This window comes from Burkholderia sp. Bp8992 (assembly GCF_003853705.1).
Classification (GTDB): Bacteria; Pseudomonadota; Gammaproteobacteria; order Burkholderiales; family Burkholderiaceae; genus Burkholderia.
This window is the reverse complement of sequence record NZ_QTQI01000030.1, coordinates 54,436-94,907: the sequence shown is the minus strand read 5'-3', so window position 1 is coordinate 94,907 and position 40,472 is coordinate 54,436. Positions and strand designations below refer to the sequence as shown.

Here is a 40,472-nt window from a genome sequence, read left to right as displayed (position 1 = left end):
GTCGCCATGGCCGCCGCCGTCGCCATGGCCGCCACCGTCGCCATGGCCGCCACCGTCGCCGTGACCACCACCATCGCCATGGCCACCACCGTCACCGTCGCCGCCGCCTCCGTGTCCGCCATGGCCTCCGCCACCGGAAGTACCGCCACCGGAAGTACCGCCACCGGAAGTACCGCCACCGGAAGTGCCGCCACCGGAAGTACCGCCACCGGAAGTGCCGCCACCGGAAGTGCCGCCACCGGAAGTACCGCCACCGGAGGTGCCGCCACCGGAAGCACCGCCACCCGAAGTACCATTACCACCGTTGCCGGACGAGTTCCCTCCGCGACCCGTGCCGCTCGTCCCGCCGGACGTTCCACCTGTCGCTCCACCGGCACCGGCAGGTCCGACGGCACCGTTGCCGTTGTTTCCACTGCTGCCGTTGCCGCTACCACTGCCGTTGGCCGGTCCAGGACTGCTGCCGCCACTGCCGCTCGTGCCGGCACCGTTGCCGCCGATACCATGACCGGCATAGACCTGCACCGCACACCCAGCCGGATTGGCTGCGCACGACGAAGCGTCCGCGACCAGCGTCATGATGGTGTCCGCGCCGGCGTTCGCGCCGGCCACGGAGTCGGGCGTGGTGGTTTGTGCGACCGCATACGAGCAGCAGCACGCAAACGCGGCCGCGGCCAGCAAGGTTGCACGAGGGCGCCGTCCCGCCGGGCGGGACGGTTGTTTCGTCTTATGCATCATGGCCTCCCATGCGCGCGGCGCCTCGTTGCCGCGCGACGATCTACGTGTGGTGCAGGGAGCCAGAAAAGATTCGTTGTCCTATCGGCAGCCGATTGCCTTCGGGCCGGCGCTTGACGCCAGCCGCGAACGCGGGTCGGCACGCGGGCCCGCCGTGCGAATCCCTATCTGCGAGATTCGTGCCATCGGCCGCTTGTGCCCGTCACGCAAGGCGCGCGCGGACACGCGACGCACGCATGCAACGTCGTCGGGGGGATTTTGTTTCCGGATTGAAACGTGTGAGCTTTCGCGCGCGGCTCAGCGCGCCGGCGCGTCGGCGGCGCGCTGCCAGCGGTGGAACAGGATCGACGCGATCCAGCACACGAGGAACAGCGCGACGATGCCGTAGCCGATCGAGCCGAAGCGTTCGCCGAGCGCATCGAGCGTGTCGCGCACGGGGCCCGTCAGCGCCAGCTTGTCGGCCAGCAGGCCGGCCGCCTCGATCCCGCCGATCGCCAGTGCAACGGCCGCCGACACGAACGTGATGCTCGCGTTGTAGAGCAGCTTGCGCTGCGGATCGTCCATCGCCCAGCCATAGGCATGAATCATCAGCACGTTGTCGGTCGAGTCGATCAGCGTCATGCCGGCGGTGAACAAGGCGGGAAACAGCATGACCGTGTAGACCGGCAACCCCTGGCTCGCCTGCGCGGCGGCAATCGCGAGCAGGCCGATTTCGGTTGCAGTATCGAAACCTAGCCCGAACAGCACACCGACCGGATACATGTGCCAGCTTTTCGACACGAACCGGAACAGCGGGCGCAGCAGTCGCGACACGAGTCCGGCGGGGCGGTGCACGTGTGCGTCGCCGTGCGTGTGTGCGTGCGCGGGGGCGCGGCGATAACGCCGCCATACGTCGCGCAGGATCATCAGGTTCACGCACGCGAGCACGAGCAGGAAGGTGGCCGACACCGCCGTGCCGATCGTGCCGCCGATCTCGCGGAACGCATCGAACCGGTCGCGCAGCGCGAACGCGGTCAGCGCGATGCCGAGCGTCGCCGCGATCACGATCGTCGAATGGCCGAGCGAGAAGAACAGCCCGACGCTCACCGGGCGCTGGCCGTCCTGCATCAGCTTGCGTGTCGCGACGTCGATCGCGGCGATGTGATCGGCGTCGACGGCATGACGCAACCCGAGCCCGTACGCGATCGCCGCGGTGCCGAGCAGCAGCGGATGGTCGCGCAGCACGGCGAGCGCCCACAGCCACACGGCGACGTTCGCGGCGATCAGGCCGGCGTAGAGCATCAGCAGGCGGCGCAGGGCAGGGGTGGGCGGCATCGGGCGGGTTCCATCTGACGAATCGCTTTCCATTGTGGCATGCGAAAAAAATGCCTGCGAGTCGATCAAAAGGACGCCATCGCGGCAGCGCGCGCCGGACGAAAAAAAGCCCGTCCGGAACCGGACGGGCTTGCGTGCATGCGACGGGGCGCGAGCGCCCGGCGCTTACTTCGTCTTCGCGCTGATCACGCCTTCCGATACGTTGGCCGGCGTTTCTGCGTACTGCTTGAACTCCATCGTGTAGGTCGCGCGGCCTTGCGTCGCCGAACGCAGCGACGTCGAATAGCCGAACATCTCCGCGAGCGGCACCTCGGCGCGCACGAGCTTGCCGCCGCCGCCGGCGATGTCTTCCATCCCCTGCACGATGCCGCGACGGCTCGACAGGTCGCCCATCACGTTGCCCATGAATTCCTCGGGCGTCTCGACTTCCACGGCCATCATCGGCTCGAGCAGCACGGGCTTCGCGCGGCGCATCGCTTCCTTGAACGCCATCGAGCCGGCCATCCGGAACGCGTTTTCGTTCGAGTCGACGTCGTGGTACGAGCCGAACGTCAGGTGCACCTTCACGTCGACGACCGGGTAGCCCGCGAGCACGCCGCTCTTCAGCGTTTCGGTGATGCCCTTGTCGACGGCCGGGATGAACTCGCGCGGAATCACGCCGCCCTTGATCTCGTCGAGGAACTCGTAGCCCTTGCCCGGGTTCGGCTCGAGCGTGATCACCGCATGGCCGTACTGGCCGCGGCCGCCCGACTGCTTGACGAACTTGCCCTCGACGTCGGATGCCGTCGTGCGCACCGTCTCGCGATACGCGACCTGCGGCTTGCCGACCGTCGCTTCGACGCCGAACTCGCGCTTCATCCGGTCGACCAGGATTTCGAGGTGGAGCTCGCCCATCCCCGAAATGATCGTCTGGCCGGATTCTTCGTCGGTCTGCACGCGGAACGACGGATCTTCCTGCGCCAGGCGGTTCAGCGCGAGGCCCATCTTTTCCTGGTCGGCCTTCGTCTTCGGCTCGACGGCCTGCGAGATCACGGGCTCCGGGAACTCCATCTTCTCGAGGATGATCGGCTTGACCGGATCGCACAGCGTGTCGCCCGTGGTCGCTTCCTTCAGCCCGACGGCAGCCGCAATGTCGCCCGCGCGCACTTCCTTGATTTCCTTGCGCTCGTTCGCGTGCATCTGCAGGATCCGGCCGAGGCGTTCCTTCTTGTCCTTCGTCGCGTTGAGCACCGTATCGCCCGATTCGACGACGCCCGAATACACGCGGAAGAAGATCAGCTGGCCGACGAACGGGTCGGTCATGATCTTGAACGCGAGCGACGAGAACGGCTCGTCATCGCTCGGATGACGTTCCGCCGGCTTTTCCGGATCGGCGAAGTCGTGGCCGAGAATCGCCGGCACGTCGACCGGCGACGGCAGGTAGTCGATCACCGCGTCGAGCATCGCCTGCACGCCCTTGTTCTTGAACGCGCTGCCGCACAGCATCGGCACGATCTCGTTCGCGATCGTGCGCTTGCGCAGCGCGGCCTTGATCTCGTCCTCGGTCAGCGATTCATGGTCGTGCAGGTACTTCTCGAGCAGTTCCTCGCTCGCTTCGGCCGCGGCCTCGACCATCTTCTCGCGCCATTCGTGCGCGAGCTCGACGAGGTTCGCGGGGATGTCCTCGTACGTGAACTTCACGCCCTGGCTTTCGTCGTCCCACACGATCGCCTTCATCTTCACGAGATCGACGACGCCCTGGAAATGATCTTCCGCGCCGATCGGAATCTGGATCGGCACGGCGACGCCCTTCAGGCGCTCGCCGATCTGCTTCTGCACGCGGAAGAAGTCGGCGCCGATGCGGTCCATCTTGTTGACGAACGCGATGCGCGGCACCTTGTACTTGTTCGCCTGGCGCCACACGGTTTCGGACTGCGGCTGCACGCCGCCGACCGAGTCGTAGACCATGCACGCGCCGTCGAGCACGCGCATCGAGCGCTCGACTTCGATCGTGAAGTCGACGTGCCCGGGCGTGTCGATGATGTTGATGCGGTGTTCCGGATAGTTGCCGGCCATGCCCTTCCAGAAGGCCGTGGTCGCCGCCGACGTGATCGTGATGCCGCGTTCCTGCTCCTGCTCCATCCAGTCCATCGTGGCCGCGCCGTCGTGCACTTCACCGATCTTGTGGCTCACGCCGGTGTAAAACAGGATGCGCTCGGTCGTCGTGGTCTTGCCGGCATCGATGTGAGCGCTGATCCCGATATTGCGATAGCGCTCGATGGGGGTTTTGCGGGGCACGTGAACCTCCTTAGGTTCGAATGTAAGCGAGCCGGCGGTGCCGGCCCGGGCTGGACAAGCGAGACTTAAAGCATAGCGCTTGCGCGTGGCTTTTGCAGATGCGGCCGGCGCCGGCGGAATCAAGCGGGGCAGCGCCGCCGGCAGGTGAAAAAAAGCCGGCGCGCAACGGGCGGCCGGCTTCGGTCGATGCGCGGCGCGACGCCGCGGAACAGGCGGTTACTGGGCCTTCGGCAGGCCGTCGAGCTTCATGCCGGGCTTGATGCCCTTCGCCGCGAACCAGCCCTTGCTCATTTCGAGCGCGTAGACGCCGTTGTTGCGCGGGCAGTGGTTGTCGGTCGTCTCGGCCTTCATCTCGTCGATGTCGGTGATCGTGCCGTCCGCGCGGATGAACGCGATCGACAGCGGGATCAGCGTGTTCTTCATCCAGAAGCAGTGCACGGCGTTCTCGTTGAAGACGAACAGCATGCCTTCGTTCGGCGCGAGCTGCGAACGGTACATCAGCCCCTGTTCGCGGTCGGCGTCGTTCGCGGCGACGGCCGCGTCGATCACGTACATGCCGGCGCGCAGCTTCACGCGCGGAAACTCGCTCGGCTGCTTGGCGCCGGGCGGCATCTGCGCGCCGGCGGCCTGCATGCCGAGCGCGAGGACGGCGAGCGCGGCGGGAAACACGGTGGCGCGCGCTAGGCGGCCGAGCGACGAGCGCAGGGAGAATTGCACAGCATGGCTCCTGTCTGGAAAACGAGACCCGCATGGTACGCGATGCGCGCCGGCGGGCACACAAAAGAAAAAGGCAGATCGCCTTGCGGTGATCTGCCTTTCAACGCCGTAAGAACGGCAAGACTGCGTGTTCTTGACTGCGTTATTACAGCCAGCTTACTTAGTTCGAAGCAGCTGCCGGTGCTGCTGCGTCGCTTGCTGCAGCCTTCTTCGATGCCTTGTGGTGCTTCTTGGCAGCGTGGTGCTTCTTGGCAGCGTGCTTAGCCGGTGCCGAAGCAGCTTCTGCTGCTGCCGGAGCAGCTTCCGGAGCCGAAGCTTGTGCGAAAGCAGCCGTTGCGAAGAGGCCAGCGACCAGAGCGGCGATCAGTTTGTTCATGTTGTGTTCCTCAGCTTTAGTTAATTAACCAAATGACCCGGCAATAGGAGTCATGTCGTCTAACGGTGCCATCCACCTTTCGGTTGACAGACGCTTCGAGAAATTTCTCATTGCGCTGCGGGCGCCGAATCGTATTCGAGAAAAACGTCGCTTTCGTGACGCAAACACGGGTTCGGCTGCCAATGCCGGATAGCTAAGGTTGGCATCTGCGTGGTTTAACGCGCGATCTTCGCAGCCGGTTGACGAAAAAGACGACGAAAAATTCGCGTTTCCCGAATTCTTATCCGGCGGCCGCGAAACCGTCCCATGGCGCGCGCGGCGGCAGTGCGATTGTTTCGCCCGGTGCAATGCCGAGCGCAAATATATCCAGTGCGCCGATGCCCACGCGCACCAGGCGCAACGTCGGGAAGCCGACGGCAGCCGTCATCCGGCGCACCTGCCGGTTCTTGCCTTCGGTGATCGCGAGTTCGATCCAGGTGGTCGGGATCGCGGCGCGGTAGCGGATCGGCGGATTGCGCGCCCACAGCGTGTCGGGCGGCTCGATGAATTCGGCGCGGCACGGGCGCGTCACGTAGTCGCCGAGATCGACGCCGCGCGCGAGCGCCTTCAGGTCGGCCGGGCCGGGCGCGCCCTCGACCTGCGCCCAGTAGCGCTTCACGAGCTTGTGGCGCGGCTCCGCGATGCGCGCCTGCAGCGCGCCGTCGTCGGTGAGCAGCAGCAAGCCTTCGCTGTCCGCGTCCAGCCGGCCGGCCGCATAGACGCCGGGCGTTTTTACCCAGTCGCCGAGCGACGGGCGCGTCTCGTGCGCGGAAAACTGGCAAATCGTGCCGAACGGCTTGTTGAGGGCGATCAGGTTCATGGCAGGGCGCCCGCCCGGCCTGCCGCGGGAGGCGGGGGCGGGCGGTCTATGGCAAATGGCGGAATCTTAATGCATAATACGGAACGGCAAGTCCTCTGTCTTATATAAGACATAAGTGAGGCCTTGATACGCAGTGCCGCGGTTCATGCCGAAGTGCCCGGTTGGGGCGCTAGAATAGCGGCTCGCTGTTGCCGTCACGGGGTGGCCATGCCGCGCCCCCGCCGCGCGCGCAGCTTCGACCAGCATCACCTGCTCAGCCACGTCACTGGAGTCGATCATGCCGTATCAGCACATCAAGGTTCCGGAAGGCGGTGACAAGATCACCGTCAACAAGGACTTCTCGCTCAACGTTTCCGAGCAGCCGATCATTCCCTATATCGAAGGCGACGGTACGGGCTTCGATATCACGCCGGTCATGATCAAGGTCGTCGATGCGGCGGTCGCGCATGCCTACAAGGGCAAGCGCAAGATCCACTGGATGGAGATCTTCGCGGGCGAGAAGGCGACGAAGGTGTACGGTCCGGACGTGTGGCTCCCGGACGAAACGCTGCAGGTGCTGAAGGAATACGTGGTGTCGATCAAGGGGCCGCTCACGACCCCGGTCGGCGGCGGCATCCGTTCGCTGAACGTCGCGCTGCGCCAGGAGCTCGACCTGTACGTGTGCCTGCGCCCGGTCCAGTACTTCAAGGGCGTGCCGTCGCCGGTGCGCGAGCCGCAGAAGATAGACATGGTGATCTTCCGCGAGAACTCGGAAGACATCTACGCGGGCATCGAATGGGCCGCGGGTTCCGAGCAGGCGAAGAAGGTCATCAAGTTCCTGCAGGACGAGATGGGCGTGAAGAAGATCCGCTTCCCGGAAACCTCCGGGATCGGCGTCAAGCCCGTGTCGACCGAAGGCACCGAGCGTCTCGTGCGCAAGGCGATCCAGTATGCGATCGACAACGATCGCAAGTCGGTCACGCTGGTGCACAAGGGCAACATCATGAAGTTCACGGAAGGCCTGTTCCGTGACGCCGGCTACGCGCTCGCGCAGAAGGAATTCGGCGGCGAGCTGATCGACGGCGGCCCGTGGATGCGCGTGAAGAACCCGAAGACGGGCAACGAGATCGTGATCAAGGATTCGATCGCCGATGCGTTCCTGCAGCAGATCCTGCTGCGCCCGGCCGAATACGACGTGATCGCGACGCTGAACCTGAACGGCGACTACATCTCCGACGCACTGGCCGCGCAGGTCGGCGGCATCGGGATCGCGCCGGGCGCGAACCTGTCGGATTCGGTCGCGATGTTCGAGGCGACGCACGGCACGGCGCCGAAGTACGCGGGCAAGGATTACGTGAACCCCGGTTCCGAGATCCTGTCGGCGGAAATGATGCTGCGCCACCTCGGCTGGACGGAAGCGGCCGACACGATCATCGCCGCAATGGAGAAGTCGATCCTGCAGAAGCGCGTCACGTACGACTTCGCGCGCCTGATGGAAGGCGCGACGCAGGTGTCGTGCTCCGGCTTCGGCGAAGTCCTGATCGAGAACATGTAAGACCCCTTCCGGGGTGGGCCGGCAGGTTGCCGGCCGCCCCGGCGCTGACTGCCGGCGCCGGGGCGTTTCGTGGATGGCAGGTTTGTTGGCAGGGCGGTCCGGCATGCGGGCCGCGGCGCCGCGATGCGGCCCGGAGGCCCTGCAAGGTAGAACATGACGGCCCTCGCAACACCACCGCCCGGCTGAGCCGGCGCGCCCCTTTCGCGACCGACCCGGTCGCTCCCCGCCGGTTACCGCCGGCGCTCCTCAGTTCAACAATCACGTAGCAATGCTTTGACCACCATGTCCACTTCGCCCAAGATCATCTACACCCTCACCGACGAAGCGCCCGCGCTCGCGACCTATTCGCTGCTGCCGATCGTCAAGGCCTTCACGCGTTCGTCCGGCGTCGCCGTCGAAACGCGCGACATCTCGCTCGCCGGCCGCATCATCGCGGCATTCGCAGACATCCTGCCGCCGGAGCAGAAGGGTTCCGACGATCTGGCCGAGCTGGGCCAGCTCACGCTGAAGCCGGAAGCGAACATCATCAAGTTGCCGAACATCAGCGCATCGGTGCCGCAGCTGAAGGCCGCGATCGCCGAACTGCAGGCGCAGGGCTACAAGCTGCCGGCGTATCCGGAAGATCCGTCGACGGACGAAGAGAAGTCGGTCAAGGCGCGCTACGACAAGATCAAGGGCAGCGCGGTGAACCCGGTGCTGCGCGAAGGCAACTCCGACCGCCGCGCGCCGTTGTCGGTCAAGAACTACGCACGCAAGCATCCGCACAAGATGGGCGCGTGGAAGGCCACGTCGAAGGCGCACGTCGCACACATGACCGAAGGCGACTTCTACGGCAGCGAGAAGTCGGCGCTGATCGCCGATGCCGGCAGCGTGAAGATCGAACTCACGACGACCGACGGCGCGAAGAAGGTGCTGAAGGAAAAGACGGCCGTGAAGGCTGGTGAAGTCATCGACGCATCGGTGATGAGCCGCAATGCGCTGCGCAGCTTCATCGAAGCGCAGATCGCCGACGCCAAGGCGCAGGACGTGCTGTTCTCGGTGCACCTGAAGGCGACCATGATGAAGGTCTCGGACCCGATCCTGTTCGGTCACTTCGTGTCGGTCTTCTACCGCGACGCGCTCGCGAAGCACGCGGACGTGCTGGCGCAGGTCGGCTTCAACCCGAACAACGGCATCGGCGACCTGTACGCGCGCCTGAAGGACCTGCCGGCCGACACGCGCGAAGCGATCGAAGCCGACGTCAAGGCCGAATACGCGGTGCGTCCGCGCCTCGCGATGGTCAACTCCGACAAGGGCATCACGAACCTGCACGTGCCGAGCGACGTGATCGTCGACGCGTCGATGCCGGCGATGATCCGCGATTCGGGCGGCATGTGGGGCCCGGACGGCGCGCTGTACGACGCGAAGGCCGTGATTCCGGACCGCTGCTACGCAGGCGTCTACCAGGCCGTGATCGAGGACTGCAAGCAGCACGGCGCATTCGATCCGGTCACGATGGGCAGCGTGCCGAACGTCGGCCTGATGGCGCAGGCGGCCGAGGAATACGGTTCGCACGACAAGACGTTCCAGATCCCGGCGGACGGCGTCGTGCGCGTCACCGACGAAGCCGGCAACGTGCTGCTCGAGCATGCAGTGGAAGCCGGCGACATCTGGCGCATGTGCCAGACGAAGGACGCACCGGTGCAGGACTGGGTCAAGCTCGCGGTCAATCGCGCCCGCGCGACCGGCGCACCGGCCGTGTTCTGGCTCGATCCGGCGCGTGCGCACGATGCGCAGATCATCGCGAAGGTCGAACGCTACCTGAAGGACCACGACACGAACGGCCTCGACATCCGCATCATGACGCCGGTCGAGGCGACGCGTTTCTCGCTCGAGCGCATCCGTGCGGGCAAGGACACGATCTCGGTCACCGGCAACGTGTTGCGCGACTACCTGACCGACCTGTTCCCGATCATGGAACTCGGCACCAGCGCGAAGATGCTGTCGATCGTGCCGCTGATGGCCGGTGGCGGGATGTTCGAAACGGGCGCGGGCGGCTCGGCGCCGAAGCACGTGCAGCAGTTCGTCGAGGAAGGCTTCCTGCGCTGGGATTCGCTCGGCGAATTCCTCGCACTGGCCGCGTCGCTCGAACACCTCGGCAACGCGTACCAGAACCCGAAGGCGGTCGTGCTCGCGAAAACGCTCGACCAGGCGACCGGCAAGTTCCTGGACGAGAACAAGTCGCCGGCGCGCAAGGTCGGCGGCCTCGACAACCGCGGCAGCCACTTCTACCTGTGCCTGTACTGGGCGCAGGCGCTGGCCGAGCAGACCGAGGACGCCGCGCTGAAGGCGCAGTTCGAAGGTGTGGCGAAGGCGCTGTCCGACAGCGAAGCGCGCATCCTGGAAGAGCTGGCGGCCGCGCAAGGCAAGGCGCAGGCGATCGGCGGCTACTACCGTCCGAACGTCGACCTGACGAGCCAGGCGATGCGCCCGAGCGCGACGCTGAACGCCATCGTCGACGCAGTCGCCTGACGCGGGCCGCGCAATCGCGCGCGCCAACGCGTGTGTCGACGCGGCGCGGCTGGCCGCTCGCCGTCCGACACTCAATGAAAACGCCCCGGTCGCCCGGGGCGTTTTTCGTTGCAGGCTTGCCATTCAGACGTGAACGATTTCCCATTCGGCGATTTCGTCCGGCACTTCGAGCGTGGCCGTGTCCAGTTCGGAAGGCTGCGCGCAGTCGCCGCGCGAGATGCGGTCGGCCGCGACTTCCGGGCACGAGAACGCGCCGAGCGAAGCGTTGCCGAACGTCGCTTCCCAGCCGCCGTTTGCCGGCAGGATGTAGAACGACCCGAGCGCTGAACCAAAGCGAAATCCCTTCATTTCCGTTCTCCCTTTCTGATCACAAGCGATTCTGGTGTGCCGCCTGCCGGCTTGGCCGGCTGTGGCCCGACTGGCTGCTTGCGCCGGGTTCCGTATCGAACGTCGTGGCGAAGCGTCAGTGCATGGAACAAAGTCTACGTCCGCGACCCGGTCGGATGGTGCATGTAGAACGGCTTCTCGAAACAAAAATTCTCGTTTAAAAACAAGATGATATTTCTTTCGTTTTGTATTGCGGAACGTTTTTTGGTATCGCGAAACGCGAAATTTGTGCCCTGCACCACGAATTTTTACAACGCAGGGACTTGTTCCACATCGTGAAAAACTAGCGGTTTTACGGCGGGATGGCGCGACGCGTGCCGCGGGGCGCCGAACGGCACGCGCAAAACGGGCGGCTGGATGCGGCGGCGGGCCGGTCCGGGGCGGGGCGCGATGGCCGACGAAGGCCGGTGCCAAGCCGCGCTGCGGCGTATCGCCGCCAGACCGGTGGCGGCGTTCTTCGATAGAGGCCAGCGGTTATGATGACGCGGGCATTGGGTTTCGCGTCGCGCACCGGCGGTTCGGCCGGCCGGCGCACGCGTCGCGGCTGTCGAGCGACGCTGCATGGATAACGAGGATCGATTGATGATACGGAGAACCTTCCTGTCGCGCGCCATCGGGGTCGCGGCCGCGTCGCTGTTCGCGCGCACCGCGTGGGCGCAGCATGCCGGTCATACTGGCATGGCCGGCATGGATTCGATGGACGACATGCCCGGCATGTCGGGCATGTCCGGCATGTCGGGGCACGCGCAGCACGGCAAGCCTGCGCCGGCCGCGCTCGCGGCCGCCGACGCGCTGCCGGCCGGCGCGCCGCTCGCGACGTTGCGCACGCTCGCGAACGAAAGCCGCGAGCCCGGTACGTTCCGGGCCACGCTGGTCGCGCAGCCTGTCGCGCGCCCGATGCTGCGCGGCGCGCGGCCGACCCCGTTCTGGCAGTTCGGCGCGGGCACGCAAGGCCCCGTCGTCGGCCCGCTGATCGACGTGCGCGAAGGCGACACGGTCGAGATCAAGTTCGTGAACAAGCTGCCGCAGCCGTCGACGATCCACTGGCACGGCCTGCCCGTGCCGCCCGACCAGGACGGCAATCCGTCCGATCCCGTCGCGCCGGGCGCGGCGCGCGTGTACCGCTTCACGCTGCCGAAGGGCAGCGCCGGCACCTACTGGTACCACCCGCATCCGCACATGATGACGGCCGAACAGGTGTTTCGCGGGCTGGCCGGCCCGTTCATCGTGCGGGCGGCGGACGATCCGCTGGCCGGCTGGCCCGAGCGCAACCTGTTCGTGTCGGACCTGAAGCTTGCGCGCGACGGCACGATTGCGCCGAACGACATGATGGACTGGATGAACGGCCGCGAAGGCCAGTTCGTGCTGGTCAACGGCGCGCGCCGGCCGCGCATCGACGTCGCGGGCGACGAGCGCTGGCGCGTGTGGAACGCGTGCAGCGCACGCTACCTGCGCGTCGCGTTCGACGACGGCCGTGCGTTCGAGCACGCGGGTACCGACGGCGGGCTGTTCGATGCGCCGCGCCGCGTGACGTCGCTGCTGATCGCGCCGGGCGAGCGCGCCGAACTGCTGGTGCGCGCCGGCGACCGCGCGTCGCGCGCGGTGCTGCAGGCGGCCGAGTACGACCGCCGCAAGATGGCGATGTCGCACGACGACGGCCACGGCAGCCTGCCGCCCGATCCGGCGCTGGCGCTGGCCGATGTCGCATTCGCGCCCGCCGCCGCGCGCACGTTGCCCGCCACGCTGCGCGCGGTGCCGCCGCTCGGCGAACCGGTTGCGCACAAGACGGTCGCGTTCGGCGAGGAAATGGACATGGACGCGATGATGAAGGGCGCGGCGCGGGGCCGTCCGGCCGGCATGCGTTTCACGATCAACGGCGAAACCTACGCCGCGCACCGTGCCACGCTGACGAGCCGCCGTGGCGACATCGAGCGCTGGGAGATTCGCAACACCACCGACATGGATCACCCGTTCCACCTGCACGGCACGCAGTTCCAGGTGATCGAGCGCGCGTCGGGCAGCGCGCGCTCGACCGAACCGTTCCGCGCATGGCGCGATACCGTGAACGTGCGCAGCGGCGAAACCGTGTCGATTCTCGTCACGCAAGACATGCCCGGAGAGCGCATGTTTCATTGCCACATTCTCGAACACGAGGACCTCGGCATGATGGGCACGCTGAAGGTCGTGTAACGAGGTAGTGAATGTGTTTCACGCGCAGGGCCGATATCCGATCTGCATGTGTGACAAGACAATGTATGTTCAATTATCGGGATTGAACGAAAAGGCGGGCCAATCGATTATCGATTGGCCCGCCTCAAAAAAAGAAACCCGGCGCAATGCGCCGGGTTTCTTCGTCCGATATCCGATGCCTTTATGCGGCCTGGATGTTCGACGCTTGCTTGCCCTTCGGTCCTTGAACGACGTCAAAGCTCACCTTCTGGCCTTCCTTCAGCGTCTTGAAGCCATTCATGGTGATAGCCGAGAAGTGCGCAAACAGATCCTCACCGCCCTCGTCGGGAGTGATGAAACCGAAGCCCTTCGCGTCGTTGAACCACTTAACGATACCAGTTGCCATTTTCCTACTTCCCCTGTCACACAGTCGCTGCTACTTACCACGAGCACGCTCGAAAAGCTAAACGACTGGAAAATGCAGTCGTTCCCCCCTCACAAGCTCACCTCGGCCTCTTTCATTTCGCCAACCGGCAAATTGAAAAAAGTGCCAGCTTGATTGTTGGCGCTCTTTATTGGAGTGTCAAGTGGAATTTTTAGACGTTTAGAGGGTCGTTGTAAAGAACCCATTTTCAGGGTTTTTCCGGCTTTGCTTTGCAGCATGCCGCCAAGCGCGGGGTCTTGAAAAGCCCCATAATCGGCTCATATACCAGGCTCGAGTGACACGCGTTCGAGTCGTCCCGGCTTGTGGGATACTGGATGCGGACACGACGGTCCGGTGCAGTTGCCCCCAGACGGTTCGTGTTCCGCGCCACGCGTGAAAGCCGGCACCGCAGCCGGCTTTCGTATGGCACGAAGACGAAGGCGTGTTCCGGGATACCGGGGAGGGCGCCGGCCGGTCGGTCGGGTTATGGCAGGATTGCGGGCCTGTCCGAGTTGTTTAGAATGGGTGTATGGCGATTATCCCGGACAAGCAGGACAGTACCGTCCTGGAACGCAAGCAGCAGAAGCTCAAGCCGCCTTCGATGTACAAGGTGGTGCTGCTGAACGACGACTTCACGCCGATGGAATTCGTCGTGATGGTGGTCCAGGAGTATTTCAAGAAGGATCGCGAGACGGCCACGCAGATCATGCTGAAGGTCCATCGTGAAGGACGAGGGGTATGTGGGGTCTATACGCGGGACATCGCGTCGACCAAGGTTGAGCAAGTCGTTACCCATGCGCGGCAGGCAGGGCATCCGCTGCAGTGCGTGATGGAGGAAGCATGATTGCCCAGGAATTGGAAGTCAGCCTGCACATGGCGTTCATGGAAGCACGCCAGGCGCGCCATGAGTTCATTACGGTCGAGCACCTGCTGCTGGCCCTGCTGGATAATCCGACGGCAGCCGAGGTGTTGCGCGCGTGTGCGGCCAACATCGAGGACTTGCGTCAGAACCTGCGCAATTTCATCCACGACAACACACCTACCGTCCCGGGCACCGACGATGTCGATACCCAGCCGACGCTCGGTTTCCAGCGCGTGATCCAGCGCGCGATCATGCACGTCCAGTCGACGTCGAACGGCAAGAAGGAAGTCACCGGCGCGAACGTGCTGGTCGCGATCTTCGGCGAGAAGGATTCGCACGCCGTGTACTACCTGCAGCAGCAGGGCGTCACGCGCCTCGACGTGGTGAACTTCATTTCGCACGGCATCGCGAAGACGAACAACGGCGAAGCCGCTAAGTCGACCGACGCGAATGCGGAAAGCGAAGACGCGAATGCGCAGAAGGAAACGCCGCTCGCGCAGTTCACGCAGAACCTGAACCAGATGGCGAAGGACGGCCGCATCGATCCGCTGATCGGGCGCGAGCCCGAGGTCGAGCGCGTGGTGCAGGTGCTGTGCCGTCGCCGCAAGAACAACCCGCTGCTCGTCGGCGAGGCCGGCGTGGGCAAGACCGCGATCGCGGAAGGGCTCGCGTATCGCATCACGCGCGGCGAAGTGCCGGACATCCTCGCGAACGCGCAGGTCTATTCGCTCGACATGGGCGCGCTGCTCGCGGGCACCAAGTATCGCGGCGATTTCGAGCAGCGGCTGAAGACGGTGCTGAAGGAACTGAAGGAGCGCCCGCACGCGATCCTGTTCATCGACGAGATCCATACGCTGATCGGCGCGGGCGCCGCGTCGGGCGGCACGCTCGATGCGTCGAACCTGCTGAAGCCGGCGCTGTCGTCGGGCACGCTCAAGTGCATTGGAGCTACGACGTTCACCGAGTATCGCGGCATCTTCGAGAAGGACGCCGCGCTGTCGCGGCGCTTCCAGAAGGTCGACGTGACGGAGCCGAGCGTCGAGCAGACGGTCGCGATCCTGCGCGGGCTGAAGTCGCGCTTCGAGGAACATCACGGCGTCAAGTATTCGTCGGGTGCGCTGTCGGCCGCGGCCGAACTGTCGGCGCGCTTCATCACCGACCGCCACCTGCCGGACAAGGCGATCGACGTGATCGACGAAGCGGGCGCCGCGCAGCGCATCCTGCCGAAGTCGAAGCAGAAGAAGACGATCGGCAAGAGCGAAATCGAGGAAATCATCTCGAAGATTGCACGTGTGCCGGCGCAAAGCGTGTCGCAGGACGATCGCAGCAAGCTGCAGACGCTCGATCGCGACCTGAAGAGCGTCGTGTTCGGCCAGGATCCGGCGATCGACGCACTCGCGGCCTCGATCAAGATGGCGCGCGCGGGCCTCGGCAAGATGGACAAGCCGATCGGCGCGTTCCTGTTCTCCGGCCCGACGGGCGTCGGCAAGACCGAAGTGGCGCGCCAGCTCGCGTTCACGCTCGGCATCGAACTGATCCGCTTCGACATGTCGGAATACATGGAGCGTCATGCGGTGAGCCGCCTGATCGGCGCGCCGCCGGGCTACGTCGGGTTCGACCAGGGCGGCCTGCTGACCGAAGCCGTCACGAAGAAGCCGCATTGCGTGCTGCTGCTCGACGAAATCGAGAAGGCGCATCCGGACATCTTCAACGTGCTGCTGCAGGTGATGGACCACGGCACGCTGACGGACAACAACGGCCGCAAGGCGGATTTCCGCAACGTCATCATCATCATGACGACGAACGCGGGCGCCGAGTCGATGCAGAAGGCGACGATCGGCTTCACGACGCGTCGCGAGACGGGCGACGAGATGACCGACATCAAGCGCCTGTTCACGCCGGAGTTCCGCAACCGCCTGGATTCGATCATCAGCTTCCGCTCGCTCGATGAGGAAATCATCATGCGCGTGGTCGACAAGTTCCTGATCCAGCTCGAGGAACAGCTGCACGAGAAGAAGGTCGACGCGCTCTTCACCGACGCGTTGCGCAAGCATCTCGCGAAGCACGGCTTCGACCCGCTGATGGGCGCGCGGCCGATGCAGCGACTGATCCAGGACACGATCCGGCGCGCGCTGGCCGACGAACTGCTGTTCGGCAAGCTCGTCAACGGCGGTCACGTGACGGTCGACGTCGACGAAAACGACAAGGTGCAGTTGTCGTTCGACAAGCTGGCGAATCCGCCGCACAAGCCGAACGAAGAGACGGTCGAAGTCGAGTAAGCGATAATTCGTTGTTCATGCGAACGGCGCGGGAAGTTTTCCGCGCCGTTTCGTTTTATCCGGCGCCGGGGCGGCGCGATAGTGGTGCAGGGGAGTGGTAACGCAGTGACACAACAACAACGGTCGTTCGACGCTATCGTCGCGCGCGAACAAGGGTTGCGCCACGCGCTGACGTCGGGGCAGATGGCGATGATCGCGATCGGCGGCGCGATCGGCACGGGGTTGTTCCTCGGCAGCGGGTTCGCGATCGGGCTGGCCGGCCCGAGCGTGCTCGTTTCGTATGCGATCGGCGCGCTGATCGCGCTGCTGCTGATGGGCGCGCTCGCGGAAATGACCGTCGCGCATCCGACGGCCGGCTCGTTCGGCGCGTATGCCGAGCACTACGTCGGCCCGCTCGCGGGTTTTCTCGTGCGTTATGCGTACTGGTTCGCGGTCGTGTTCGCGATCGGTACCGAAATCAGCGCGATCGCCGTGTTCATGAAGTACTGGTTCCCGGCCGTACCCGGCTGGTACTGGGTGATCGGTTTCTCCGCGCTGCTGATCGCAGTGAACCTCGCGAGCGTCACGCTGTACGGCACGGTCGAATATGCGTTCTCGCTGCTGAAGATCGCGGCGATCGTCGTGTTCATCGTGCTCGGCGCGTATCTGGTCTGGTCCGCGCCGGCCGCATCGGGCATCGGCTTCGCGAACTACACCGTGCACGGCGGCTTCATGCCGAAGGGGCCGTGGGGTACGTGGGTCGCGGTGATCGTCGCGATCTTCAGCTACATGAGCATCGAAGCCGTCGCGATCGCGGCCGGCGAGGCGCGCGATCCGCAGCACGCGGTCACGCGCGCGTTCCGCTCGACCGTGTTCCGGCTCGTGCTGTTCTACCTGCTGACGCTCGCGCTGATGCTCGCGATCGTGCCCTGGACGGCGGCCGGCACCGACGAAAGCCCGTTTGTGAAGGTGATGGCCGCGACGCACGTGCCGTACGCGGCCGGCGTGATCAACTTCGTGCTGCTGATCGCGGCGCTGTCGGCGATGAACAGCCAGCTCTACGTGACGACGCGGATGATGTTCAGCCTGTCGCGCGCGCGGCTCGCGCCCGCGGTATTCGGCCGGCTCGGCACGAACGGCGTGCCGCGTGCGGCGCTGTGGATCTCGACCAGCGGCGTCGCGGTCGCGGCGGTGCTGGTCGCGCTGGCGCCCGACACCGCCTTCACCGTGATGATGGCGATCGCGATGTTCGGCGCGCTGTTCACGTGGCTGATGATCTTCGTCACGCACCTGCGCTTTCGGTCGCAGTATCGCGGTCCCGCGCTCCCGTTCCGGATGTGGGGCCACCCGTTCGGCAGCCTGCTCGGTGCCGGGCTCGTCGCCGCGATCCTGTTCACGACCGCGTTCACGCGCGAATTCCGGATGACGATGGTGGTCGGTGTCGTGTTCGTCGTACTGCTGACGCTCGCCTACGCGCTGCATTACCGGCACGAACACGCACGCTGACCGCGGCGGCGCAACTGCCTCCCCGTTCCGCACGCTCGCTAAGGTTCCGTTAAGCCGGCGGCGATTACATTCGAACCTGTCTGCAAGGCGGGCCGGCGCGCGCCGGCCCGCCGCTTCCTGAAAATGGGGTTCGAATGAACAAACTTCCCGAAATCACGCTCGCGTTCTGGATCATGAAGATCTGCGCGACGACGCTCGGCGAGACCGGCGGCGACCTGTTGTCGATGACGCTGAACGTCGGCTACGCGGTGAGCTCGATCCTGCTGTTCGGTTTCTTTCTCGTGACGCTGGGCGCGCAGCTCCGGACGACACGCTATCGCCCGGCGGTCTACTGGGCCGTGATCGTCGCGACGAGCACGGCCGGCACGACGATGTCCGACTTCATGGACCGCACGCTCGGCCTCGGCTATGCCGCCGGGTCGTCGATCCTCGTCGCGATCCTGCTGGCGATCTTCGCGGTCTGGCGCCTGAGCGGCGAATCGCTGTCGGTCGACCTGATCCGCACGCGCAAGGTCGAGCTGCTGTACTGGATCGCGATCCTGTTCTCGAACACGCTCGGCACCGCACTCGGCGACTTCCTCGCGGACAGTTCGGGGCTCGGCTTCGGCGGCGGCGCGCTGCTGATCGGCGGGCTGCTGGCGGTGATCGTGCTCGCGCACTACTTCACGCGGATCTCGGGCGTGCTGCTGTTCTGGGCCGCGTTCGTGCTCACGCGTCCGTTCGGCGCGACGGTCGGCGACCTGCTGACGAAGCCGGTCGCGAAGGGCGGCCTCGCGCTCGGCACGGTCGGATCGTCAGCCGTGCTGCTCGGCGTGCTGGCCGCGATGGTGATCTATGCGAGCATCGCGCACGCGCGGCGACGCGAACCGGCGCCTGCACGGATCGCGCAGCCGGTCAGCGAGTGACGTCGAAAAGAAAAGGGGCCGCGAGGCCCCTTTTTCATGCAGTGCCGCTCAGTGGCGGCCGGTGCTGCCGAAACCGCCTTCGCCGCGATCGCTCTCGGCGAAATCGTCGACGATGTTGAACTGCGCCTGCACGACCGGCACGATCACGAGCTGCGCGAGCCGTTCGAACGGGTTCAGCACGAACTCGGTCTGGCCGCGGTTCCACGTCGAGACCATCAGCTGGCCCTGGTAGTCGGAGTCGATCAGGCCGACGAGGTTGCCGAGCACGATCCCGTGCTTGTGGCCGAGGCCCGAGCGCGGCAGGATCAGCGCCGCATAGCCGGGATCGGCGAGGTGGATCGCGAGGCCCGTCGGCACGAGCGTCGTTTCGCCCGGCTGCAGCGTGACCGGTGCGTCGAGGCACGCACGCAGGTCGAGGCCCGCGCTGCCGGTGGTCGCGTAGGCGGGCAGGTAGTCGCGCATGCGCGCGTCGAGAATCTTCAGGTCGAGTTTCATGCGGTCGTCGAATCGGTCGGGAAGGGCGCGGCGGCAAGCGCCGTCGCGCGGGTGATCAGATCAGGCGGTTGTCGGGCAGGCGCTTCGCGATTTCCGCGACGAGCGCATGCGCGAGTTCGTCCTTCGGGGCGCGCGGCAGGCGCGTGAGGCCGGCCGCTTCGAACAGCACGACTTCGTTGTCGTCGCGGCCGAACGTCAGCGGGCCCAGGTTGCCGACGAGCAGCGGCACGTTCTTGCGCTTGCGCTTCTCGTCGCCGTGCACGTCGAGGTCGCCGCTTTCGGCCGCGAAGCCGACGCAGAACGGCGGGTCGGGCAGCGCCGCGACCGACGCGAGGATGTCCGGGTTCTCGACGAAGGCGAGCGCCGGCATCTTGCGGTCGGCCGTCTTCTTCATCTTGTGCTCGGCCGGCTGATCGACGCGCCAGTCGGCCACCGCGGCCACCGCGATGAAGATGTCGGCATCGGCCACCGCGTGCATCACTGCGTCGTACATCTGCTGCGCGGTCTGCACGTCCTGGCGGTACACGCCCCACGGCGTGTCGAGCGCGACCGGCCCCGCGACGAGATGCACGTCGGCGCCGGCCTGCTGCGCGGCGCGCGCGAGCGCGAAACCCATCTTGCCGCTCGAGCGGTTCGTGAGGCCGCGCACGGGGTCGAGCGGTTCGAACGTCGGCCCGGCCGTGATCAGCACGCGCCGGTGCGCGAGTACCTTCGGCGCGAAGTGCGCGACGATCGCCTCATAGATCGCCTCGGGCTCGAGCATCCGGCCGTCGCCGACTTCGCCGCATGCCTGCGCGCCCGAATCGGGGCCGAGCACGGATACGCCGTCCGCGCGCAGTTGCGCGGCGTTGCGCTGCGTGGCCGGGTTCTGCCACATCTGGCGGTTCATCGCAGGGACGACGAGCAGCGGACAGTCGCGTGCGACGCACAGCGTCGACAGCAGGTCGTCCGCGAACCCGTGCGCGAGCTTCGCGAGGAAATCCGTCGACGCGGGCGCGATCACGATCGCGTCGGCTTCGCGCGACAGGTCGATGTGCGCCATGTTGTTGTCGATGCGCGCGTCCCACTGGCTCGTATAGACGGGCCGGCCCGACAGCGCCTGCATCGTCACGGGCGTGATGAACTGCGTGGCCGCTTCGGTCATCGCGACCTGTACGGTCGCGCCGGCCTTCACGAGCAGCCGCGTGAGCTCGGCGATCTTGTAGCAGGCGATGCCGCCCGTCAGGCCGAGAACGAGGTGTTTTCCTGCGAGTTCTGCGTGTGCCAACTCAGGCCTCCAAGGGTCAAACGGAACGGCCGGCACGAAGCCGGCCGTCGACGCCGAGTATGCGCGCTTAGCGCGAGCCGCGCACGCGACGCAGTTCGTCGTAGATCAGCAGCACCGCGCCGACCGTGATCGCGGAATCGGCGAGGTTGAACGCCGGGAAGTGCCAGGCGCCGAGGTGGAAATCGAGGAAGTCGATCACGTGACCGTAGACGAGCCGGTCGATCACGTTGCCGAGCGCGCCGCCGAGGATCAGCGCGAGCGACAGGCTGAACAGCCGCTGCTGGCCGTGGCGCTTCAGCAGGAAGCAGATCACGAGCGTCGCGCCGATGCCGAGCGCGGTGAACGCCCAGCGCTGCCAGCCGCCGGCGGTCGACAGGAAGCCGAACGCCGCGCCGCGGTTGTACACCAGCACGAGGTTGAAGAACGACGTCAGCTCATGCTGCGCGCCGTACGCGAACGTCTTCAGGATCGCGATCTTCGACAGCTGGTCGAACAGGATCACGATCAGCGAAATGCCGAGCCAGGGTGCAAGCGCGCCGCTGGCCGGCTTCGACAGGGTTTTCGCCATGGTCAGGCAGCGCTCCGGATTTCGCCGTTTTCGAACAGGTTGGAGAAGCAGCGGCCGCACAGCGTCGGATGATCGGCGTGTGCGCCGACATCTTCGCGGTAGTGCCAGCAGCGTTCGCACTTCTGGTACTTCGATGCGGCCACGTCGACGCTTTCCTGCGCTTCGTCGTCGACCTTGACGACCGTTGCAGCCGACGTGATCAGCACGAACTTCAGGTCGTCGCCGAGGCTCGTGAGCGCATCGTAACGCGCGCCGCTTGCATGCACGGCGACTTCCGCCTGCAGCGACGAACCGATGCGGTTCGCGGTGCGCGCTTCCTCGAGCGCCTTCGTCACGTTGCCGCGCACTTCGCGCAGCAGCGCCCACTTCTCGATCAGCGTGGCCGAGCCGGAGACTTCCGGATACGCATAGTAGGTTTCCGTGAAGATCGTGTCGCTGGCCGGCTGGAACACCTTCCACGCTTCTTCCGCCGTGAACGACAGGAACGGCGCGAGCACGCGCAGCAGGCCTTGCGTCAGGTGGTACAGCGCCGTTTGCGCGGAACGGCGTGCGCGCGAATCGGCGGCGCTCGTGTACAGGCGATCCTTCAGCACGTCGAGGTAGAAGCCGCCGAGATCTTCCGAGCAGTACGTCTGCAGCTTCGCGACGACCGGGTGGAATTCGTATTTCTCGTAGTGGCCGAGCAGTTCCGTCTGCAGCTGCTGCGAGAACGCGACCGCATAACGGTCGATCTCGAGCCATTCCTCGACCGGCACCGCGTGCTGTGCGAAGTCGAAGTCCGACAGGTTCGCGAGCAGGAAGCGCAGCGTGTTGCGGATGCGGCGATAGCCTTCGGTCACGCGCTTCAGGATTTCCTCGGAGATCGCGAGCTCGCCCGAGTAGTCGGTCGATGCGATCCACAGGCGGATGATTTCCGCGCCGAGGCGGTTCGCGACTTCATGCGGATCGATGCCGTTGCCGAGCGACTTGCTCATCTTGCGGCCTTCGCCGTCGACCGTGAAGCCGTGCGTGAGCAGGCCCTTGTAGGGCGCGCGACCGTCGATCATCGAAGCCGTGAGCAGCGACGAGTGGAACCAGCCGCGATGCTGGTCCGAGCCCTCGAGGTAGAGGTCGGCCGGGAATTGCAGCTGATCCTTGTGCGAGCCGCGCAGCACGTGCCAGTGCGTCGTGCCCGAGTCGAACCACACGTCGAGCGTGTCGCGGTTCTTTTCGTACAGGTTCGCGTCGTCGCCGATCAGCTCGCGCGGGTCGAGCGACTGCCATGCCTCGATGCCCGACTGCTCGACGCGCTTCGCGACTTCCTCGAGCAGTTCCAGCGTGCGCGGGTGCAGCTCGCCGGTTTCCTTGTGCACGAAGAACGCCATCGGCACGCCCCACTGGCGCTGGCGCGACAGCGTCCAGTCGGGACGGTTCGCGATCATGCTGAACAGGCGCTGCTTGCCCCACGACGGGTAGAACGCGGTCGCGTCGACGCCTTCGAGCGCGGTTTCGCGCAGCGTCTTGCCGCCGTCGTTCGGCGTGACATCCATGCCGGCGAACCACTGCGACGTCGCGCGGTAGATGATCGGCGTCTTGTGGCGCCAGCAGTGCATGTAGCTGTGCGTGTACTTCTCGCTGCGCAGCAGCGAGCCGGCCGCGTTCAGCGCGTCGACGATCTTCGGGTTCGCATCCCAGATCGACAGGCCGCCGAACAGCGGCAGCGATTCGATGTAGCGGCCGTCGCCCATCACCGGGTTGATGAAGTCCGAATCGGTCATCCCGTGCGCCTTGCACGACTGGAAGTCCTCGATACCGTAGGCGGGCGACGAGTGCACGACGCCGGTACCCGTGTCGGTCGTCACGTAATCGCCGAGGTAGACGGGCGCCGTACGCTTGTAGCCGGGGTGGGCCGATGCAAGCGGGTGGTGGAAGCGCAGGCCGGCGAGCTTCACGCCCGGCGCGGTCGCGACGACGCGGCCCGTCAGCTTGAAGTCGGTCATGCAGGCTTCGACGCGCTCTTGCGCGATGATCAGCAGCCCGCGCTCGGTGTCGACCAGCGCGTAGACGATTTCCGGATGGAGGTTCAGCGCCTGGTTGGCGGGAATCGTCCACGGCGTGGTGGTCCAGATCACGATGCCGCCTTCTGCGCGCGGCAGCGCCGGCAGGCCGAACGCCTGCGCGGTCTTTTCCGGTTCCGCGAACGCGAACATCACGTCGATCGTCGGGTCGGTGCGGTCCTTGTACTCGACCTCCGCCTCGGCGAGCGCCGAGCCGCAGTCGAAGCACCAGTTCACCGGCTTCAGCCCGCGATACACGTAGCCCTTCTCGATGATCTTGCCGAGCGCGCGGATCTCTTCCGCCTCGTTCACGAAGTTCATCGTCTTGTACGGATTCGCCCAGTCGCCGAGCACGCCGAGGCGCTTGAAGCCGACCTTCTGCTTCTCGATCTGCTCGGTCGCGTATGCACGCGCCTTGCTCATCACTTCGGCCGCCGGCAGCGACTTGCCGAACTGCTTCTCGATCTGGATCTCGATCGGCATCCCGTGGCAATCCCAGCCCGGCACGTACGGCGCGTCGAAGCCGGCCATGTTGCGCGACTTGACGACGATGTCCTTCAGGATCTTGTTGACCGCGTGGCCGAGGTGGATGTCGCCGTTCGCATACGGCGGGCCGTCGTGCAGGATGAACTTCGGCCGGCCCTTGCTGGCCGCGCGGATCTTCTCGTAGAGGCCGCGCTCTTCCCACTCCTTGACCCACTGCGGCTCGCGCTTGGGCAGGTCGCCGCGCATCGGGAACGGCGTGTCGAGCAGGTTGACCGGATACTTGGCCTGCGGTTTCGAATCGGCTTTCTTGTTGCTCATGATGGGATCGCTATCTAAATCGGGAGACGCTCGGGCGTCGTGAATCGGGGATGCGCGCGAGTGGGCGGCGCGAGGGTGCGGCGCGAGGCGCCGCCGTCCGGATCAGCTAATTCGGTCGGTGGCCGACGTCGCGAAGCCCGTGGCGCGGCTGCCCGGCGCGCGGTCGCGCTCGATGAAGTACGCGCGCGCATTCGCGACGTCCAGTGCGATCGCGCGCGACAGCGCCTCGAGATCGTCGAATTTCGCCTCGTCGCGCAGCTTCTTCAGGAATTCGACGCGGATGAGCTTGCCGTACGCGTCGCCATGCCAGTCGAGCAGGTGGACTTCGAGCAGCACGCGGCCCGAATCGTCGACGGTCGGGCGCAGGCCGAGGCTCGCGACGCCCGGCAGCGGCTCGGGGCCGAGGCCGTGCACCTGCACGACGAAAATGCCCGCGAGCGCCGGCCGCTTGTGCGCGATCGGCAGGTTCAACGTCGGGAAGCCGAGGTCGCGGCCGAGCTTCAGCCCGTGCGCGACGTGGCCGCTGATCGCATAGCCGTGGCCGAGCGCCTGCGCGGCCGCGTCGAGATCGCCGGCCGCCAGCGCGGCGCGCACGCCCGAGCTGGAGATGCGCGTGCCGTCGCTGCCGGCCACCGTGCCCATCTGCTCGACTTCGAAACCGTATTGCTCGCCGGCCGCCTTCAGCGTGTCGAAGGTGCCCGCGCGCTTCGCGCCGTAGCAGAAATCGTCGCCGACCATCATCCAGCGCGCGTGCAGCCCGTTCACCAGCGTGCGCTCGACGAACGCCTGCGGCGACTGGCTCGCGAACGTATGGTTGAAGTGCTCGACGACGACGCGGTCGACACCGTGATCGCGCAGCGCCTCGAGCTTGTCGCGCAGCATCGCGATGCGCGGCGGCGCGCCGGCCGGATTGAAGAATTCGCGCGGGTGCGGTTCGAACGTCATCACGCACACGGGCAGGCCGCGCGCGTCCGCTGCCGCGCGCACGCGCGCGAGCAGGGCCTGGTGGCCGCGATGGACACCGTCGAAGTTGCCGATCGTCAGCGCGCACGGGGCGCGGCTCTCGGCGTTGGGCAGGCCGCGGAAGACTTTCACGATAGCGGATGCAGCGTCGGGGGAATGGGCGGTGGGATGCCGCAAAGCAGAAGATTATAAACGTTCGGACGGGTCGGCGGCCGAGAAGGCGGGAAACGCGGGGGCAAATGGTAAAATTCGCGGATGAAAAAACTCGTGATCCTGATTTCCGGTCGCGGCAGCAACATGGAGGCCATCGTCCGCGCGTGCGCGCAGGAACGCTGGCCGGCCGAGATTGCCGCCGTGATCGCCAACCGGCCCGATGCGGCCGGGCTGGCTTTTGCCGCGTCGCACGGGGTGGCGACGGCGGTGGTCGACCACCGGTCGTTCGACGGCCGCGACAGCTTCGATGCGGCGCTCGCCGCCGAGATCGACCGTTTCGCCCCCGATCTCGTCGTCCTCGCCGGCTTCATGCGCATCCTCACGCCCGCATTCGTCAGACGATATGAGGGCCGGCTGCTGAACATCCATCCGTCGCTGCTGCCGAGCTTCAAGGGCATCCATACGCATCAGCAGGCGCTCGATGCGGGTGTCGCGCTGCATGGCGCGAGCGTGCATTTCGTCATTCCCGAGCTCGACAGCGGCGCGATCGTCGCGCAGGGCGCGGTGCCCGTGCGCGCGGGCGACGACGCGGCCGCGCTCGCGCAGCGCGTGCTGACCGTCGAGCATGTGCTGTATCCGCGCGCGGTGCGCTGGTTCGTCGAGGGGCGTCTGCGCCTCGAGAACGGCCGTGCAGTAGTCTCGCCGGAAGAGGCGCGCTGGATTTTCGCGGATCAACCGCATACCGAAACGAGTGAGGGCGTATGAAGCTGCACGGATTCCTGATTGGCCAGACCGAGACTTTGCTGGCCGAGGTGCTGAAGTTCGCCGGCCCTGCCGACGCGACGACGAGCCGGTTCTTCCGCGCGCACCCGAAGCTCGGGCATGCGGAGCGCGGCGTGATCGCCGAAGCCGTGTTTGCGGTGCTGCGCCGGAAAATGGAGTTTTCGCATCTCGCGGAGAGCGGCACGGGCACGCCGGCACGGCGTCTCACGCTGCTCGGCCTGATGCAGACGGCCGGCCGCAATGCGCTGAGGCCGTTCCTGTCCGACACCGAGGCCGCGTGGCTCGAACACGTGTCGAAGATCGATCCGGCCAGCCTGCCGGTGCGTGTGCGCACGAACCTGCCCGACTGGATCCACCAGGCGCTGTCGGCCCGTTTCGACGCCGAGGAGCTCGCGCAGCTCGCCGCCGCGCTGAACTACCCGGCGCCGCTCGACCTGCGCGCCAATGCGCAGAAGGCGACCCGCGACCAGGTGATCGACGCGCTGCGTGCGAACGGGATCGATGCGGGCGCGATGCCGTTCGCGCCGTTCGGCGTGCGTGTCGTCGGCAAGCCGGCGCTGACGCGTCTGAAGCTGTTCGAGGAAGGCCAGATCGAGGTGCAGGACGAAGGCAGCCAGCTGCTGTGCTCGCTCGTTGCGCCGCGCCGCGGCGAGATGATCGTCGATTTCTGCGCCGGCGCGGGCGGCAAGACGCTCGCGCTGGGCGCGATGATGCGCTCGACCGGGCGCCTCTATGCGTTCGACGTGTCGGAGAAGCGCCTTGCGAAGCTGAAGCCGCGCCTTGCGCGCAGCGGGCTGTCGAACGTGAACCCGGTGCTGATCGACAGCGAGCACGATGCGAAGATCAAGCGGCTCGCCGGCAAGATCGACCGCGTGCTGGTCGACGCGCCGTGCAGCGGCCTCGGCACGCTGCGCCGCAATCCGGACCTGAAGTGGCGCCAGACGCGCACGGCGATCGACGAGCTGACGCCGAAGCAGGCGTCGATCCTCGCGAGCGCCGCGCGCCTCGTGAAGAAGGGCGGGCGGCTCGTCTACGCGACCTGCAGCGTGCTCGACGCCGAGAACGAGCGGATCGTCGAGCAGTTCCTGGCCGATCATCCCGAGTTCGTGCTGGTGCCGGCGCAGAAGGTGCTGGCCGACCAGCGCATCGAGCTCGAGACGGGCGACTACCTGTCGTTGTGGCCGCATCGTCACGCAACCGACGGCTTCTTCGCCGCGGTGCTCGAGCGGCGCGCCGCGCAGTAACGACTGCCCGGACGGACGATGGAAAATCTGCAGAGCCGCCTGCTGTCGCACCGGCTGGCGTCGGTCATTCGTGACTTCCACCAGCCGGTGATGATCTGGCAGGCGGCGATCCTCGTCGGCGCGCTGTGCTTCGCGTGGGTGGCCGCGCGCTTCGTGCACGGCCGCATCGATGCCCGCCGCCGGGCGGCCGGCCGCGCGCCCGGCGCGGGCGCGCAAAGCCTGAAGCGCGCATTGTTCCCGTTGTTCGGCAGCGTGTTCGTCGGTGTCGCGCAGCTCGCGTTCGACCCGTTCATGTCGACCTCGCTGCTGTCGCTCGCGCTCGTGCCGCTGTTCGGCATCGCGTCGATCTACGTGCTGTTCTTCTTCGCGCGGCGCGTGTTCGCACGCGACGGCCACACGCATGCGTGGCTGTCGATCGTCGAGAAGATCGTGTCGACCGTCGTGTGGGCCGCGATGGTGCTGACCGTGCTCGGCATCCAGCGCGACGTGCTCGGCTGGCTCGACAGCGTGCAGTTCCGCGTCGCCAACGCGCACCTCACGCTGCTGTCGGTGATCTCGGGCGCGCTGTGGGTGTGCGTGACGCTGATGGTCGCGATGTGGCTCGGCTCGGTGCTCGAGGATCGCCTCACGCGCGCGAGCACGCTCGACGCGAACCTGAAGGTCGTGCTGTCGCGGGTCGGGCGCGCGCTGCTCGTGTTCGCGGCGATCCTGATCGGGCTGTCGCTGGTCGGCATCGACGTGACGGTGCTCGGCGTGTTCGGCGGTGCGGTGGGCGTCGGCCTCGGCTTCGGGCTGCAGAAGATCGCGAGCAACTACGTGTCGGGCTTCATCATCCTGCTCGATCGCTCGCTGCGGCTCGGCGACGCGATCAGCGTCGGCGGCCTGCAGGGGGTCGTCACGCAGATCCGCACGCGCTACACGGTCGTGCGCGGCCTCGACGGCAACGAGACGCTGATCCCGAACGAGAAGCTGATCACCGACGTCGTGCAGAACCAGTCGTCGTACCTGACGCGCGGCTATGCGAAGGTCGCGGTGCAGGTCGCGTACACGAGCGACGTCGAGCACGCGCTCCTGCTGCTCGCCGACGCGGCGAAGGGCGTGCCGCGCGTGCTGGCGGAGCCTGCTCCGACGCCGTACCTGGTGAGTTTCGGCGCGGACGGGATCGACCTGGAGCTCGGCTTCTGGATCGAGGATTCCGCGAAAGGCACGTCGGGCGTGCGCTCGACCGTGAACCGCAACATCTGGCGGCTGTTCAGCGAGCACGGGATCTCGATTCCGTTCCCGCAGCGCGAAGTGCGTGTGGTCGGATTGCCGGAAGGTTTTTCCGCCGCGGGCGCGGCCGCACTCGATCCGGCAGCCGCGAACGATGCGGCGAACGGGCGCGCGCCGGCTGCGTAGCGCGCGCCGGCCGTCAAATGGCTTGACCCCGCGACCGGAACCGGATCGCGGGCCTTTCCCAGTCCGCCCGTGGACTGTTCCGATTGCGCCAGGGCAAGAAAATATTCATTTTTTACAAAGACTTGGAACGGTTGAAGTAAAATTCAAGTCTATACGCGGTATGCTTTCATTTTTCTGACGCCTGCGCGAGCCGGCGTCGCTCTCATCACAGGTAACTGCCTTGTTGAATTCCCTGCTCGATTTTCTTTCCCACGGGCTCCTGCATTTTTCGTGGTGGCAGGTCGCGTTGTTCGCGCTCGCCGTCACGCACGTCACGATCATCGGCGTGACGGTCTATCTGCACCGCTGCCAGGCGCACCGTGCGCTGGAACTGCATCCGATCGCGAGCCACTTCTTCCGCCTGTGGCTGTGGATGACGACCGGCATGCTGACGGGTCAGTGGGCCGCGATTCACCGCAAGCACCATGCGAAGTGCGAGACCGAGGAAGATCCGCACAGCCCGCAGACGCGCGGCATCTGGAAGGTGTTCCTCGAGGGCGCGGAGCTGTATCGCGCGGAAGCGAAGAACGAAGAGACGATGCGCAAGTTCGGCCACGGCACGCCGAGCGACTGGATCGAGCGCAATGTCTATTCGAAGTACCCGATTCTCGGCATCAGCCTGATGATGGTGATCGACGTCGCGCTGTTCGGCGTGATCGGCCTCACCGTGTGGGCCGTGCAGATGGTCTGGATTCCGTTCTGGGCGGCTGGCGTCGTCAACGGCTTCGGTCACTTCTGGGGCTATCGCAACTTCAACTCGGCCGACGCGAGCACGAACCTGTTCCCGTGGGGCATCGTGATCGGCGGTGAAGAGCTGCACAACAACCACCACACGTTCGCGACGTCGGCGAAGCTGTCGAACAAGTGGTACGAATTCGACATCGGCTGGATGTACATCCGCATCATGTCGGCGTTCGGTCTCGCGAAGGTGAAGAAGGTTGCGCCGACGCCGCGCCTGAACAAGCCGAAGACGGTGCTCGACCAGGAAACGCTGCAGGCCGTGCTGTCGAACCGCTACGAAGTGATGGCGCGCTACGGCAAGGCCGTGAAGCGTGCGTATCGCCAGGAACTCGCGCACCTGAAGGAGCTCGGCTCGAGCGAGAAGTACCAGCTGATGCGCGGCGCGCGCAAGTGGTTCCACAAGGATGCCGACGGCCTCGACGAGCCGCAGAAGAAGCTGCTGCCGGAAATCTTCGCGAACAGCCAGAAGCTGCATACGTACTTCCAGCTGCGCCAGGATCTGGCGGCGATCTGGGATCGTTCGACCGCGTCGCGCGAACAGCTTCTCGCGCAATTGCAGGATTGGTGCCATCGCGCAGAACAAAGCGGCATCAAGGCGCTGCAGGAATTCGCGACGCGCCTGCGCCGCTACGCCTGATTCGAAATCGATTAGAATCTCAGGACGTCACAAACCCCGCGTTGGCGGGGTTTTTTCATTTGGGCTGCCGGTTTTTGAAGGGTGTCGGCGGAGCCGAATTTGTATGACCAGAGCATGGGATCAGAGTAAGCGCTTAAGCCCTAACTCTGATCGACCGCGAAGCATGGGACCCAAGTAAGCGCTGAAGCGCTAACTTGGGTCGACAGGAGATATGGAGATGCAATCGACGATCAAACCCGTCGAGTACGACCGACCCGTCGCAGCAGGGACCGTGTGCGGCGTGGGGCAGGCATGGGCCAAGGTGCCCGACGCGCCGTCCGCCGAGGAGCGCGCCGCACTGAAGGCGCGCATCAAGGCGCTGCTCGTCCGTGAAAAGGCCGTGCTGGTCGCCCACTACTACGTCGATGCCGAACTGCAGGAACTGGCCGACGAAACGGGCGGCTGCGTGGCCGACTCGCTCGAAATGGCCCGCTTCGGCCGCGATCACGACGCGCAGACGCTGGTCGTCGCCGGCGTGCGCTTCATGGGCGAAACCGCGAAGATCCTGAGCCCGAACAAACGGATCCTGATGCCCGATCTCGACGCGACCTGTTCGCTCGACCTCGGCTGCCCGGTCGACGAATTCTCGGCGTTCTGCGATGCCCATCCGGACCGCACCGTCGTCGTCTACGCGAACACCAGCGCGGCCGTGAAGGCGCGCGCGGACTGGATGGTCACGTCGTCGATCGGCCTCGAGATCGTGGCCGACCTGCACGCGCGCGGCGAGAAGATCATCTGGGCGCCGGACCGTCATCTCGGCAGCTACATCCAGAAGAAAACCGGCGCGGACATGCTGCTGTGGCAAGGCTCGTGCCTCGTCCACGACGAATTCAAGGGTATCGAGCTCGACCTGCTGCGCGCCGAATACCCGGACGCGAAAGTGCTCGTCCATCCCGAGTCGCCGGAAAACGTCGTCGCGCAGGCCGACGTCGTCGGCTCGACCACGCAACTGATCGACGCGGCAGTCAAGCTCGACGCGACGCACTTCATCGTCGCGACCGATCTCGGCATCCTGCACAAGATGCAGCTCGCCGCGCCCGGCAAGAACTTCATCGCCGCGCCGACGGCCGGCAACAGCGCGACCTGCAAGAGCTGCGCGCACTGCCCGTGGATGGCGATGAACGGCCTCGCGAATCTCGCCGACGTGCTCGAACGCGGTCACAACGAGATCTTCGTCGATCCCGCGATCGGCGAGCGCGCGCGTTTGCCGATCGACCGGATGCTCGAATTCGCGGCCGCGCACAAGAAGCGCGTGCAGGCGAGCGGCGATCTGCAGCGCGACCAGCCACTGTTCGCGAACGTGGGGGCCGCATGAGCGAGGCTGTCTCCCCGTTGTTCGACATCGTTCGCGCGCAATACGGCGCGGTATTCGACGACGCGATCGCGCGCAACGTGGCCGACGCGATCGCCGAAGACGTCGGCGCCGGCGACCAGACCGGGCGGCTCGTGCCGGCCGGCGGGCGCCGCCGTGCGCGCATCATCGTGCGTGAAGAAGCCGTGCTCTGCGGCGTGCCGTGGTTCGAGGCCGTGATCGCCCGGATCGATCCGTCGATCGCCGTGCAATGGCGCTATCGCGAAGGCGACCGCATGACGCCCGATTCGACCGTCTGCGAACTCGACGGGCCGGCGCGCGCGCTGCTGACGGCCGAGCGCAACGGGCTGAACTTCCTGCAGCTGCTGTCGGGCGTCGCGACCGCGACGCGCCGCTACGTCGATCGCGTCGAAGGCACGCGCGCGAAGATCCTCGATACGCGCAAGACGCTGCCGGGCCTGCGGCTCGCGCAGAAGTATGCGGTGCGCGTCGGCGGTGGCGAGAACCAGCGTCTCGCGCTGTACGACGGCATCCTGATCAAGGAAAACCACATCGCGGCGGCAGGCGGTGTCGGCGAGGCGCTCGACGCGGCATTCGCGCTGGAATCGGGCGTGCCCGTGCAGGTCGAAGTCGAGACGCTCGCGCAGCTCGACACGGCGCTCGCGCATCGCGCGGAGTCGGTGCTGCTCGACAACTTCACGCTCGACATGATGCGCGAAGCCGTGCGCGTGGCGGCCGGCAAGGCCGTGCTCGAAGTGTCGGGCGGCGTCAATTTCGAGACGGTGCGCGCGTTCGCGGAAACGGGCGTCGATCGCATCTCGATCGGCGCGCTGACGAAGGACGTGCGCGCGACCGACTATTCGATGCGGATCGTCGACTGACCGTACCTCGTCCTGTCAGACAAGAAAGCCGTTGGCGTTTGCGCGCCAACGGCTTTTTTCTTGGGCGCTCCCGGCGGTGGCCGGGAAGGGCGTGCGCTCAGCGGCGCGCGCGCGGCGTGAGCACGCTCGGCAACGCCTTCGGCAGCGTGTGCGGCCAGTCGCGGCTATAGTGCAGCCCGCGGCTTTCGCGGCGCGAGTGCGCGCTTTTCACGATCAGCGTCGCCACGTCGACGAGGTTGCGCAATTCCAGCAGGTCGCGCGTCACGCGGAAGTTCGCGTAGTACTCGTGGATTTCGTCGCGCAGAAGCGACAGTCGGTGCTTGGCGCGTTCGAGGCGCTTGTCGGTGCGCACGATGCCGACGTAGTTCCACATCAGGCGGCGCAGTTCGTCCCAGTTGTGCGCGACGACGACTTCCTCGTCGGCATCCGACACGCGGCTTTCGTCCCAGGCGGGCAGCGTGGCCGGCGTTTCGGCGTCGAAGCCGGCCGCCTCGATCGCTTCGGCGGCCGCGCGGCCGATCACGAGACATTCGAGCAGAGAGTTGCTTGCGAGCCGGTTCGCGCCGTGCAGGCCCGTGTACGACGTTTCCCCGACCGCATACAGGCCCGCGAGATCGGTACGCCCGGCGAGATCGGTGACGACGCCGCCGCACGTATAGTGCGCGGCCGGCACGACGGGAATCGGCTGCTTCGCGATGTCGATGCCGAATTCGAGGCAGCGCGCGTGGATCGTCGGGAAGTGTTCGCGCAGGAACGCTTCCGGCTGATGGCTGATATCGAGATATACGCAGTCGATCCCGCGCTTCTTGATCTCGAAGTCGATCGCGCGTGCGACGATGTCGCGCGGCGCGAGTTCGGCGCGCGGGTCGTGCGCGGGCATGAAGCGGGTGCCGTCGGGCAGTTTCAGCAGGCCGCCTTCGCCGCGCACGGCCTCCGAAATCAGGAACGACTTCGCGTACGGATGGAACAGGCAGGTCGGGTGGAACTGGATGAACTCCATGTTCGACACGCGGCAGCCCGCGCGCCACGCCATCGCGATGCCGTCGCCGGTCGCGGTGTCGGGGTTCGTCGTGTACAGGTAGACCTTGCCGGCGCCGCCCGTGGCGAGCACCGTATGCGGCGCTTCGATCGTGATCGTGCGGTCGTTGTCGACGTCGAGCGCATACAGGCCGTGACAGCGGCGGCCGGGCAGGCCGAGCCGGTCCGACGTGATCAGGTCGATCGCGTGGTGGTTCTCGAAGAACGTGATGTTCGGGTGCTGGCGTGCCCGCTCCGACAGCGTGGCAAGCACCGCATGGCCGGTCGCGTCGGCCGCGTGGATGATCCGGCGGTGGCTGTGGCCGCCTTCGCGCGTCAGGTGGAAGCCGAGTTCGGCCGCGTCGTCTTTCGTGAACGGCACGCCTTGCGAAATCAGCCATTCGATCGCTTCGCGGCCGTGCTCGACGATGTAGCGCGTCGCGCCTTCGTCGCACAGGCCGCCGCCGGCGACCAGCGTGTCGTCGACATGGTTCTCGATACTGTCCGCCGAATCGAGGACGGCTGCGATACCGCCTTGCGCGTTATCGCTTGCCCCCTCCATCATCGAACGTTTCGCGATCAGCGCGACACGTCGCGTGCTGGCCAGGTTGAGTGCGACCGACAGCCCTGCCAGGCCGCTGCCGACGATCGCCACGTCGAATTTCATGCTGCATCTCCATCGTTACGCTTTTTGATCTTGCGTTCCGTCAGCCGTGGCCGCGGAAAGGGGAGAGCATACCGCGTCGGGCCACAAAGCGTGCGCGCAAAACAAAAAGCCCCGCAGGAGCGGGGCTTTTCGATCGCCGTCAGGCTGGCAGAAACCGGAGATTACTTGATCTTGGTTTCTTTGTATTCCACATGCTTGCGGACGACGGGATCAAACTTCTTGATCGCCATCTTTTCCGGCATGTTGCGCTTGTTCTTCGTGGTCGTGTAGAAGTGACCCGTACCAGCGGTGGACTCGAGCTTGATCTTGTCGCGTGCGCCTTTTGCCATGATTGTGCTCCTTGGGCTTAGGCTTCGCCGCGTGCGCGCAGGTCAGCGAGCACGGAATCGATGCCGTTCTTGTCGATCAGGCGCAGGCCGGCGTTCGAAACGCGCAGGCGCACCCAGCGGTTTTCGCTCTCTACCCAGAACCGGCGGTTTTGCAGGTTCGGGAGGAAGCGGCGCTTCGTCTTGTTGTTGGCGTGGGAAACGTTGTTGCCGCTCATCGGCGCTTTCCCAGTTACTTGGCATACGCGTGCCATGAGAGCACTCCTAATACGCTAAATTCGGGGTTCGATCGCCGATGAAGGTTCCATCGTACCGCCACGTGATCCATGGCTGCACTCAGAACGCCGAAGCCCATACAGACAAGGCCCTTCGATGGCTAGAACTGGTTGGAAAAAAGACAGACGACGATTCTAGCAGAAAAAGTTCAGAAAAATCAAACCTAATTTCGCTTCGTCGTTGCGGCGCCCCGGGGCGGGCTGCCGCGGCACAGTCTACAGCCAACCGGCACGTGCGAACGAAAAAGTATCATCGGTGCCGACGACGACGTGGTCGAGCAGCCGCACGTCGACGAGTTCGAGCGCGTCCTTCAGCACGCGGGTGAGGCGGCGGTCTTCCGCGCTCGGCTGCACGGCGCCCGACGGATGGTTGTGCGCGACGATCAGCGACGCGGCATTGTGCGCCATCGCGCGGCGCACGATCTCGCGCGGGTAGACAGCCATCCGCGTGAGCGAGCCGCGCGTGATTTCCTCCATGTCGATCAGGCAGTTGCGCGCATCGAGATACACGGCGACGAACACTTCCTGCGAACGCGAGCCGATCTTCAGCCGCAGGCAATCCTCGACGGCCTGCGGCGAATCGATCGGCGAGCGCACCTGCGCCTTCTCGTTCATCACGCGCCGCGCGATCTCGATGATCGCGGCCAGCCGCGCGGCGCGCGCGGGGCCGATGCCGGGGTGCGCCTGGAAATCGTCGGTGCTCGCTTCGAGCAGCCCGCGCAACGTCTTGAACCGATCGACCAGCGCACGAGCGGTGACGAATACATCGTGCCCGGGCTTGCCCGTGCCGAGCAGCAGCGCGATCAGTTCGTCGTCGGTCAGCGCAGCCGGCCCGCGTTCCAGCAACCGCTCGCGCGGCCGCTCGGGCCGCCAGTTGCCGGTACGGCGCTTGCGCGGGCGAATCGGGAGAATGCGGGCCGGCGGATCGGCCGGCGCAGGGGCGGTGTCGCGGCATTCGACCGGCGACAGGGCGAGGCAGGGTGACGTCATGCTCGAAACTCCATTGGCGGCAGGGCGGTATGCGCGACGTCGTCGCACTTTCCGCCTTGCGCGCTCAGGTGACTTACAATATTGGCTTTGCGCCGGGCCATTCGGCCGTATCGGGCGCCGACCGAACGAGTAATTCATGAGCCTCATCGATCTATCCGAAGTGAAGCCCGGTTCCCATGTCACGTTGCATTACCGGCTGGCACTGGCCGACGGCGCCGACATCGTCAACACCTTCTCCGACAAGCCGGCCACGCTGCTGCTGGGCGCGGGGCAACTGGCACCCTCGCTCGAACAGATTCTGCTCGGGCTCAGGGTCGGCGACCACTCGACTTATCAGCTAGCCCCCGATCAGGGGTTCGGTCCCCGTAATCCCGACATGCTCCAGCGCGTGACGCTGTCGACGCTGCGCGAGAACGGGATGGTCGGCGACGATTTCACGCCGGGCGAGCTGATCGAGTTCAACGCGCCTGACGGCGGCCGGTACGCCGGGGTGCTGAAGGAAGTCAGCGAGACCTCGGCGCTGTTCGACTTCAATCATCCGCTCGCGGGCCAGGCGCTCACGTTCGAAGTGAAAATCATCGGAATCCTGTAATCATGAGCACCACCGATACGCTGTCCGGGCAGACCGTCGCCGCCGATGCCGAAATCCTGCTGGCCCAGCCGCGCGGCTTCTGCGCGGGCGTCGACCGCGCGATCGAGATCGTCGAGCGCGCGATCGCGATGCACGGTGCGCCGATCTACGTTCGTCACGAGATCGTCCACAACAAGTACGTCGTCGAGGATCTGAAGAAGAAGGGCGCGATCTTCGTCGAGGAACTCGAGGAAGTGCCGGCCGGCAACACCGTGATCTTCAGTGCGCACGGCGTGTCCAAGGCCGTGCGCGACGAGGCCGACGTGCGCGGCCTGCGCATTTACGACGCAACCTGCCCGCTCGTCACGAAGGTGCACGTCGAAGTGGCGAAGATGCGCCAGGACGGCGTCGACATCGTCATGATCGGGCACAAGGGCCACCCGGAAGTCGAAGGCACGATGGGGCAGGTCGAGCGCGGCATGCATCTCGTCGAGAGCGTCGAGGACGTGCAGAAACTCGAGCTGGCCGATCCCGAGCGCATCGCGCTCGTCACGCAGACGACGCTGTCCGTCGACGACGCAGCGGAGATCATCGGTGCGCTGAAGGCGAAGTACCCGAAGATCCGCGAGCCGAAGAAGCAGGACATCTGCTACGCGACGCAGAACCGCCAGGACGCGGTGAAGTTCATGGCGCCGCAATGTGATGTCGTGATCGTCGTCGGCAGTCCCAACAGCTCGAATTCGAGCCGCCTGCGCGAAGTGGCCGAGAAGCGCGGCGTCGACGCCTACATGGTCGACGCGCCCGACCAGATCGATCCGGCATGGGTCGCCGGCAAGCGCCGCATCGGCGTGACGGCCGGCGCGTCGGCGCCGGAAGTGCTCGCCCAGGCCGTGATCGCGCGGCTGCGCGAACTCGGCGTGCGCAACGTTCGCGCACTCGACGGCATCGAGGAAAACGTGTCGTTTCCGCTGCCGCGCGGGTTGAACCTGCCGCCTGCCGCCTGATCGCCGCATCGCACCTGCGGAACACCGAAGCGCGCCTTCCCGGCGCGCTTTTTTTTGCGTCTCGAAATTGCAATCGCAACCATGATTCGCGACTGTGGTGCAACCTGGTTGCTCCATGCGTTTCCAGCCGTCTCTCAAAATTGGTTGCAATGCAGGAAAACCCCATCGAATCGGGATTATTGGCGTCCTATAAATGGAGTTACAATGCGCCCGTTTTCAAGCCGGAATGGCTTTGAAACGGGTTTTGGCAAGGCGCGGGAGACCATTCGATGCATGTGAAGTTGGCGTACGCCGTGTCCGTCGCCGCACCGGTTGCAATGCTTGCCGGATGCAGCAAAAAGAGCGACGACGGGGCGGGCAGGGAGGCTGCGGTGTTCGCGGCACCGCCGGCCAGCGGCGTGCGCGTCGCTGGAACCGGTCGTGCGGCGCCAACGGCGTGCCGTATCGCGCAATGGGGCAACGACAAGGAATACGGGGCACGTTTGACGATTGACGAAATCAACGCGCTTGGGCCGACGAACGGCCCGGCAGCGGGCATGCCGGTTGCAGTGCAGCAAGCCGCCGATCGTGGCGCGACGCCGACCGTGCGTGCCGCTCGACGGATGCCGGCCGAGCGCGGCGCTGCGGGCAGCGCGCCGATGTCACCGGCCCCCCTTCATTTCAATTCGATGAATCAGCGTGCCGCCACGACCGGTCGGGTCATGGCGCGCGGTCTGGTTCGTACGATGGATTCCGACGCAGTCCTGACGAATGTCGGGTGCGGCGTTCGCGGTGCCGTGCCAGGCAACGCGGCACGGAATCCGATCCGTCCGGATGGGGCGCTTGCGCCGCGTCGGACGGGCCAAGGCACGGATGCCGGGAAACCGGACGAAGGCCGTCTCGGCATGCTGCTCCACGACTTCAAGGAGGCCAGGAACACCGTCCTCGATGTCGTGACGATTTAGCGACGGGACTCATGACGGCACCGGAACAGTGCGGTGCCGTTTTTGTATCCGCTCCGGCGGCAGGTCCGGCCGTACAGGCCGGGCGGCGCGCGCCGGGACGATCCACCCTTACCGGTATCGACTAGTACCCGCAGTGTCGCCGAGAAGGCGCGATTCCTCGCTTACCCGCGGGGCGCAACGTCCTCCGGCTGCACGGGCCAAGGAGCTTTAAATGGATATTTTCGTCCAGCAGGTTCTCAACGGGCTGGTGCTCGGCAGTGTCTACGCCATCATCGCGTTGGGCTACACGATGGTGTACGGCATTCTCGGCATCATCAACTTCGCGCACGGCGACGTGCTGATGATCGGCGCGATGGTCGCGCTGTCGGCCATCACCGTGCTGCAGAACCATTTCCCCGGACTCGGCAACGTCGCGACGCTGACGATCGGCCTGGGCATCGCCGCGGTCGTCTGTGCGTTCGTCGGCTTCACGATCGAACGCGTCGCGTACCGGCCGCTGCGCCGCGCACCGCGCCTCGCCCCGCTGATCACTGCGATCGGCGTGTCGATCCTGCTGCAGACCGCTGCGATGATCATCTGGTCGCGCAACCCGCTGCCGTTCCCGCAATTGCTGCCGACCGACCCGATCAACGTGATCAAGGCCACCGACACGACGCCCGGCGCCGTGATCTCTGTCACTGAAATCGTGATCATCGCGGTCGCGTTCATCGTGATGGGCGGCCTGCTGCTGCTCGTGCACAAGACCAAGCTCGGCCGCGCGATGCGCGCGATCGCCGAAAGCCCGAATACGGCCAGCCTGATGGGCGTGAACCCGAACTTCGTGATCTCCGCGACGTTCATGATCGGCTCCGCGCTCGCCGCGCTGGCCGGCGTGATGATCGCGTCCGAATACGGCAACGTGCACTTCTACATGGGCTTCATCCCCGGCATGAAGGCGTTCACCGCCGCGGTGCTGGGCGGGATCGGCAACCTCGGCGGCGCGATGGTCGGCGGCGTGCTGCTCGGCCTGATCGAGCAGCTCGGGGCCGGCTACATCGGCAATCTCACGGGCGGCGTATTCGGCAGTAACTACCAGGACGTGTTCGCCTTCGTCGTGCTGATCATCGTGCTGGTGTTCCGTCCGTCCGGCCTGCTGGGCGAACGGGTCGCGGATCGCGCGTAACGGAAGGGAGCAAACAACATGACATCCATTCAACCGATCGAATCCTCGACGTCGCTCGTCGAAGAGCGCAACACCGCCAAGACCGTCGTCATCGGCATCCTGACCGCCGTGTTCGTGATCGCCGCGCCGATCATCATCGGCTCGGCCGGCGGCAACTACTGGGTCCGCGTGCTCGACTTCGCGATGCTGTACGTGATGCTCGCGCTCGGCCTGAACGTGGTGGTCGGCTTCGCCGGCCTGCTCGACCTGGGCTACATCGCGTTCTACGCGGTGGGCGCGTACACGGCGGCGTTGCTGTCTTCGCCGCACCTGACCTCGCAGTTCGAGTGGATCGCGGCGCTCGCGCCGAACGGCCTGCACATCCCGTTCCTGATCATCGTGCCGATCGCGATGGCGCTGGCGGCGACCTTCGGGATCCTGCTCGGCGCACCGACGCTGCGCCTGCGCGGCGACTACCTGGCGATCGTGACGCTCGGCTTCGGTGAAATCGTCCGGATCTTCATGAACAACCTCGACCGTCCGGTGAACATCACCAACGGCCCGAAGGGGATCACGGGCATCGATCCGGTGCACGTCGGCGGCTTCAACCTGTCGCAGACGCATACGCTGTTCGGCTTCCAGCTGCCGTCGGTCTACATGTACTACTACCTGTTCGTGCTCTGCTCGCTGCTGGTGATCTGGGTGTGTACGCGTCTGCAGCACTCGCGTATCGGCCGTGCCTGGGCAGCGATCCGCGAAGACGAGATCGCCGCGAAGGCGATGGGCATCAACACCCGTAACGTGAAGCTGCTCGCGTTCGCGATGGGCGCGTCGTTCGGCGGCCTGTCGGGCTCGATGTTCGGTGCGTTCCAGGGCTTCGTGTCGCCCGAGTCGTTCACGTTCTGGGAATCGATCGTCGTGCTCGCGTGTGTGGTGCTCGGCGGCATGGGCCACATCCCGGGCGTGATCCTGGGCGCGGTGCTGCTCGCGATCTTCCCGGAATTCCTGCGTTCGACGATGAGCCCGCTGCAGCACGCGCTGTTCGGTCATGACATCGTCGATACGGAAGTGATCCGTCAGGCGCTGTACGGCCTCGCGATGGTGATCATCATGCTGTACCGCTCGGAAGGCCTGTGGCCCGCGCCGAAGCATGAGGACAAGATCGCGAAACTGGCGAAGCGCAACAGCAAGAAGCCGGTGCGCGCTTAACCTACGGACAAGGGGATACACACATGAGCGACAAGCAAATCCGACTGTCCGTCTCGGGCGTGAACAAGCGCTTCGGCGGGCTGCAGGCGCTGTCCGACGTCGGCCTGCAGATCAAGGAAGGCGAGATCTACGGCCTG

General features: G+C 65.8%; 36 protein-coding genes and 1 pseudogene (1 of these 37 running past the window's edge). 19 read left to right on the top strand and 18 right to left on the bottom strand.

Annotated elements, in window-relative coordinates:
• The 6 genes and pseudogenes from DIE03_RS38880 to DIE03_RS32230 form a co-directional block, all read right to left on the bottom strand.
• Nucleotides 1–732, bottom strand: a pseudogene (locus DIE03_RS38880) (hypothetical protein); the annotation flags it as partial.
• Nucleotides 733–1,029: 297 nt separating this feature from the next.
• On the bottom strand, nucleotides 1,030–2,046 hold the full coding sequence (locus DIE03_RS32250) for a HoxN/HupN/NixA family nickel/cobalt transporter (protein WP_185658264.1): 1,017 nt from the start codon (nucleotides 2,044–2,046) through the stop codon (nucleotides 1,030–1,032).
• 165 nt (nucleotides 2,047–2,211) lie between these two features.
• A complete protein-coding gene (fusA, locus tag DIE03_RS32245; RefSeq protein WP_124456220.1) occupies nucleotides 2,212–4,323 on the bottom strand; it encodes an elongation factor G in 2,112 nt (703 codons plus the stop codon).
• 216 nt (nucleotides 4,324–4,539) lie between these two features.
• Nucleotides 4,540–5,040: a DUF192 domain-containing protein gene (locus DIE03_RS32240; RefSeq protein ID WP_124456219.1), complete on the bottom strand. Its 501-nt coding sequence runs from the start codon at nucleotides 5,038–5,040 to the stop codon at nucleotides 4,540–4,542.
• Between the two features lie 160 nt (nucleotides 5,041–5,200).
• A complete protein-coding gene (locus DIE03_RS32235; protein WP_011352970.1) occupies nucleotides 5,201–5,416 on the bottom strand; it encodes a hypothetical protein in 216 nt (71 codons plus the stop codon).
• A gap of 280 nt (nucleotides 5,417–5,696) precedes the next feature.
• On the bottom strand, nucleotides 5,697–6,275 hold the full coding sequence (locus DIE03_RS32230) for a pseudouridine synthase (protein WP_124456218.1): 579 nt from the start codon (nucleotides 6,273–6,275) through the stop codon (nucleotides 5,697–5,699).
• Nucleotides 6,276–6,552: 277 nt separating this feature from the next.
• Between DIE03_RS32230 and icd the strand changes: the two genes are divergently transcribed.
• Both icd and DIE03_RS32215 read left to right on the top strand, forming a co-directional pair.
• Nucleotides 6,553–7,809: an NADP-dependent isocitrate dehydrogenase gene (gene icd / locus DIE03_RS32220; protein WP_124456216.1), complete on the top strand. Its 1,257-nt coding sequence runs from the start codon at nucleotides 6,553–6,555 to the stop codon at nucleotides 7,807–7,809.
• A 282-nt stretch (nucleotides 7,810–8,091) separates the two neighbouring features.
• Nucleotides 8,092–10,320 carry an NADP-dependent isocitrate dehydrogenase gene (locus tag DIE03_RS32215; protein WP_124456215.1) on the top strand — a complete coding sequence of 743 codons (2,229 nt, stop codon included), beginning with the start codon at nucleotides 8,092–8,094 and terminating at the stop codon, nucleotides 10,318–10,320.
• 123 nt (nucleotides 10,321–10,443) lie between these two features.
• On the opposite strand, the gene DIE03_RS32210 is transcribed toward DIE03_RS32215, so the two are convergent.
• Nucleotides 10,444–10,668, bottom strand: coding sequence for a hypothetical protein (locus tag DIE03_RS32210; RefSeq protein ID WP_006478028.1), 225 nt, complete (start codon nucleotides 10,666–10,668; stop codon nucleotides 10,444–10,446).
• 621 nt (nucleotides 10,669–11,289) lie between these two features.
• On the opposite strand from DIE03_RS32210, the gene DIE03_RS32205 reads away from it, so the two are divergent.
• Entirely contained in the window at nucleotides 11,290–12,897 is a 1,608-nt protein-coding gene (locus DIE03_RS32205) for a multicopper oxidase family protein (RefSeq protein WP_124456214.1), read from the top strand.
• A gap of 181 nt (nucleotides 12,898–13,078) precedes the next feature.
• Here DIE03_RS32205 and DIE03_RS32200 read toward each other — a convergent pair whose 3' ends face one another.
• Both DIE03_RS32200 and DIE03_RS38465 read right to left on the bottom strand, forming a co-directional pair.
• Nucleotides 13,079–13,282 carry a cold-shock protein gene (locus tag DIE03_RS32200; RefSeq protein WP_006478030.1) on the bottom strand — a complete coding sequence of 68 codons (204 nt, stop codon included), beginning with the start codon at nucleotides 13,280–13,282 and terminating at the stop codon, nucleotides 13,079–13,081.
• Nucleotides 13,283–13,371: 89 nt separating this feature from the next.
• The gene (locus DIE03_RS38465) at nucleotides 13,372–13,539 is read right to left on the bottom strand and encodes a hypothetical protein (RefSeq protein ID WP_176050694.1); all 168 of its coding nucleotides are present in this window, start codon (nucleotides 13,537–13,539) and stop codon (nucleotides 13,372–13,374) included.
• Nucleotides 13,540–13,829: 290 nt separating this feature from the next.
• Here DIE03_RS38465 and clpS point away from each other — a divergent pair, with 290 nt between their 5' ends.
• The 4 genes from clpS to DIE03_RS32175 all read left to right on the top strand — a co-directional run bounded on the left by clpS (nucleotide 13,830) and on the right by DIE03_RS32175 (nucleotide 18,831).
• Nucleotides 13,830–14,144 (top strand): ATP-dependent Clp protease adapter ClpS, encoded by a 315-nt coding sequence (gene clpS / locus DIE03_RS32190; protein WP_006398529.1) that lies wholly within the window; start codon nucleotides 13,830–13,832, stop codon nucleotides 14,142–14,144.
• Nucleotides 14,141–16,441 (top strand): ATP-dependent Clp protease ATP-binding subunit ClpA, encoded by a 2,301-nt coding sequence (clpA, locus tag DIE03_RS32185; protein ID WP_124456213.1) that lies wholly within the window; start codon nucleotides 14,141–14,143, stop codon nucleotides 16,439–16,441. The genes clpS and clpA overlap by 4 nt, the downstream gene beginning before the upstream one ends.
• Before the next feature lie 105 nt (nucleotides 16,442–16,546).
• Nucleotides 16,547–17,926, top strand: a complete 1,380-nt coding sequence (locus DIE03_RS32180) for an amino acid permease (protein ID WP_124456212.1) — start codon at nucleotides 16,547–16,549, stop codon at nucleotides 17,924–17,926.
• Nucleotides 17,927–18,060: 134 nt separating this feature from the next.
• The gene (locus DIE03_RS32175) at nucleotides 18,061–18,831 is read left to right on the top strand and encodes a hypothetical protein (protein ID WP_124456211.1); all 771 of its coding nucleotides are present in this window, start codon (nucleotides 18,061–18,063) and stop codon (nucleotides 18,829–18,831) included.
• Between the two features lie 48 nt (nucleotides 18,832–18,879).
• Here the strand turns inward: DIE03_RS32175 and dut are convergent, their stop codons facing one another.
• From dut to DIE03_RS32150, 5 genes are all read right to left on the bottom strand, one after another.
• Nucleotides 18,880–19,326 carry a dUTP diphosphatase gene (gene dut, locus DIE03_RS32170; protein ID WP_021160741.1) on the bottom strand — a complete coding sequence of 149 codons (447 nt, stop codon included), beginning with the start codon at nucleotides 19,324–19,326 and terminating at the stop codon, nucleotides 18,880–18,882.
• Nucleotides 19,327–19,381: 55 nt separating this feature from the next.
• The gene (coaBC, locus tag DIE03_RS32165; RefSeq protein WP_124456210.1) at nucleotides 19,382–20,593 is read right to left on the bottom strand and encodes a bifunctional phosphopantothenoylcysteine decarboxylase/phosphopantothenate--cysteine ligase CoaBC; all 1,212 of its coding nucleotides are present in this window, start codon (nucleotides 20,591–20,593) and stop codon (nucleotides 19,382–19,384) included.
• Between the two features lie 67 nt (nucleotides 20,594–20,660).
• On the bottom strand, nucleotides 20,661–21,161 hold the full coding sequence (gene lspA, locus DIE03_RS32160; protein WP_124456209.1) for a signal peptidase II: 501 nt from the start codon (nucleotides 21,159–21,161) through the stop codon (nucleotides 20,661–20,663).
• 2 nt (nucleotides 21,162–21,163) lie between these two features.
• Complete coding sequence (ileS, locus tag DIE03_RS32155) at nucleotides 21,164–24,001, bottom strand: isoleucine--tRNA ligase (protein ID WP_124456208.1); 2,838 nt, start codon at nucleotides 23,999–24,001, stop codon at nucleotides 21,164–21,166.
• 102 nt (nucleotides 24,002–24,103) lie between these two features.
• Nucleotides 24,104–25,096 carry a bifunctional riboflavin kinase/FAD synthetase gene (locus DIE03_RS32150; protein WP_124456207.1) on the bottom strand — a complete coding sequence of 331 codons (993 nt, stop codon included), beginning with the start codon at nucleotides 25,094–25,096 and terminating at the stop codon, nucleotides 24,104–24,106.
• Between the two features lie 123 nt (nucleotides 25,097–25,219).
• Between DIE03_RS32150 and purN the strand changes: the two genes are divergently transcribed.
• The 6 genes from purN to nadC all read left to right on the top strand — a co-directional run bounded on the left by purN (nucleotide 25,220) and on the right by nadC (nucleotide 32,191).
• Nucleotides 25,220–25,882 carry a phosphoribosylglycinamide formyltransferase gene (purN, locus tag DIE03_RS32145; RefSeq protein WP_124456206.1) on the top strand — a complete coding sequence of 221 codons (663 nt, stop codon included), beginning with the start codon at nucleotides 25,220–25,222 and terminating at the stop codon, nucleotides 25,880–25,882.
• Nucleotides 25,879–27,144 carry an RsmB/NOP family class I SAM-dependent RNA methyltransferase gene (locus DIE03_RS32140; protein WP_124456205.1) on the top strand — a complete coding sequence of 422 codons (1,266 nt, stop codon included), beginning with the start codon at nucleotides 25,879–25,881 and terminating at the stop codon, nucleotides 27,142–27,144. The genes purN and DIE03_RS32140 overlap by 4 nt, the downstream gene beginning before the upstream one ends.
• An 18-nt stretch (nucleotides 27,145–27,162) precedes the next feature.
• The gene (locus DIE03_RS32135) at nucleotides 27,163–28,542 is read left to right on the top strand and encodes a mechanosensitive ion channel family protein (RefSeq protein ID WP_124456204.1); all 1,380 of its coding nucleotides are present in this window, start codon (nucleotides 27,163–27,165) and stop codon (nucleotides 28,540–28,542) included.
• 220 nt (nucleotides 28,543–28,762) lie between these two features.
• Nucleotides 28,763–29,959, top strand: a complete 1,197-nt coding sequence (locus DIE03_RS32130) for an acyl-CoA desaturase (RefSeq protein WP_124456203.1) — start codon at nucleotides 28,763–28,765, stop codon at nucleotides 29,957–29,959.
• Nucleotides 29,960–30,176: 217 nt separating this feature from the next.
• Nucleotides 30,177–31,313: a quinolinate synthase NadA gene (gene nadA, locus DIE03_RS32125; protein ID WP_124456202.1), complete on the top strand. Its 1,137-nt coding sequence runs from the start codon at nucleotides 30,177–30,179 to the stop codon at nucleotides 31,311–31,313.
• Nucleotides 31,310–32,191, top strand: a complete 882-nt coding sequence (gene nadC / locus DIE03_RS32120) for a carboxylating nicotinate-nucleotide diphosphorylase (RefSeq protein ID WP_124456201.1) — start codon at nucleotides 31,310–31,312, stop codon at nucleotides 32,189–32,191. The genes nadA and nadC overlap by 4 nt, the downstream gene beginning before the upstream one ends.
• 97 nt (nucleotides 32,192–32,288) lie before the next feature.
• On the opposite strand, the gene nadB is transcribed toward nadC, so the two are convergent.
• From nadB to radC, 4 genes are all read right to left on the bottom strand, one after another.
• Nucleotides 32,289–33,875 (bottom strand): L-aspartate oxidase, encoded by a 1,587-nt coding sequence (gene nadB, locus DIE03_RS32115; protein WP_047898822.1) that lies wholly within the window; start codon nucleotides 33,873–33,875, stop codon nucleotides 32,289–32,291.
• 161 nt (nucleotides 33,876–34,036) lie between these two features.
• Entirely contained in the window at nucleotides 34,037–34,204 is a 168-nt protein-coding gene (gene rpmG / locus DIE03_RS32110; RefSeq protein ID WP_006478046.1) for a 50S ribosomal protein L33, read from the bottom strand.
• Nucleotides 34,205–34,221: 17 nt separating this feature from the next.
• Complete coding sequence (gene rpmB / locus DIE03_RS32105) at nucleotides 34,222–34,455, bottom strand: 50S ribosomal protein L28 (protein WP_004186391.1); 234 nt, start codon at nucleotides 34,453–34,455, stop codon at nucleotides 34,222–34,224.
• Nucleotides 34,456–34,692: 237 nt separating this feature from the next.
• A complete protein-coding gene (gene radC, locus DIE03_RS32100; protein ID WP_124456200.1) occupies nucleotides 34,693–35,466 on the bottom strand; it encodes a RadC family protein in 774 nt (257 codons plus the stop codon).
• A 136-nt stretch (nucleotides 35,467–35,602) separates the two neighbouring features.
• Between radC and DIE03_RS32095 the strand changes: the two genes are divergently transcribed.
• The 6 genes from DIE03_RS32095 to DIE03_RS32070 form a co-directional block, all read left to right on the top strand.
• On the top strand, nucleotides 35,603–36,058 hold the full coding sequence (locus DIE03_RS32095; RefSeq protein ID WP_124456199.1) for a peptidylprolyl isomerase: 456 nt from the start codon (nucleotides 35,603–35,605) through the stop codon (nucleotides 36,056–36,058).
• 2 nt (nucleotides 36,059–36,060) lie between these two features.
• Entirely contained in the window at nucleotides 36,061–37,041 is a 981-nt protein-coding gene (gene ispH, locus DIE03_RS32090; RefSeq protein ID WP_011352949.1) for a 4-hydroxy-3-methylbut-2-enyl diphosphate reductase, read from the top strand.
• Nucleotides 37,042–37,310: 269 nt separating this feature from the next.
• Nucleotides 37,311–37,985 (top strand): amino acid-binding protein, encoded by a 675-nt coding sequence (locus DIE03_RS32085; RefSeq protein ID WP_124456198.1) that lies wholly within the window; start codon nucleotides 37,311–37,313, stop codon nucleotides 37,983–37,985.
• A 211-nt stretch (nucleotides 37,986–38,196) separates the two neighbouring features.
• Nucleotides 38,197–39,147: a branched-chain amino acid ABC transporter permease gene (locus DIE03_RS32080; protein ID WP_006478051.1), complete on the top strand. Its 951-nt coding sequence runs from the start codon at nucleotides 38,197–38,199 to the stop codon at nucleotides 39,145–39,147.
• Between the two features lie 18 nt (nucleotides 39,148–39,165).
• A complete protein-coding gene (locus tag DIE03_RS32075; protein WP_124456197.1) occupies nucleotides 39,166–40,335 on the top strand; it encodes an ABC transporter permease subunit in 1,170 nt (389 codons plus the stop codon).
• A gap of 23 nt (nucleotides 40,336–40,358) precedes the next feature.
• Nucleotides 40,359–40,472: the 5' end (the start) of an ABC transporter ATP-binding protein gene (locus DIE03_RS32070; protein ID WP_124456196.1), read on the top strand. The gene runs 663 nt beyond the window's last position; the window shows 114 of its 777 coding nt (coding positions 1–114); the start codon lies at nucleotides 40,359–40,361; the stop codon falls past the right edge of the window.

Bases quoted from the DNA above. Each gene is read 5' to 3' on its own strand.
- DIE03_RS32250 (WP_185658264.1), bottom strand. From the start codon at position 2,046: ATGCCGCCCACCCCTGCCCTGCGCCGCCTGCTGATGCTCTACGCCGGC.
- DIE03_RS32095 (WP_124456199.1), top strand. From the start codon at position 35,603: ATGAGCCTCATCGATCTATCCGAAGTGAAGCCCGGTTCCCATGTCACG.
- lspA (WP_124456209.1), bottom strand. From the start codon at position 21,161: ATGGCGAAAACCCTGTCGAAGCCGGCCAGCGGCGCGCTTGCACCCTGG.
- clpS (WP_006398529.1), top strand. From the start codon at position 13,830: ATGGCGATTATCCCGGACAAGCAGGACAGTACCGTCCTGGAACGCAAG.
- DIE03_RS38465 (WP_176050694.1), bottom strand. From the start codon at position 13,539: ATGCTGCAAAGCAAAGCCGGAAAAACCCTGAAAATGGGTTCTTTACAA.
- ileS (WP_124456208.1), bottom strand. From the start codon at position 24,001: ATGAGCAACAAGAAAGCCGATTCGAAACCGCAGGCCAAGTATCCGGTC.
- dut (WP_021160741.1), bottom strand. From the start codon at position 19,326: ATGAAACTCGACCTGAAGATTCTCGACGCGCGCATGCGCGACTACCTG.
- purN (WP_124456206.1), top strand. From the start codon at position 25,220: ATGAAAAAACTCGTGATCCTGATTTCCGGTCGCGGCAGCAACATGGAG.
- icd (WP_124456216.1), top strand. From the start codon at position 6,553: ATGCCGTATCAGCACATCAAGGTTCCGGAAGGCGGTGACAAGATCACC.
- DIE03_RS32230 (WP_124456218.1), bottom strand. From the start codon at position 6,275: ATGAACCTGATCGCCCTCAACAAGCCGTTCGGCACGATTTGCCAGTTT.
- DIE03_RS32235 (WP_011352970.1), bottom strand. From the start codon at position 5,416: ATGAACAAACTGATCGCCGCTCTGGTCGCTGGCCTCTTCGCAACGGCT.
- DIE03_RS32215 (WP_124456215.1), top strand. From the start codon at position 8,092: ATGTCCACTTCGCCCAAGATCATCTACACCCTCACCGACGAAGCGCCC.
- clpA (WP_124456213.1), top strand. From the start codon at position 14,141: ATGATTGCCCAGGAATTGGAAGTCAGCCTGCACATGGCGTTCATGGAA.
- DIE03_RS32140 (WP_124456205.1), top strand. From the start codon at position 25,879: ATGAAGCTGCACGGATTCCTGATTGGCCAGACCGAGACTTTGCTGGCC.
- ispH (WP_011352949.1), top strand. From the start codon at position 36,061: ATGAGCACCACCGATACGCTGTCCGGGCAGACCGTCGCCGCCGATGCC.
- DIE03_RS32135 (WP_124456204.1), top strand. From the start codon at position 27,163: ATGGAAAATCTGCAGAGCCGCCTGCTGTCGCACCGGCTGGCGTCGGTC.
- DIE03_RS32175 (WP_124456211.1), top strand. From the start codon at position 18,061: ATGAACAAACTTCCCGAAATCACGCTCGCGTTCTGGATCATGAAGATC.
- rpmG (WP_006478046.1), bottom strand. From the start codon at position 34,204: ATGGCAAAAGGCGCACGCGACAAGATCAAGCTCGAGTCCACCGCTGGT.
- nadA (WP_124456202.1), top strand. From the start codon at position 30,177: ATGCAATCGACGATCAAACCCGTCGAGTACGACCGACCCGTCGCAGCA.
- nadB (WP_047898822.1), bottom strand. From the start codon at position 33,875: ATGAAATTCGACGTGGCGATCGTCGGCAGCGGCCTGGCAGGGCTGTCG.
- DIE03_RS32210 (WP_006478028.1), bottom strand. From the start codon at position 10,668: ATGAAGGGATTTCGCTTTGGTTCAGCGCTCGGGTCGTTCTACATCCTG.
- DIE03_RS32085 (WP_124456198.1), top strand. From the start codon at position 37,311: ATGCATGTGAAGTTGGCGTACGCCGTGTCCGTCGCCGCACCGGTTGCA.
- radC (WP_124456200.1), bottom strand. From the start codon at position 35,466: ATGACGTCACCCTGCCTCGCCCTGTCGCCGGTCGAATGCCGCGACACC.
- DIE03_RS32080 (WP_006478051.1), top strand. From the start codon at position 38,197: ATGGATATTTTCGTCCAGCAGGTTCTCAACGGGCTGGTGCTCGGCAGT.
- DIE03_RS32205 (WP_124456214.1), top strand. From the start codon at position 11,290: ATGATACGGAGAACCTTCCTGTCGCGCGCCATCGGGGTCGCGGCCGCG.
- DIE03_RS32075 (WP_124456197.1), top strand. From the start codon at position 39,166: ATGACATCCATTCAACCGATCGAATCCTCGACGTCGCTCGTCGAAGAG.
- DIE03_RS32200 (WP_006478030.1), bottom strand. From the start codon at position 13,282: ATGGCAACTGGTATCGTTAAGTGGTTCAACGACGCGAAGGGCTTCGGT.
- nadC (WP_124456201.1), top strand. From the start codon at position 31,310: ATGAGCGAGGCTGTCTCCCCGTTGTTCGACATCGTTCGCGCGCAATAC.
- rpmB (WP_004186391.1), bottom strand. From the start codon at position 34,455: ATGGCACGCGTATGCCAAGTAACTGGGAAAGCGCCGATGAGCGGCAAC.